We start from the raw sequence: 57,380 nt of genomic DNA on the forward strand, positions 1-57,380 counted from the left end.
TTGAGCAAGTCGATGGTTCTGTTGGGTATCCCTGTGGCGATGGCGTTGCTGGCGGGTGCCGTGTTGCCGTTTCAGGCAGCTGGCAACGCCGCTGTTGGCCGGGCGTTGGGCCACTGGTTATGGGGGGCGTTCACCTCGCTGACGGTCAGTTCAGTGGTGGTGATTGCGGCGCTGCTGATACTGCGGGTGCCAACGCCAGACCTGGGCAAGGCCCTCCAAGGGCCCTGGTGGCTGTGGATTGGCGGCGTGCTGGGCGCGCTCTACGTGGCCGGCGCGGCAGCACTGACGCCGAAACTGGGCGCCGCGGGCTTTCTGGTGCTGGTGGTGGCAGGGCAGATCTTGACGGCGGTCATCGCTGACCATTTCGGGGTAATGGGGCTGGGGGGCAAACCGGTCAACCTGGCTCGGGTGGCCGGCGTGGTACTGATCCTGTGTGGGGTGTTTCTGGTCCAGGGGAACTGGGGGAGCAGCGCTGCGGCTAAGCCGGTGGCGCTCGAGCAGTCACAGCGCTGATCAAGTGCCTGGCTGGCTGCAGGCCCACACCGCTTCGCGCAGCCAGCGATGCCCGGCGTCGCTGTCTTTGCGGCTGTGCCAGGCCTGCTGATAGGCAAATGAAGGGATGGCCAGTGGTGGCTCAAACGGGCGCAACGCCTGGTGCTGGCGCAATGAACCTACCGCGCGGCTGGCCACCGTGAGAATCAGGTCGGTGCCCGCAAGCACCTCGACCGCCGCACTCCAGTGCGGCAGTGCCAGGGCGATGTGCCGCTGCAGGCCGTGGGCGGCCAATGCGCGTTCTATTTCATCATGGGCATCTGGGTGCATGGCCATCAACACATGGGGGCGAGCCAGCCAGTCGGCCAACTCAAGGCCCCCACTGGCAGGCAGCACCTGGCGGTCGGCAACACTGATGAAGTGTTCCTCGAACAGGGGCTGGGCGGTGATGCTCTGCGGCAGTTCGGGAAATAGGCCCAAGGCGAGGTCGAGCTCCCCGTCGAGCAGCTGGGCCAGCATGGTTTCACGGCTGGCCTGGCTGATTGCCAGGTCCACACCGGGTGCTACCTGGCGCACGTGGCGGACCAGGGGCGGAAGGATGATGCGCGAAGCATAGTCGGACAACGACAAACGAAAACGGCGCTGCGCCTTGGCAGGGTCGAACAGTGGAGCCGCCAGCAGGGCGTTGAGGTTGCCCAAGGCATCTTGCAACGGCTTGGCCAGTGCCTGTGCCCGCGCAGTCAGGACCATGCGGCCATTCTGGCGTATCAGCAAGGGGTCGTCGAAGTGCCTGCGCAGTTGTGCCAGCGCGTGGCTCACCGCCGGCTGGCTGCGGTGTAGGCGCAGGGCGGCGCGGGTCACGTGCTTCTCTGTCAGCAGTGCATGCAAGGCCAGCAGCAGGTTGAGGTCGATCTTGCGCAGTTCATCCATGGGGCGAATAGTCGAGGCTGATTGGGCGGGCTTTGATGAGCCTAACAGATGTCCTGGTTTGGGTGCGCGTGGGTGCGAATGGCGGTCGGCTATTGCTGCACAGCTTGCAGAAATCATGTGCACTGTGCCGTATTGTTCAATTTTCCATGCCTAATTAGCCTGTATCGAAACCGTCATCCTCACAGGAATCGATCATGGTCAGCCGTATAACACTCAACGCCACCGGCACTGCCGATGTCATGCAGGTGCAGCAGGTCCAACCGCAAGTGCCAGGGCCCGGCGAGGTCTGGCTGGAGCAGACCGCCATGGGCGTCAACCCGCTGGACGTGCTGCAGCGCAAGGGCGGGGCGCCCCTGGCATTGCCGTCCGGCCTGGGGCTGGAGGGCGCCGGGCGGGTGAGCGCGGTGGGTGAAGGGGTGGGCAATGTGCGCGTGGGGGATCGGGTGGCGTATGCGATGGGCCCGGTAGGCGCTTATGCCAGCGAGCGGCTGTTCCCTGCCGAGCGCTTGGTCAAGCTGCCGGACTCACTGGACGAAGAAGCCGCCGCAGCCGTTTTGTTCAAGGGCATCACCGCGCAGTACTTGCTCAAGAGCACCTACGCCGTGGGGCCGGGTACCCAGGTGCTGCTGTATGGCGCGGGCGGGGCATTGGGGCAGCTCATGGCGTCTTGGGCCAGGCACTTGGGGGCGACCGTGATTGGTGTGGTGTCGCGCCCCCAGAGCGTCGAGCGGGCGCGGGCGGCGGGCTGCCATCATGTGCTGGTGTTCGAGGCGGCCACGTTGGCCAGGCAGGTGCGCGAGTTGACTCAGGGCGAGGGTGTAAACGTGGTGTATGACAGTGTCGGCAAGGTGTCGCTGGAGGCCTCGCTGGACAGCCTGCGCCCGCGTGGGTTGCTGGTGTCGTTTGGCGGAACCTCCGGCGCGCCGGCGGCCATTGAAGTGGCCACGCTCAATGCCATGGGTTCGCTGTACCTCACGCGCCCATCCCTGGCAGCCCATACGCGCACCGTCGAGGAGTACCAGCATCGCGCCGCCGATGTGCTGGCGGCGGTCGACGCAGGTATCATCCAGCCTCGGGTCTGGCGTCGCTACCCGCTGGCCGAAGCGGCCAGGGCCCACGCGGACCTGGAGCAAGGGCTGTCGGAAGGCGCGCTGATTCTCACTGCCTGACTTCCCTACCTTCTGCCGAGCCTTGCCATGGATGCTTTCGACAGCCGTCGCGCCGATGAACTCGCCACCTTGCTGGCCTTGCACGAGCAGGGGTCGTTCGCGGCTGCCGGACGGCAACTGGCGCGCCACCCCACGGTACTGTCCAAGCGCCTGAGCGCACTGGAAGCACGCCTTGGCATCCGCCTGGTTGAGCGCAGCACGCGGCAACTGCGCTTCACCGACGAAGGTGAGCGGTTGGTGGCGCGGGTGCGTGAGGCCAGCCGGCTGATCGCCGAAGCCGAACAGGACGCCACGCAAGGGGCGGTAACGGTGCGGGGGCGTTTGCGCCTCGCCTTGCCGGCGGCCATGGGGCGGCGCTGGTTGAGCGGGATGCTGGCGGATTTTGTGCTGGCCTATCCGCAGGTCACAGTGGAGGCCGAGTACGCCGATCGCTTCGTTGACCTGATCGGCGAGGGCTTTGACGCTGCCATCCGTATCGGCGAGTTGGCCGATAACCGCCTGGTGGCGCAAAAGCTGTGCGATCACCGCCGCATCCTCTGCGCCTCGCCGGGCTACTTGGCCAGTCATGGCACGCCGCAGCAGCCTGAGCAGCTAGCTGAGCATAACTGCCTCGGCTTCAGCGGCTTGCGTTCGTTTCCCGAATGGCGCCTCACCCGGCAAGCGCAGCAAGTCAGTGTCAAGGTCAGTGGTTCGCTGCGCAGTAATGACAATGAAGCCTTGCTCGAAGCTGCTCGGCGGGGTGTGGGCATATTGGCTGGCGGCGACTGGCTGATGGGCGAGGACTTGGCCAGTGGGCGCTTGGTGAGGGTGCTGCCGCACTGGCAGCTCGACGTGGCGGCAGGGATCTATCTGGTGCGGCCTACGGCACGCCTGAACACCGCTGCACTCGGGGTTTTCAAAACGTGGGTGACTGAGCAGTTTAGTGCGGGAGCGCCCTGGCGGCACCAGGGCGATCATCTATAGATATTGCCTTAATTTTATTGTCTAACTAATTGAAAAATAAACAATAAAGCTATTTGTTGGCTGTTTTGCCTGTTGTTAAGGATTTGCTGTAAATATTCAAGCTAAGCTACTGAGAAATAAGAATTTAACGTCTTGCGACGGCATGCTGCACGCATTGCTCGTAATAGGTCTGCTTGATCGCGGCAGGTTTCAATCGCGAACGGCTGTTGTAAGTCTGCTCGGTAATGCCGAACGCGGTCATGCGCATCCACGGCTTGGCGAACTTGCGCGCCTGTAACTTCTTGCGCGTGGCATACAGGGTTACCCCTGATAGCTTGGCCTGCTGGGCTTCTGCGGCGATCTGTGCGCCCCAGCCACAGGTCTGGCGATCGTTCTGGCTCAGCGTCCTGGCCTGCACGCCGAAGGCGGCCGTGGCCAGCAGGCAGCCGGCCATCGTTGCTAGAAGTACTCGCATGTTGCTGTCCTAAGCATCTGAAGGAGAAGGGAGTTTGCCTTCCCTTCAAACACCTGGGGGCCAGCAATTTGCCGTCAGGCAGTGGCCATTCGCAACCGCCCTGAGGCGGGGGCACGCAGGCTGGCCCAGGCAAGGCCTGCCACCCAGATGACCGATACGCCGTAGTTCAAGCGCTGGTACAAGCCGAACAGATGGCCACTTTCAACAGCCTGGCCCATCAGCGCGACGGTCACGATCGCCAGCACCACGGCCGCCAGGGAGAACAGGCTCAACGCTCGTGAGCCGGCCATCCGGTTGCCCAGCCAGGCCCACAGCGCACTGGCCAAGGTCAACGAAAGGAACATCAGTAAGCCCGAGAGGTTGTGCAACTGCTGCGACAGCGAAGGCTGTGCCGGTGCACACCCTTGGTCGCAGGGGAACCAGCCGGTGCCCAGGCTGCCCAGGCCATGCAGCAGCACCAGGGCCGCGCTGACCCGCGCCAGGGTCGATCCCTGCCAGCGACGGGCCAGGCCCCAGGCAAAGAGTGCGAACAACACGGCCAGTGGGAAGTTGTTGACCCGCGGTGACCAGTCCTGGGTAGCTGCACCCACGGCGCCGAGTTGGCTCATGGCCTGTTGTAGGTGGTCATAGCCGGGGTAGGCCTGGGCGGTCAGCCACACGCCGGCCAGCAGCCACAGGGGGATCAGCAGGCCAGTGGCGAGCAGAATGCGGTCGAGGAGTTTCATGCTGTCGTTTCCTTCCATGGATAAGTGAGCGCGAAGCCGCACGGTACAGACTTTCGCTGGCTTTGGGCCAGTGTGTGGCGCTGATTTTTCGCATCACGCGTGTCGCAGACGCAGTGTGAAATACCGCATTGGGTGTATGTGATCGTACAACTGCTTGCGCTATCATAGGCGCTGTCTTTCAAGGTGAAATACAGGGCATGACAGAGCAGCAGGTACAGGCAAGGACCCGGCGCAAGCCGCGCAGTCTGGCCCAGGAACTGGTCACGGTGCTGACCGAGCGAATTCGCAGCGGCCAGCTCAAGCGCGGCGACAAGCTGCCGACCGAATCGCAGATCATGGCGGAAGAGGGCGTTAGCCGCACGGTGGTGCGCGAGGCCATCTCGCGGCTGCAGGCCGCAGGCCAGGTCGAGACCCGCCATGGCATCGGCACTTTTGTGCTGGACGCGCCGGCCACGGGCGGTTTCCGCATCGACCCGGCAACCGTGGTGACCCTGCGCGAAGTGCTGGCGGTGCTGGAGTTGCGCATTGCCCTGGAGATCGAGTCGGCAGGGTTGGCGGCGCAGCGGCGCAGCGATGAACAGCTGGTTGGCATGCGCGCGGCGCTGGACGAGCTTAACGAAGGCGCGGCCCATGCGACCGATGCCGTGTCGGCGGACTTCCAGTTCCACTTGCGCATCGCCCAGGCCAGCGGCAACCACTACTTTGCCGACATCATCAACCACCTGGGTACCAGCATCATTCCACGTACCCGGCTCAATTCGGCACGCCTTGCCCATGATGACCAGGCGCACTACATGAGCCGGTTGATGCATGAGCACGAAGCGATCTACGAAGCGATTGCCCGGCAAGATAGCGAAGGGGCGAAGATGGCCATGCGCATGCACTTGAGTAACAGCCGCGAGCGGTTGCGTCACGCGCATGAAGAGGCGGAGGCTCAGGGGGTCTGAGCCCTCCTGTAGCCCAGGCCGGCCTCTTCGCGGGTAAACCCGCTCCCACAGGATCACTGCAGTACCTGAAATACGTGCCCCCCTGTAGGAGCCGGTTCACCCGCGAAGGGGCCGGTACAGTCAAAAGAAAAAGCCCCGACATGTGCGGGGCTTTTTTCATTCTAAAGACGATCAGATCGCCTCTTCACTCCACTGCCCATTCACCAAGCGACGCAGCCCCAGCGGGTTGCCATCGCGCAGCGCTTCAGGCAGCAGCGCCTGCGGGTAGTTCTGGTAGCACACCGGGCGCAGGAAACGGTCGATGGCCAAGGTGCCGACCGACGTGCCGCGTGCATCCGAGGTTGCCGGGTACGGCCCGCCATGCACCATGGCGTCGCACACTTCGACACCCGTCGGGTAGCCATTGACCAGGATCCGGCCGACCTTTTCTTCCAGCAGCGGCACCAGCCAGGCGAACGCTTCGAAATCCTCCGGCTCGCCGATCAGGGTCGCGGTCAGTTGGCCGCGCAGGCCGAGCAGTGCGGCGCGCAGTTGTTCGTTGTCCTGGGCTTCGACGGCCACAGTGGTCGGGCCAAACACTTCTTCTTGCAGCAACGGGTCGGCGTCGACCAGCAGGCGGGCGTCAGCCTTGAACAGCTGGGCGCGGGCCTGGTTGCCTTGCTGTGCCTGGCCGGCCAGGTGCTCGATGCCAGCGTGGGCGTGCAGGTGCTCCAGGCCGCCAACGTAGCTGCGCAGGCCGCCGGCGTTGAGCAGGGTCTGGCCAGCCTGTTGGTCGAGGTGCTGGCCCAAGTCGGCGAGCAACTGGCTGAATTGCGGCGATTGCAAGCCGATCACCAGGCCAGGGTTAGTGCAGAACTGGCCGGCACCCAGGCACACCGAGCCTGCCAGTTCGCGGGCGATGGCTTCGCCGCGTTTGGCCAGGGCACCGGGCAAGATGATCACCGGGTTGATGCTCGACATCTCGGCAAACACCGGGATCGGCTGTGGGCGTTCGGCGGCCATGCGGCACAGCGCATCGCCACCCTTGAGCGAGCCGGTAAAGCCGACGGCCTGGATCGCCGGGTGCTTGACCAGCCATTCGCCGACCCCGCCGCCGAAGACCATGTTGAACACGCCCTTGGGCATGCCGGTGCGCTCAGCGGCGCGCTGGATGGCACAACCGACCAGGTCGGCCGTGGCCATGTGGCCGCTGTGCGCCTTGAACACCACTGGGCAGCCCGCGGCGAGGGCGGCGGCGGTGTCGCCACCGGCAGTCGAGAAGGCCAGCGGGAAGTTGCTGGCACCGAACACGGCAACCGGGCCTACGCCAATGCGCATCTGGCGCAGGTCGACACGCGGCAGCGGTTGGCGCTCCGGCAGGGCCAGGTCGATGCGTGCCCCCAGGTAATCACCGCGGCGCAGGACTTGCGCGAACAGGCGCATCTGGCCACTGGTACGCCCGCGCTCGCCCTGGATACGCCCTGCAGGCAGGGCGGTTTCGCGGCAGACGATGGCGACGAAGGCATCGTCCAGCTCATCCAGTTCGGCGGCGATGGCATCGAGGAATTCGGCGCGGCGCGCCGGGGCCAGTTGGCGGAATTCGGCGAAGGCGGCAGCGGCGGCTTGGGCGGCTTGGTCCACTTCAGCCTCGGTGGCCTGGGCAAAGCTGTAGGGCAGGGCCTCGCCAGTGGTGGCGTCCAGGCTCTGCAGGCGTTGCGCGCCAGCGGCGCTGCGCTGGCCGGCGATGAAGTTGTGGCCGAGGATCTCAGGCATGGGGTGCTCCTTTGATGAAATAAAAAGCTGAAGGACGGCATGGCCCGCACACAGGGGCCATGCCAAACCGCTACATCAGGTAATCGGCGCCGGGTTGAACAGGGTGATGTCGTTGTGCAGCCGGTGTTGTTCGGCCCAGGTCTGCTTGCGGCCGCTGGCCACGTCCAGGTAGTAGTGGAACAGCTCCCAACCCAGTTCCTCGATGCTCGAGCGGCCTGTGGCGATGCGCCCGGCGTCGATGTCGATCAGGTCAGGCCAACGCTCGGCCAGCTCGGTGCGGGTACACACCTTGACCACGGGTGCCATGGCCAGGCCGTACGGCGTGCCGCGGCCGGTGGTGAAGACGTGCAGGTTCATGCCAGCTGCGAGCTGCAAGGTGCCGCAGACAAAGTCGCTGGCCGGGGTCGCGCAGAAGATCAGGCCTTTGCGGGCGACTCGCTCGCCAGGGCCGAGCACGCCCTGAATAGCGCCGCTGCCGGACTTCACGATCGAGCCCAAGGACTTTTCGACGATATTCGACAGGCCGCCTTTCTTGTTGCCCGGCGTGGTGTTGGCGCTGCGGTCGGCCGCACCTTGCTGCAGGTAGCGGTCGTACCAGTCCATCTCGCGCACCAGCGCCTCGGCCACGTCCTGGTTCTCGGCGCGGGAGGTCAGCATGTAGATGGCGTCACGCACTTCGGTCACTTCCGAGAACAGCACGGTCGCGCCGGCGCGTACCAGCAGGTCCGAGGCATAACCCAGCGCGGGGTTGGCAGTGATGCCGGAGAAGGCATCGCTGCCGCCGCACTGCATGCCCAGGATCAGCTCACTGGCGGGCACCGTTTCGCGACGGCGCTGGTCGAGCTTCTTCAGGCGGGTTTCAGCCAGCGCCATGATCTGTTCGATCATTTCGCCGAAGCCCAGGCTGGCGTCCTGCAGGCGATACAGCCACGGGTCGCTGAGGTCTACCGAGGGGTCGTTGTCGTGCATGACCTGGCCGGCCTGCAGCTTTTCACAGCCCAGGCTGATGACCAGCGCTTCGCCGCCAAGGTTAGGGTTGCGCGCCAGGTTGCGTACGGTGCGGATCGGGATGTAGGCATCGCGGGCGTTGATCGCCACGCCGCAGCCGTAGCTGTGGGTGATGGCGACCACGTCATCGACGTTGGGGTACAGCGGCAGCAACTCTTGGCGAATGCGCTTGACCGCATGCTCCAGCACACCGGTCACGCATTGCACGGTGGTGGTGATGCCGAGGATGTTGCGGGTGCCGACGGTGCCGTCGGCATTGCGGTAGCCCTCGAAAGTAAACCCCTCGAGTGGCGGCAAGGCGTCGGGGACGGCGTCGCAGCGCGGCAGGCTGTCCAGCGCTGGGGCTTCTGGCATGGCCAGCTGGCTTTCCTGCACCCAGCTGCCTTGGGGCAAGTCTTCAAGGGCGTAACCGATGATCTGCCCATAGCGGCGCACCGGCTCGCCTTTGGCGATCAGTACGGTGGCGACCTTGTGGCTCTGCGGCACGCCTTCGACCAGGGTCAGGCCGTCGGGAAAGCGGGCGCCTTCGCCCAGGCCGCCGTCGTTGACCACTACCACGACATTGTCGTCATCGTGCAGGCGGACGTAGCGGGGCGAGTCGGAATGTTCGATCAACTGCATGTTCGGGCCCTTCTTGTGATTGCTCAGGCTTTATACATCCGCCCGCGGCCGGCAGGTGCCGGGCGCGGGCGTGTTCACTCAGTGTCGGGCGCTTGCCAGGTCACCATTGGCGGTGACGTCGGCTTCAGCCTTTGGGGGTTCATGCAGCTCGATGCGCTTGATCGGGCCGACGATCACCAGGTAGCTGAACACCGCGACCAGGGCGTTGGCGCCTACATACACCAGGGCCCACTTGAACGAACCGGTGGCGCTGATGATGTAGCCGATGACGATGGGCGTGGTGATCGAGGCGATGTTGCCGAAGGTGTTGAACAGGCCGCCCGAAAGGCCGGCGATCTGCTTGGGCGAGGTGTCGGCGACCACAGCCCAGCCCAGTGCACCAATGCCTTTGCCGAAGAAGGCCAGGGTCATGAACCCGACCACCATCCATTCAGCGTCGACGTAGTTGCAGAAGACCATGGTGGTCGACAGCAACAGGCCGCAGACGATCGGCAGCTTGCGCGAGAAGGTCAGCGAATTGCCGCGGCGCAGCAGCCAGTCCGACAGCACCCCGCCCAGCACGCCACCGATGAAGCCGCAAATGGCCGGCAGCGAGGCAATGATGCCCGCCTTGAGGATGGTCATCCCACGCTCTTGCACCAGGTACACCGGGAACCACGTCAGGAAGAAGTAGGTGATGGCGTTGATGCAATACTGGCCCAGGTACACGCCCAGCAGCATGCGGCTGGTCAGCAACTGCTTGATGTAACCCCATTTTGGGCCGTCGTTGCCGCGTTTCTGGTCCATGTCCACCAGGCCGCCGTTCTGCTCGATGTGCTCGAGCTCGCTTTGGCTGATGCGCGGGTGTTGCTTGGGGTTGTAGATGGTCTTCATCCACACGAACGAGAACAGGATGCCAAGGCCGCCCATGACCACGAACACATGTTCCCAACCGAAGCTGAAGACAATCCAGCCCATGATCGGGGCAAACAGTGCGGTGGCGAAGTACTGGGCCGAGTTGAAGATGGCCGAGGCCGTGCCGCGTTCTGCGGTGGGGAACCAGGCCGCGACGATGCGGGCGTTGCCCGGGAACGACGGGGCTTCGGCAAAGCCAACCAGAAAACGCAGGGTGAACAGCGTCACGATTGCCCATGCCACCGGCAGGCCACCGACAAACCCTTGCAACAGGGTGAACAGCGACCAGGTGAAGATGCTGAAGGCGTAGACGTTCTTGGAGCCGAAACGGTCGAGCAGCCAGCCACCAGGGATCTGGCCGGCCACGTAAGCCCATCCAAAGGCAGAGAAGATATAACCGAGGGTGACGGCGTCAATGCCGAGGTCTTTCTGCAGGCTGGAGCCTGCGATTGCAATGGTAGCGCGGTCGGCATAGTTGATCGTGGTCACCAGAAACAGCATGAACAGGATCAGGTAGCGCACATGCGTCTTCTTAGTCGCTTGCATGCTGGTAATACTCCCACTAGTTATTTTTGTGCGGGCTCACGAGGTGTAACCGGAGTGGGGGCTTCCCACTCCGGGTGCGGCTGAGACAGGCCGCGGGGGTTCGCTTATTGCGGACCCATCTTGTCCATCAGGGCTGCGAGCATTTCGTATTCTTCAGCGGTCAGGTCGGTCAGCGGCGTGCGCACCGGGCCTGCGTCGTAACCGGCGATCTTGGCGCCCGCCTTGACGATGCTGACTGCGTAGCCGGCCTTGCGGTTACGGATGTCCAGGTACGGCAGGAAGAAGTCGTCGATCAGCTTGCCAACGGTGGCGTGGTCTTCGCGGGCAATGGCGTGGTAGAAGTCCATCGCGGTCTTTGGCACGAAGTTGAACACGGCCGACGAATAGACCGGTACACCCAAGGCCTTGTAGGCGGCAGCATACACCTCGGCGGTCGGCAGGCCACCCAGGTAGCTGAAACGATCGCCGAGGCGGCGGCGGATCGACACCATCAGCTCGATATCACCCAGGCCATCTTTGTAGCCGATCAGGTTCGGGCAACGCTCGGCGAGTTTTTCCAGCAGGTCGGCGTTCAAGCGGCAGACGTTACGGTTGTAGACCACTACACCGATCTTCACCGATTTGCACACGGCTTCGACGTGGGCGGCGACGCCGTCCTGGCTGGCTTCAGTCAGGTAGTGCGGCAGCAGCAGCAGGCCCTTGGCACCCAGGCGCTCGGCTTCTTGCGCGTATTCGATGGCCTGGCGGGTCGAGCCACCAACGCCGGCGAGGATCGGTACCGAAGTGGCGCAGGTGTCGACGGCAGTCTTGATCACCTGGCTGTATTCGCTAGCCGCCAGGGAGAAGAACTCACCGGTACCGCCGGCTGCGAACAGGGCGCTGGCGCCATAAGGGGCCAGCCATTCCAGGCGTTTGATGTAACCCGCCTGGTTGAAGTCGCCCTGGGCATTGAAGTCGGTGACCGGGAAAGACAGCAGGCCGTGGGAGAGGATGGATTTCAGTTCTTGTGGATTCATTGTTATAGGCATCCTGTGGCGCTTGGGTGAGGGTGTGTAGAAGCGATGGAGGTAAGTTATCGTACAACTTGTACGATGACTAGTCCCTCGATGCATTTTTTTTCCCTGGTGGGCTGAGGAAGGCGTGTTTCTGCAGGCGGCCCTTTCGCGAGTAAACCCGCTCCCACAGGGAAAGCGCAAACATTCAGCACCTAGAAAACCCCGTGGGAGCGGGCTTGCCCGCGAATGGGGCGTAGTAGGCGACAACCGCTCATGCATGAAGCCTGGCACGCAGGTTCATGGCAAACAGTCATCGTATCTCTTGAGGGGGAAGGAAAAAAAGATCGCGGAGACAGGCACAAGCCCGCCGCCCGCATCCACGGGAAGTGTTCTGGGACCAGCAGAGGGTGACCGGGGAAGCGGGGGCGGCCTTGCGCCGCCCCGCGATCAAAGCTAACGAAGCTTTGTGTCAGGCAGCCTGATGGTGCTTGACCTGGGACTTGCGAACCTGGGCGCGGCAAGCGTCGCCGAAGGCCTGGAAGATCTTGATCGAATCAGGGTTTTTCGCGGCTTGCCACTCGGGGTGCCACTGCACCGCGAACAGGAAGGGCGAAATGGTTGGGGCATGAATAGCCTCGACCAGGCCGTCTTCGGCGAGGGCAATCGGCTCGATGCCTTTACCCAAGTTGCGCAGGCCTTGGCCATGCAGCGAGTTCACGCGGATCTCGTCGCAGCCCAGGGTGTCACGCAGCCAGCTGCCTGGCTTGACCTTCACGGCATGCACTTGAGCGTACTGCACGTCGACCGGGTCTTCGGGGTTTTCGCGGTGGTCGTTGAAGCCTGGCTCGGCGTACACCTTCTGGTAGATGTCGCCACCCAGCGCCACGTTGATTTCCTGCATGCCACGGCAGATGCCGAAGATCGGCAGGCCACGCTTGAGGGCTGCCTTGACCAGCGGGATGTCGAACAGGTCGCGTGCCTTGTCCTGGCCCTTGCCGGGGGTTTCGTTTTCCTGGCCGTACAGGGCCGGGTCGATGTTGCTGCCAGCACCGGTCAGGTAGACGCCGTCGGCCATGTCCAGGTAGGTCTCGAGGTCTTCAGTGCCACAGCAGGTGGGCACCAGGACCGGGACGCAACCGGCGAAGTCGACCAGCGGAGTAATATATTTGTGGGTCATGACCTGATAGTCATGGCCTTTGCGCTCTTGGCTGCCCATGGTCATCAGGACGACGGGTTTGCGCAGGGAAGGTTGCTTGTTGCCAATGTTGCTGTTGGACATATGTCACCTTGGGACAGGTTCGACCTGTCGTTGTTGTGCAGGCGCACGGCCGGGCCTTGAGTGCGACCTGAAGCCCCGAGCACTGCCGGCTCGTCAGAGGCGACGATTCCGGTCGGGACTTGTTGCTAGCTTGCCAGAGCCGTTCGATATGTCAAACGACGGGTAGAGGCTTTAGAGGGGGGTATACGCCGATTTCAGGGGGGGTTAAACCGTTGCAGGCCTGTGGCGGCAAGGGTTTGGTAGGGGGTGAGGTCAATTATATTTAACGACGCAGTTGGTTCATTGCAGCGGTGCAATGAAGGCGGCGTATGCATTGGCACGCTGCCTGTAGGAGCAGCCTTGTGCTGCGAAGAGGCTAGTGGTAGCAGCGTAAATCTTCGTGTCTGCACTGGCCTCTTCGCAGCGCAAGGCTGCTCCTACACGGATTCAGTGCAGTATCTGCGCCAGGAACCCTTTGGCCCGCTCGGTTTTCGGCTGATTGAAGAATACCTGCGGCGGGCTGTCCTCGATGATCTGCCCACCTTCAAGGAACAGCACCCGCTCGGCCACCTGCCGGGCAAAGCCCATTTCATGGGTGACGCAGAGCATCGTCATGCCCGTGTCTGCCAATTTCACCAGCACATCCAGCACCTCGGCGACCATCTCTGGGTCCAGCGCCGAGGTCGGCTCGTCAAACAGCATGATGCGGGGTTTCATGCACAAGGCGCGGGCGATGGCCACGCGTTGCTGCTGGCCGCCGGACAGCTGGCTGGGGTATTTGTGCGCCTGGCTCTCGATGCCGACCTTGGCCAGGTACATGCGCGCGCGTTCCTCGGCGTCCTTGCGCGACAGCCCACGCACGCTGGTGGGGGCCAGCAGGCAGTTGTCGAGCACGCTCATGTGCGGGAACAGGTTGAAGTGCTGAAACACCATGCCGATCTCGCTGCGGATCTGCGCCGCCTGGCGCGTGGTGGCGGCCAGGTCGGTGCCATCCACCTGGACGCTGCCTTTTTCGGCCACTTCCAAGCGATTGATGCAGCGGATCAGCGTCGACTTGCCCGAACCGGACGGGCCGCACAGGACGATGCGTTCGCCTTCGCGGACCTGCAGGTCGATGTCGCGCAAGACATGAAACGCGCCATAGTGCTTGTTCAAACCCTCAATACGGATCAGTACCGGGCGCGGGTCGGGTTCTGGAGCAAGGCTGGCAAGGCTCAAAGGGGCGGTCATATTGTTGTTCTCCGCAGGGTTCAGTCGAAACGTGTCGCGCTGTAGGGCGCAGGGTCGGTGAATGGGCGCTCGCCGGTCAGCAGTTCTGCCAGCAGCCGGCCACTGACCGGGCCCAGGGTGAGGCCATGGTGTGCATGCCCGAAGTTGAACCACAGGCCTTTGTGCCGCGGCGCTGGGCCAATCACGGGGCGCATGTCTGGTAGGCACGGGCGCCGGCCCAGCCACGGCGCGTCATCAAGACGTTCGCCGAGTGCCGGGAATAACCGCCGGGCCAAGGCTTCACAGCGGCGCAGCTGGATTTCGTTGCCTGGTGCATCGCTGGCAGCAAACTCGATACCGGTGGTCAGGCGCACGCCCCGGGCCATGGGCGCCAACACATAGCCACCTTGGGTATCGCAGATCGAATGCTCGAGTTGCGCACCGTCACGGGTGGCGTAGTGCATGTGGTAGCCGCGCTTGATCGCCAGCGGAATCTGGTAGCCAAGGCCTTCATAGAGGTCTGCCGACTGTGGGCCGAGGCAGGCCACCACTTCGTCGGCGGTGACAGGGCCGCGACGGCTGTCGACCTGCCATTGCCCTTCGACCTGGCGCAGGCTGCGCGCATCGCCATGCAGGAACTGCCCGCCCCGTTGGACGAACAGTGCAGCATAGCCGCGGGTGAGGGCGCCGGGGTTGTTAACGGTCTTCGGGTCGAGCCAATGAATGCCACCCACGACAGTGCTGTCCAGCTGGTGTTCGCGTGCCTGCAGCTGCCCGCATTCGAGAATCTCGTACTGCAGGCCGTAACGGCTCAAGCCTTTGAGGTCCTCCTTGGCTTGCTTGAACAGGGCCGGGTCGCGGAACACCTCGATCCAGCCTTTGGCCTGTACCAGCCCTTCCAGGCCGGCGGCTTCGATCAGCGCGTCATGCTCTTCGACGCAGCGCTGCACCAGCGGCAGCATGTCGGCGGCGGCACCCGCCAGGCGCCCCGGCGCCGACTGGCGCCAGTAGCGCCACAGCCACGGTGCGGCTTTGGGCAAGTGCAGCAGGCTGTAGCGTACGTCGGGCTGGCGGTTCAGGCCGTAGCGCAGCAGCGCGCCCGCTTGCCGGGGGAAGGCATACGGAATCACGCTGGAGCGCTCGATCAGCCCGGCGTTGCCATGGCTGGTACCGCTGCCGGGTTCGTCGCGGTCGATCAGAATCACCTGGCGCCCGCGCGCCTGCAGGTGCAGTGCGGTGCTGACGCCGACAATGCCGGCGCCGAGGACGAGAGTCTGGCAATGCATGGAACGTATCCTTCGGTCAGTTCAGGTGGCGGCCCAGGCGGGCTTCCAGGTGTTTCAGGAGGCGCCGTACCAGCTCGACGATCACCAGGTAGAGCACGGCGGCCCACAGGTAGATCTGGAAGTCGAAACTGCGCGAGAACGCCAGTTTGGTCACGCCCATCAGGTCGTAGATGGTCACCAGCGAAGCAATCGCGCTGGCCTTGATCATCAGGATCAGTTCATTGCCCAGTGGGCCGATGGCCACCAGCAGCGACTGTGGCAGGATCACCTTGAAGAAGGTGGTCGAGCGGCTCAGGTTCAGTGCCCGCGCTGCCTCGTATTGCCCCGGCGCGACGGCCATCAGGCTGCCGCGGAAGATCTCGGCCTGGTAGGCGGCGGTGTTCAGGGTGAATGCCAGCAACGTGCAGAACCACGCTTCGCGGAAGAACCACCAGAGGCCGACGTCCTGCCAGAAACCTTTCAACGAGCCGAGGCCGTAGTAAAGGAGGAACAACTGCGCCAGCAGCGGCGAGCCGCGGAAGAAGTACACATAACCGGCCGACAGGCGCTGCAGCAACTGGCTGCGCGACAAGCGTGCCAGTGCCAGCAACAGGCCGAGCACGGCGCCCAGGGTGAATGAAATCGCCACCAGCTTGGCTGTCACCAGCAGCCCATCGACGAAGCGCGGGCCGTAGCGTTCCAGTAGGTCCGGGTCGAGGACGACTGCCAGCCATTGTTCGATATTCATGCCCGGGCTCCTTGCAGGTGACGGCTGCTGCGCCGTTCGATGAAGGCAAAGACCCGTCCCGAGACCGCCGAGAACAGCAGGTAACCCAGGCAGGCAACGCCATAGAAGAACATCGGCTCTTTGGTCACGCTGACGGCCAGGTTGGTCTGGCGCATCAGGTCGACCAGCGAGATGGTCGACACCAGCGAGGTGTCCTTGAGCAGCGACAACCAGTTGTTGGACAGGCCGGGCAGGGCGATGCGCGTCAGTTGTGGCAGCACCACCTTGAAGAAGCCTGTGCGCTTGCTCAGGCCCAGTGCCGAGCACGCTTCAAGTTGCCCTTTGGGCAGGGTCTTGAAGGCCGCCAGCCAGATTTCGCTGGAGAATGCGGCAAACACCAGGCTGAAGGCGATCATCGCGGCCAGGAAGGTGTTGATCAGGAATTCGCCTTGATAGCCCAGGGCGGCCAACACTTTTTGCGCGGCGATCTGGCAGCCGTAATAGATGATCAGCAAAGTCAGCAGTTCGGGCAGGCCGCGGAACACGGTAGAAAAGGTTGTGGCCCAGGCCCGTGGTAGGCGTTTGCGCGAGCGTGCGGCAAACGCTACGGCCAGGCCCAGCGGCAGGCCGATGGGCAGGCAGGCGAGGGCCAGCGAAACGGTGACCAGGGCGCCGGCCAGCAACGCCTGGCCCCAGCCTCCGCTGGCGAAGGACAGCAAGGACAATTGATCGAGCATGACAAACCCCTAAGGTGGGCAACGCGTTCTCTTGGTAGGAGCGGCCTTGTGTCGCGAAAGGGCTGCGGAGCAGCCCCAGGGTGTATGCCGCGGCACAGATTGCAGGGGCCGCTTTGCAGCCCTTTCGCAGCACAAGGCTGCTCCTACAGGATTGCGTCGTTTCCTGAAGATCAGTTGTAGATATCGAAGGCGAAATACTTGCTGGCGATCTTCTGGTAGGTACCGTTGGCAACGATCTGTTGCAGCGCGGTATTCAGGCGTTGGCGCAGCGCCTCGTCATCCTTGCGCACGGCAATGGCCGCGTCGGCCTTGGTGTCGGCCACGTCGCCGAGGATCTTGCAGCAGTCCTGGCCGTTCTTGGTCATCCACTCGTGCAGGGGGAACTTGTCGGCGATCACGCCATCCAGGCGGCCTGCGGCCAGGTCGGCGTTGGCTTCATCCATGGTCGGGTAGAGTTTCACGTCGGCACCGGCCTTGCCGTAGACGTCTTCGGCATAGATGGCTTGGGTCGACGAGGATTGGGCGCCCACGGTGTAGCCGACGAAGTTGTTCTGGGCGTCGGTGATCTTGCTGTCCTTGGCCACGGCCACGGTCAACGGGGTACGGTAGTAATGATCGGTGAAGGCGATTTTTTTGCGGCGCTCTTCGGTGTCGATCATCGACGCGACCACGGCGTCGTACTTGCGCGCCATCAGGGCCGGGATGATGCCTTCCCAGTCCTGGGCGACCAGGGTGCATTCGACTTTCATCTGTTCGCACAGGGCGTGGGTGATGTCGATGTCGAAGCCGTGCAGCTGGTTATCGGCGTCGACATAGTTGAAGGGCGGGTAGGCACCTTCGGTGGCGAAACGCAGGGTTTCAGCACTGGCGGCGCCCGCCAGCAGCAGGGCACACGCACCTACCATAGCCATGGTCTTGTTCATCTCGCACCTCTTGCACTCTTGCTATTGTTGTTTTCCCGCCGGCCACGAGGTGTAGCCGACGAATTCGTTATGTAGAGCGGCAGTCGCTTCCAAGCGTTTTTCAACATCCGGCCCGAGCTTCTTGCAGACCTCGTTGACCATCAGGTGCACCCACGACAGCATGGTCGCGGTGGATTCCCAGAACAGGTTGAACTCGGTGGGATGCGGAACACATCGTCAGCGTTGGCATCGGCCCAGTCACAGAAGGTATCGGTCACCAGGGTGACCGCAATGCCAGCCTCGCGCGCCTTCTGGCACAGCTGCAGGGCGTGGCGGGAATAACGACGCGCCTCGAACACCACCAGGGCGCTGTCTTCGGCGCGGCCCAGCAGCACCTCACCGAAGTGCCCGGCGCTGAGGTCGACCAGTTGCACGCCATCGCGCAGGTACTGCAGCAGGTGGCTCATGCACATGGCGACGCCGCGCTCGGTCTGAAAACCGGCGATGAACACCCGTGGTTTGCTTGCCAGGCGCTGCGCCACGCGGTGCCAGGGCTCGCTCTGGCGGTACTCGTGCACACGCACCAGGGCGGCGATTTCCAGCTCCAGGCTGCCGGCGTTGTCGCTGGCATCATGGTTCTGGCGGTAGTCTTGCAGGCGGTCACCGACCAGCCACGGGCCATCGCCCAGGTCATTCTGCAGGTCTTGCTTGAGCGCCTTGAGGTGGGCATAACCTAACGAGCGGCAGAAACGGCCGACACTGGATTCGCTGACACCCAGCTTGGCGGCGATGCTGGCCGAGGTCTGAAAGGGCAGTTCGTGCAGGTTGGCAAGCATGTAGCTGGCGATCGTGCGGCCTGAGGCAGCAGCCCCTTGCAGGCTGTTTTCCAGGCGTTGCTTGATCGGTTGGCTCATGCTGTTTCTCCGGGGGTGAGGCTTGCGATAGAAAATGAATGTTTTCTGTCATCAAGTCAATATTTGACAGATAGCTGTCACATGCAGGAAAGTTTTTGTCGTTGCAACGCTGTAGCCACTCTAATTCCAACAAAGGAGCTTCAGATGTCCGCACCTTCCACTGGCACTGCCGTGCGTGTGCCTTTTACCGAGCTGCAGAACCTGTTGCAGGCGATCCTCCAGCGTCATGGCTGCAGCGAAACCGTGGCCCAGGTGCTGGCCCACAACTGCGCCAGCGCCCAGCGCGATGGCGCTCACAGCCATGGCGTGTTCCGTATTCCGGGCTATGTCTCGACCTTGGCCAGTGGCTGGGTCGATGGCCAGGCCAGGCCGAAGGTCAGCGATGTGGCGGCTGGCTATGTGAGTGTCGATGCAGCGGGCGGATTTGCTCAGCCGGCGCTGGCGGCGGCCCGTGAGCTGTTGGTGGCCAAGGCACGCAACGCCGGCATCGCAGTGCTGGCGATCCACAACTCGCACCACTTCGCGGCGCTGTGGCCGGATGTAGAGCCGTTCGCCGAAGAGGGTCTGGTGGCCCTGAGTGTGGTCAACAGCATGACCTGCGTGGTGCCGCATGGCGCACGCAAACCGCTGTTTGGCACCAACCCCATCGCCTTTGCCGCGCCGTGTGCCGAACATGACCCGATCGTCTTCGACATGGCTACCAGCGCCATGGCCCATGGCGATGTGCAGATCGCTGCACGGGCCGGCCAGCAGTTGCCCGAGGGCATGGGCGTAGATGCCAACGGCCAGCCGACCACCGACCCCAAGGCCATTCTCGAAGGCGGCGCCTTGCTGCCGTTTGGCGGGCACAAGGGGTCGGCGTTGTCGATGATGGTCGAGCTGCTGGCGGCGGCGCTGACGGGCGGCCATTTCTCCTGGGAGTTCGACTGGTCCTCGCACCCTGGAGCCAAGACGCCCTGGACCGGGCAGTTGATTATCGTCATCGACCCGAGCAAGGCCGAAGGCGAGCGGTTTGCCCAGCGCAGCCGCGAGATGGTGGAGCAGATGCAGGCCGTGGGCCTGACGCGGATGCCCGGGGAGCGGCGTTACCGCGAGCGCGAGGTGGCCGAGGAAGAGGGCGTGGCATTGACCGAGCAGGAACTGCAGGGCCTCAAGGCATTAGTTGCCTGAACCGGCCTCTTCGCGGGTAAACCCGCTCCCCCAGGTTTTGCGCAGTATTCGAGACCTGCGGTGCACCTGTGGGAGCGGGTTTACCCGCGAAAGGGCCGTTACAGGCAGCACGAATCTAGGGCTGTGCAATCTTGCATAGACAACCTGCACAATCGGTGATGTTCCTGCACCGCGACTCCGGGTATCCTCAGGGCAGCCATTCCGAACTGTCCTGATCCAAGGAGCTGCACGCTGTGTTCAAACATGTCGATGCCTATGCCGGCGACCCGATCCTCTCGCTGATGGAAACCTTCAAGGCCGATCCCCGCGCCGACAAGGTCAACCTGAGTATCGGCCTGTACTACGATGAAGCCGGCGTGGTGCCACAACTGGCGGCGGTGGATGCCGTCGAAAAACGCATCGCAGGCGTTGCTCACGAAGCGTCGCTGTACCTGCCGATGGAAGGCCTGGCCAGCTACCGCCAAGCCATCCAGGCACTGCTGTTCGGTGCCGATCACCCGGCCGTGACCGGCGGCCGCGTGGCCACCGTGCAGACGGTGGGCGGTTCTGGCGCACTGAAAGTGGGTGCCGACTTCCTCAAGCGCTACTTCCCGCAGTCCGAAGTCTGGGTCAGCAACCCGACCTGGGACAACCACCGCGCCATCTTCGAAGGTGCCGGGTTCAAGGTGAATACCTACCCGTACTTCGACCAGGTCAGCCGTGGCGTCGACTTCGACGGCATGTTGGCAACCCTGCAGACCCTACCGGCCAACAGCGTCGTGCTACTGCACCCGTGCTGCCACAACCCGACCGGCGCCGACCTGGACCAGAACCAGTGGCAGCAGGTGGTGGAAGTGGTCAAGGCGCGTCAGCTGATCCCGTTCCTCGACATCGCCTACCAAGGCTTTGGTGAAGGCCTGGTGGAAGACGCCTACGCCATCCGTGAAATGGCCCGTGCCGGCGTGCCGTGCCTGGTCAGCAACTCGTTCTCGAAAATCTTCTCGCTGTACGGCGAGCGGGTAGGGGGCCTGTCGGTGGTCTGTGACGATGACGCCACCGCGCAGAGCGTGCTTGGCCAGCTCAAGGCTACCGTGCGCCGCAACTACTCCAGCCCACCCAACTTTGGTGCCCAGCTGGTCGCTGGCGTGTTGGGCGATACCGCGCTCAATGCCCAATGGGCGGCTGAAGTCGAAGTGATGCGTAAACGCATCCTGGACATGCGTCAGGCGTTGGTCGATGCGCTGGCCACGCTGCTGCCGGGCCAGGACTTCCAGTTCTTCCTGCGTCAGCGCGGCATGTTCAGCTACACCGGTTTCAGCGTCGAGCAGGTGCGTCGCCTGCGTGACGAGTTCGGCGTTTACCTGATCGACAGCGGCCGGGTGTGCATGTCCGGCCTGCGTCCGGCCAACCTGCAACGGGTTGCCGAGGCGTTCGCCGCCGTTCAGAAGTGATGTGATAGGGGCCGCTTCGCGCAACAGCTGTAGAAGCGGCCTTGCGCCGCTAATGGGGCGCGAAGCGGCCCCCCGGTTTCACCCAGTTGTCATGACAAGTGCAACCGTCCCTCGGACGGGGCTTCGCAACCGCCCACTTTCAGTGCACAATCGCGCCCCTCTTTTTTGGTTGGGGAGCGCGAAGCGTCTGGTTCGCCATTCCCAGCCCTGTTGCAGTCTTGCGAGTGGAGCTACACCCGGAATGAATGAGCAGGCCCCAAGCGTCGAACGGCGCTATGAAGAATCGACCCCGGCAGCCTTGGGCAGCTGGGCACGTCAAGACACCACCTGGATGCTGGGCCTGTTCGGCACCGCCATCGGCGCAGGGACTTTATTCCTGCCCATCAATGCTGGCCTCGGTGGCTTCTGGCCGCTAATCATCTTGGCCGTGCTGGCCTTCCCGATGACTTACTTCGCCCACCGTGGCCTGACCCGTTTCGTCCTCTCCGGGCGCAAGGGCGGGGACATCACCGAAGTGGTCGAAGAGCATTTCGGCATTACCGCCGGTGCATTGATCACCGTGCTGTACTTCTTCGCCATCTTCCCGATCCTGCTTATCTATAGCGTAGCGTTGACCAACACTGTCACCAGCTTCATGGAGCACCAGCTGCACATGACGCCGCCGCCGCGGGCGATCCTGTCGTTCGTGCTGATCCTGGGCCTGCTGGCCATTGTGCGCTGCGGTGAGCAGGCCACGGTCAAGGTCATGAGCCTGCTGGTCTACCCGTTCATCGTGGCCCTGGCGCTGCTGGGCCTGTACCTGGTACCGCACTGGACCGGTGGTATTCTGGACAGCGCCACCCAGCTGCCGTCGGGCTCGGCCTTCCTGCACACCGTGTGGCTGGCGATTCCGGTGATGGTGTTCTCGTTCAACCATTCGCCGATCATCTCGGCGTTCGCGGTCGACCAGAAGCGCCGTTACGGCGAGCATGCCGATGAGCGCAGCGGCCAGATCCTCGCCCGCGCCCACCTGCTGATGGTGGCCATGGTGCTGTTCTTCGTCTTCAGCTGCGTGCTAACCCTCAGCAGCGCCCAGTTGGCTGAAGCCAAGGCGCAGAACCTGTCGATCCTGTCGTACCTTGCTAACCACTTCAGCAACCCGACCATCGAGTTTGCCGCACCGCTGATTGCCTTCATTGCTATCGCCAAGTCGTTCCTGGGCCACTACATCGGTGCCAGTGAAGGCCTGAAAGGCATCATTGCCAAGACCGGCGCGCGCCCGGGCGCCAAAGCCCTGGACCGCGTGGTCGCTGCGCTGATGCTGGTGGTGTGCTGGATCGTCGCCACGCTCAACCCGAGCATTCTGGGCATGATCGAATCGCTGGGCGGCCCGATCATCGCGGTGCTGCTGTTCCTGATGCCGATGTACGCCATTCGCCGCGTGCCTTCGATGCGCAAGTACAGTGGGGCGATGTCCAACGTGTTCGTGGTCGCGGTTGGCGTGGTTGCGCTGACGTCGGTGGTTTACGGCTTGCTGAGCTGATCCACCGCCCGTGACAAGCAATGCCCAGGTCGCCTGTTGCGACCTGGGCATTTTTTTGTCCACAAGAATTGTCTGGCAATAAAACAATTTTTGCTTCACCCATAGGCACCCGGCCGCCTTCATGCTTAACTCGGTGTCCTTTTCAAACCCCGCATAAGGATTTCGTCCATGGCTCAAGTGACTCTCAAAGGCAACCCGGTTCAGGTCAAGGGCAACCTGCCGCAAGCCGGTGCTCAGGCGCCAGCCTTCTCGCTGGTGGGTGAAGGCCTGGCCGACAAGTCGCTGCAGGACTACGCCGGCAAGCGCAAGGTGCTGAACATCTTCCCGAGCGTCGACACCCCAACCTGTGCCACTTCGGTGCGCAAGTTCAATGCCCAGGCCAACGATGTAGCCAACACCGTGGTGCTGTGCATCTCCGCCGACCTGCCGTTCGCCCAGGCGCGCTTCTGCGGTGCCGAAGGCCTGGAGAACGTGAAGAACCTGTCGACCCTGCGTGGCGCCGAGTTCCTCGAGAACTACGGTGTGGCCATCGCCGACGGCCCGCTGGCTGGCCTGGCTGCACGTGCAGTGGTCGTGCTGGACGAAAACGACAACGTGCTGCACAGCGAGCTGGTCGGTGAAATCGCTGACGAGCCGAACTACGAGGCTGCGCTGGCTGTTTTGAAGTAAGGGAACTCCAGCCCCGCCCACCGCTCCAAGCAACACCCTGTAACGGCCCGGAACGATTTCCGGGCCGTTTTCGTTTAAAGTTCAGTGTTTTGGCAACGTCAGGCAAAGGTAAACCTCTGGTAAAGGGCCTTTGCTAAAACGATGCCAGTGCTTATCGTTCAACCCTCCCAAGTCGTCACTCCGAACAAGGTTCGTTCAACCCATGCAAGCGTCTAATTCCCGTTCCCCCCGTCGCTGGCTCGTCGGCCTGCTGATCCTGCTGCTGGTGGCCTTGCTGGCCTGGTGGCTGTGGCCCGCGTCGCCGGCACATAAAGAAGCCAGCAGCGGGCGCATGGGCAAAGGCGGACGCCCAGGTTTCGGGGCTTCCAGCGACCCGGTGCCGGTGCGTGTCGAGCCGGTTCGGGTGGGCGATTTCCCGCTGTACTACAAGGCGCTGGGTACGGTCACTGCGACCAACACCGTCAATGTGCGCAGCCGCGTGGCCGGTGAACTGGTCAAGATCCACTTCAAGGAGGGCCAGCAGGTCAAGGCTGGCGAACTGCTGGCCGAGATCGACCCACGCAGCTACCGCATCGCCTTGCAGCAAGCCGAAGGCACCCTGGCGCAGAACCAGGCACAGCTGAAAAACGCCCAGGTCGACCTGGCGCGCTATAAAGGCCTGTATGCCGAGGACAGCATCGCCAAGCAGACCCTCGACACCGCAGAAGCCCAGGTCGCGCAATTCCAGGGCCTGGTCAAGACCAACCAGGCACAGGTCAGCGATGCGCGCCTGAACCTCGATTTCACCCAGATCCGCTCGCCGATCAATGGCCGGGTAGGCCTGCGCCAGCTTGACCTGGGCAACCTGGTGGCTGCCAACGACGCTACCGCGCTGGTGGTCATCACCCAGACCGAGCCGATCAACGTCGCGTTCACCCTGCCAGAAACCGAACTGAGCACCGTGCTGGAGCGCTACCGCAGCGGCGCCAGCCTGCCGGTCGAGGCCTGGGACCGCAGTGACAGCAAGCTGCAGTCCACCGGGGTACTGGGCAGTATCGACAACCAGATCGACACCACCACCGGCACCCTCAAGTTCAAGGGCCGCTTCGAGAACAAGGACCTGGCGCTGTTCCCCAACCAGTTCGTCAATGTGCGCCTGTTGGCCGACACCCTCAAACAGGTGGTGCTGGCCCCAGCGGCGGCTATCCAGTTTGGCAACGATGGCACCTTTGCCTATGTGGTCAACGCGCAGAACACCGTCAATATCCGCAAGCTCAAGGTCGGCGCCAGCGATGGCGAGAACAGCGTGATTGTCGAAGGTCTGGCTGCCGGCGATCGCCTGGTGCTGGAAGGCACCGACCGCCTGCGTGAAGGCACCAAGGTAGAGGTGGTCGAAGACAGCTCGCAGGTGCCAACCACCCCGGGCCAGCACCTGCAGGGCCAGGACGCCAAGGGCTCGGCCCAAGCCGGTGAAGCAGGCAAGGCGGGCGCATGAACCTCTCGCGCCTGTTCATCCTGCGCCCGGTCGCCACCACGCTGAGCATGCTGGCCATCGTCCTGGCCGGCCTGATTGCCTACAAGCTGCTGCCGGTCTCGGCGCTGCCGCAGGTCGACTACCCGACCATCCGGGTCATGACCCTGTACCCAGGGGCCAGCCCGCAAGTCATGACCAGTGCGGTCACCGCGCCGCTGGAGCGCCAGTTCGGGCAGATGCCGGGGCTGACCCAGATGGCCTCGACAAGCTCCGGCGGGGCGTCGGTGCTGACGTTGCGTTTCAGCCTCGACATGAACATGGACGTTGCCGAGCAACAAGTGCAGGCCGCGATCAACGCTGCCAGCAACCTGTTGCCCAGCGACTTGCCCGCGCCACCGGTCTATAACAAGGTCAACCCGGCCGACACGCCGGTGCTAACCTTGGCCATCTCCTCCAAGACCATGCCGCTGCCCAAGCTCAACGACCTGGTCGACACCCGCGTGGCCCAGAAGCTTGCGCAGATCAGTGGCGTGGGCATGGTCAGCATCGCTGGCGGCCAGCGCCAGGCGGTACGTATCAAGGTCAACGTCGATGCGTTGGCCGCCAACGGCCTCAACCTCGAGGACGTGCGGACGCTGATCGGGGCGTCTAACGTCAACCAGCCCAAGGGCAACTTCGATGGCCCGACCCGGGTGTCGATGCTCGATGCCAACGATCAACTGCGCTCCCCTGCGGAATACGCCAACCTGATCCTGTCCTATAACAACGGCGCGCCGCTGCGCCTGAAGGACGTCGCCGAGATCGTCGATGGTGCGGAAAACGAGCGCCTCGCGGCCTGGGCCAACGAAAACCAGGCGGTGTTGCTGAATATCCAGCGCCAGCCGGGCGCCAACGTCATCGAGGTGGTCGACCGGATCAAGGAACTGCTTCCCTCGATCACCGACAACCTGCCTGCCGGCCTGGACGTGTCGGTACTGACCGATCGCACCCAGACCATCCGCGCCGCGGTCAAGGACGTGCAGCACGAGCTGCTGATCGCCATCGTCCTGGTGGTCATGGTCACCTTTGTGTTCCTGCGCCGTTTCAGCGCCACCATCATCCCTTCGATCGCCGTACCGCTGTCGTTGATCGGCACCTTTGGCGTGATGTACCTGGCCGGGTTCTCGGTCAATAACCTGACCCTGATGGCCCTGACCATCGCCACCGGTTTTGTGGTGGATGACGCCATCGTCATGCTGGAGAACATCTCCCGCCACATCGAAGAGGGCGAAACGCCGATGCAGGCCGCGCTCAAGGGCGCCCGGCAGATTGGCTTCACCCTCATATCGCTGACCTTCTCGCTGATCGCGGTCCTGATTCCGCTGCTGTTCATGGCCGACGTGGTCGGCCGCCTGTTCCGCGAGTTCGCCATCACCCTGGCGGTGGCGATTCTGATTTCCCTGGTCGTGTCGTTGACCCTCACGCCCATGATGTGTGCGCGGCTGCTCAAGCGTGAGCCCAAGGAAGAAGAGCAGGGCCGTTTCTACCGCGCCAGCGGCGCCTGGATCGACTGGCTCATCGAACACTACGGCCGTGGCCTGCAGTGGGTGCTCAAACACCAGCCGCTGACCCTGCTGGTGGCCGTGGCCAGCCTTGGGCTGACCGTGGTCCTGTACATCGCTGTGCCCAAGGGCTTCTTCCCGGTGCAGGACACCGGCGTCATCCAGGGTATTTCCGAGGCGCCACAGTCGACTTCGTTCGCCGCCATGAGCGAACGCCAGCAGTCGCTGAGCAAGGTGATCCTGCAGGACCCCGCGGTGCAGAGCCTGTCGTCCTACATCGGCGTGGATGGCGACAACGCCACGCTCAACAGCGGGCGCCTGCTGATCAACCTCAAGCCGCACGGCGAGCGGGATGTGACCGCTGGCGAGGTCATCAGCCGCCTCCAGCCGCAGCTCGACAAGCTGGTGGGTATCCGCCTGTTCATGCAACCGGTGCAGGACTTGAGTATCGAGGACCGGGTCAGCCGCACCCAGTACCAGTTCAGCCTGTCGTCACCTGACGCCGACCTGCTGGCGCAGTGGAGCGGCAAGCTGGTGCAGGCGCTGCAACAGCGCCCTGAGCTTGCCGATGTGGCCAGCGACCTGCAGGACAAGGGCCTGCAGGTGTACCTGGTGATCGACCGCGACATGGCCAGCCGCCTGGGCATCTCGGTTTCGCAGATCACCAACGCCTTGTACGACGCCTTTGGCCAGCGGCAGATCTCGACCATCTACACCCAGGCCAGCCAGTACCGCGTGGTGCTGCAGTCGCAAGCCGCCGCCAGCATCGGCCCGCAGGCCTTGGAGTCGATCCACGTCAAGGCCACCGATGGCGGCCAGGTGCGGCTGTCGGCGTTGGCCCGTATCGAGCAGCGCCAGGCGCAGTTGGCGATCTCGCACATCGGCCAGTTCCCGGCGGTGATGATGTCGTTCAACCTGGCCCATGGCGCGTCGCTGGGCGAGGCGGTCAAGGTGATCGAGCAGGTGCAGCAGGACATCGGCATGCCGATCGGCGTGCAGACCCGCTTCCAGGGCGCTGCAGAAGCCTTCCAGGCCTCGTTGTCGAGCACCTTGCTGCTGATTCTCGCCGCCGTGGTGACCATGTACATCGTGCTGGGTGTGCTCTACGAGAGCTACATCCACCCGGTGACCATTCTCTCGACCTTGCCCTCGGCGGCGGTGGGTGCCTTGCTGGCGCTGCTCATCAGTGGCAACGACCTGGGGATGATTGCCATCATCGGTATCATCCTGCTGATCGGCATCGTCAAGAAAAACGCGATCATGATGATCGACTTTGCCCTGGAAGCCGAGCGTAACCAGGGCATGAGCCCGCAGGACGCCATCTACCAGGCGGCATTGCTGCGTTTCCGGCCGATTCTGATGACGACGTTGGCCGCGCTGTTCGGCGCCGTGCCGCTGATGCTGGCGACCGGGTCCGGCGCCGAGCTGCGCCAGCCGCTGGGCCTGGTGATGGTGGGCGGGCTGCTGGTCAGCCAGGTGCTGACACTGTTCACCACGCCGGTCATCTACCTGTACTTCGACCGCCTGGCCCGCCGCTGGCGCCCGGCCACTGATGCCAAGCAGGCTGAGGCATGAACCTGTCCGGACCGTTTATTCGTCGCCCGGTGGCGACGATGCTGCTGAGCCTGGCGATCATGCTGCTGGGCGGCGTCAGCTTCGGCCTGTTGCCGGTTGCGCCGCTGCCGCAGATGGACTTCCCGGTGATCGTGGTGCAGGCCAACTTGTCCGGCGCCAGCCCGGAGGTGATGGCCGCCACGGTGGCCACGCCTTTGGAACGCAAGCTGGGCAGTATCGCCGGCGTCACCACGCTGACCAGTAGCTCTAACCAGGGCTCGACGCGGGTGGTCATCGGCTTCGAAATGGGCCGTGACATCGACGGTGCGGCGCGTGAGGTGCAGGCGGCGATCAACGCCACCCGCAACCTGCTGCCCAGTGGCATGCGCAGCATGCCGACGTACAAGAAGATCAACCCTTCGCAGGCACCGATCATGGTGCTGTCGTTGACCTCTGACGTGCTGAAGAAAGGCCAGTTGTACGATTTGGCTGACACCATCCTGTCCCAGAGCCTGGCCCAGGTATCGGGGGTAGGGGAGGTGCAGATCGGCGGCAGTTCGCTGCCCGCCGTGCGCATCTCGGTGGAGCCGCAGTTGCTCAACCAGTACGGCTTGTCGCTGGACGAGGTGCGTACCGCCGTGTCCAACGCCAACCAACGGCGTCCCATGGGCTTCGTCGAGGATGCCGAACGCAGCTGGGAGGTGCGGGCGAATGACCAGTTGGAAACGGCGAAGGACTATGAGCCGGTAGTGATACGCCAGCAGAACGGCACCATCCTGCGCCTGTCCGACGTAGCCAACGTCACAGACAGCGTTGAAAACCGCTACAACAGCGGCTTCTTCAACGACCAGAGCGCGGTGTTGCTGGTGGTCAACCGCCAGACAGGCGCCAACATCATCGAGACGGTCGACCAGATCAAGTCGCAGTTGCCGGCGTTGCAGTCGTTGTTGCCAGCCAGCGTGCAGCTAAACGTGGCCATGGACCGCTCGCTGGTAATCAAGGCCACCCTCAAGGAGGCCGAGCACACGCTGCTGATCGCGGTGGGGCTGGTGATTCTGGTGGTCTACCTGTTCCTCGGCAGCCTGCGTGCCTCGTTGATCCCGAGCCTGGCAGTGCCGGTGTCGCTGGTGGGCACGTTCGCAGTCATGTATTTGTGCGGTTTCTCCCTCAACAACCTGTCGCTGATGGCGCTGATCCTGGCCACGGGACTGGTGGTGGACGACGCCATTGTGGTGCTGGAGAACATCTCCCGGCACATCGAAGACGGTCAGCCGCCGATGCGTGCGGCGTTCCTCGGTGCCAAAGAAGTGGGCTTCACGCTGCTGTCGATGAACGTTTCGTTGGTGGCGGTGTTCGTCTCCATTCTGTTCATGGGGGGCATCGTACGTAGCCTGTTCCAAGAGTTTTCCATCACCCTGGCGGCGGCAATCATCGTCTCCCTGGTGGTCTCGCTGACCCTCACGCCGATGCTCTGCGCCCGTTGGCTGAAACCGCATCAGGCCGAACAGAGCCGCCTGCAGCGCTGGAGCGACAAGGTTCATCAGCGCATGGTCAACGGCTATGACCGCAGCCTTGGCTGGGTGCTACGGCACAAGCGCCTGACCTTGCTGAGCCTGCTGGCCACCATTGGTATCAACATCGCGTTGTATGTGGTGGTGCCCAAGACGCTGATGCCTCAGCAGGACACCGGCCAATTGATAGGCTTTATCCGTGGCGACGATGGCCTGTCGTTCAGCGTGATGCAGCCGAAGATGGAAACCTACCGCCGCGCCTTGCTGGCCGACCCGGCGGTACAGAGCGTTGCTGGTTTCATCGGCGGCAACAGCGGCACCAACAATGCGATGGTGATTGTGCGCCTGAAACCGATCAGCGAGCGCAAGATGGATGCCCAGAAGGTGATCGAGCGCCTGCGCAAAGAGATGCCTAAGGTGCCCGGCGGGCGGCTGTTCCTGATGGCCGACCAGGACCTGCAGTTGGGTGGCGGTGGGCGTGACCAGACGTCGTCGCAGTACCTCTACACGTTGCAGAGTGGCGACTTGGCGGCCCTGCGCGAGTGGTTCCCGAAAGTGGTCGCGGCGGTGCGCGCATTGCCCGAACTGACCGCCATCGACGCCCGTGATGGCGCGGGTACCCCGCAGGTTACCCTGGTGGTCGACCGTGATCAGGCCAAGCGCCTGGGCATCGACATGGACATGGTGACCACGGTGCTCAACAACGCCTACAGCCAGCGGCAGATCTCGACCATCTACGACAGCCTCAACCAGTACCAAGTGGTGCTGGAGATCAACCCGAAATATGCCTGGGACCCGAGTACGCTGGAACAGGTACAGGTGATCACCAGCGACGGTGCCCGCGTGCCGTTGTCGACCATCGCCCACTACGAAAACAGCTTGGCCAATGACCGGGTCAGCCACGAAGGGCAGTTCGCTTCCGAAGACATCGCCTTCGACGTCGCCGAAGGCTACAGCCCCGACCAGGCCATGGCTGCAGTGGAGCGGGCGGTGGCCAAGCTTGGCCTGCCCGAGGAAGTCATCGCCAAACTCGGCGGCACCGCCGACGCCTTTGCCAAGACCCAAGAAGGCCAGCCCTTGATGATTCTTGGTGCGTTGGTGCTGGTGTACCTGGTGCTGGGCATTCTGTATGAAAGCTACATTCACCCGCTGACCATTCTGTCGACCCTGCCCTCGGCCGGCGTCGGTGCCTTGCTGGCGCTCTACGTCACCGGAGGCGAGTTCAGCCTGATCTCGCTGCTGGGCCTGTTCTTGCTGATCGGCGTGGTGAAAAAGAATGCGATCCTGATGATCGACCTGGCCCTGCAGCTGGAGCGCCAACAAGGCCTGTCGCCGGAGGAATCGATCCGTCGCGCCTGCCTGCTGCGCCTGCGGCCGATCCTGATGACCACCCTGGCGGCCATCCTCGGCGCCTTGCCGTTGCTGGTGAGCCGTGCCGAGGGGGCGGAAATGCGCCAGCCTTTAGGCTTGACCATCATCGGCGGCCTGGTCTTCAGCCAGATCCTCACCCTTTATACGACGCCGGTGGTCTACCTGTACCTCGACCGCCTGCGTCACCGTTTCAACCATTGGCGCGGCGTGCGCACCGACGCCGCTCTGGAAACCCCGCTATGAATTTTGCCCAGACACCGCTTCACCGTGCCCTGCAGTCATTGACCCTGGGGCGTGGCTCGCGTCTGCTCGGCGCCAGTCTGTGCGTGGCGCTGCTCAGTGCCTGTACCCTGAGCCCGGACTACCACCGCCCCGAGCTGAGCACCCCGGCGCAGTACAAGCAGGCCGAGGGCTGGACCCAGGCCAAGCCCTCGGACGCGATCGCCCGTGGCGCCTGGTGGGAAGTCTACGGCGATGCCGGGCTCAATGCGCTGGTCGAAGAGCTCAACCGCAGCAACCAGACGGTTGCGCAGTCGGAGGCCCAGTACCGTCAGGCCCAGGCCCTGGTGCGCAGCAGCCGCGCCGCGCTGTTCCCCAGCCTGGACCTGAGCGCCAGCAAGAACCGTTCTGCCCAGGGTACTGGCAGCTCGAGTTCCAGCCTGTCGAACAACAGCAGCGGCATCCGTAACACCTACAACACCCAGCTCGGTGTGAGCTGGGAAGTCGACCTGTGGGGCAAGCTGCGTGAGACGTTGAACGCTAACGAAGCCAGTGCCGAAGCCAGCTTCGCCGACCTTGCCTCGATCCGCCTGAGCCAGCAGTCGGAGTTGGTGCAGAACTACCTGCAGTTGCGTGTGATCGACGAGCAGAAGCGCCTGTTGGAAGCGACCGTGGCCACCTACGAACGCTCGCTGCGCATGACTGAAAACCAATACCGTGCCGGTGTGTCTGGCCCCGATGCAGTGGCGCAGGCGCGCACGCAGCTGAAGAGCACCCAGGCGGACCTGATCGACCTGATCTGGCAGCGTGCGCAGTTCGAAAATGCCATTGCCGTGTTGCTGGGCAAGGCCCCGGCGAATTTTGCCCTGGCAGACAGCAAGACCATCCCGGCGCTGCCGCAAATTCCAGTGACGTTGCCCTCGCAGTTGCTCGAACGTCGCCCGGACATTGCCTCGGCCGAGCGCAATGTGATGGCAGCCAATGCCAATATCGGCGTATCGCGGGCTGCTTACTTCCCCGACCTGAGCCTGAGCATGAGTGGTGGGTATTCCAGCAGCAGCTTCAGCAACTGGATCGAACTGCCGAACCGTTACTGGTCGGTGGGGCCTTCGCTGGCCATGACCTTGTTCGATGCGGGCAAGCGCAGCGCCGAGGTGGACCGCACCGTGGCGGTGTACGACCAGACCGTGGCGCAGTACCGCCAGACCGTGCTGGATGGCTTCAAGGAGGTGGAGAACTTCCTGGTGCAGTTGAAGGTGTATGGCGATGAAGCGGTGGTGCGCCAAGAGGCACTGGACGCGGCGCGTGAGTCGCTGCGCCTGACTGAAAACCAGTACCGTGCAGGGCTGATCGGCTACCTGGATGTGGTGAACGTGCAGACCACTGCGCTGAGCAACGAGCGCAGTGTGCTGAACCTGCTGCAGGGGCGGTTGGTGGCCAGCGTGCAACTGATTGCCGCGCTGGGCGGCGGCTGGGATGCCGAGGAGGCGTTTGCCGAACAGGAGTGATGGCCGACCATTCATGCTGGGCTATCAGCGCCACTTCGTGGACTCATGCCTCGATCACTGTAGGAGCAGCCTTGTGCTGCGAAGAGGCCCTTACGGCTAATACATCTTTACCAGGCATGCGGGCCTCTTCGCAGCACAAGGCTGCTCCTACAAAGACGTGCGCATGACTGGGCTTTGGTAGCCGCTGAGTCTTACGTGCGGGCCTTGAGGATCACGAACTTCGCATTGAACATAGGGGTTTAGCCCTTCCTTGTAGGAGCAGCCTTGTGCTGCGAAGAGGCCCTTACGGCTAATGCATCGCTACCAGGCATACGGGCCTCTTCGCAGCGCAAGGCTGCTCCTACAGGTACGTATGCCGCGACGTGGTATCCCGGCACTTGGATCCATTCCCATTCGCAAAAACCCCGTGCGTTTCGCCAAAGCTTGAGTACAATCGTCAGCTTTTTCCGGGCCCCCTGGCCCGTCGCTGGAACTCCCAATGCTGACCGGTAGCTACTCCTCTTCGCTGGTGTTGATTTCGCTGTGCGTGGCGATCCTGGCGTCCTACACCGCCCTTGACCTGACCGGCCGTATCGCGACGGCCAAGGGCAGGGCTGTGCACCTGTGGATGGGGGGCGGGGCGTTGGCCATGGGGGTCGGCGTGTGGTCGATGCACTTTATCGGCATGCTCGCGTTCAGCCTGCCTATTGACCTAGGCTACGACCTTGGCCTGACTGCGTTTTCGCTGTTGATTGCGGTGCTGTCTTCGGGGTTTGCCTTGTGGCTGGTGAGCCAGCCGAGCCTGCCCTGGCTGCAACTGGGCCTTGGCGCGTTGATCATGGGCGCGGGCATCAGTTGCATGCACTACACCGGCATGGCCGCGCTGCGCATGCTGCCGGGCATCGACTATGACCCTACGCTGTTCGGCGCCTCGCTGATGATCGCCGTGGGCGCCTCGGCAGCGGCGTTGTGGATAGCGTTCCGCTTGCGCAAGCACACCCCTTACGTCCGGCAGATTCGTGGCCTGGCAGCAGTGATCATGGGGATGGCCATCGTCGGCATGCACTACACCGGCATGGCAGCGGCCAATTTCCCCGAGGGTAGTTTCTGTGGTGCGCTGGCCGGTGGGCTGCAAGGCGACGGGCTGGTCTACCTGGTGTTGATCACCACCCTGGCAGTGCTGGCGGTAGCCTTGTTGACCTCGGTACTGGACGCACGCCTGGAAGCGCGCACGGCGGAACTGGCCCGCTCGCTGACCCTGGCCAACCAGGAACTGACCCAACTGGCCCTGCACGACACGCTCACCGACCTGCCCAACCGCACCTTGTTGGCCGACCGCATCGAGCAAGCCATCGCCAAGGTGGCGGAGCAGGGCGGTTGTTTTGCGCTGATGTTCATCGACCTGGATGGCTTCAAACCGGTCAACGATGCCTTTGGTCACCACGTCGGCGACTTGCTGCTCAAGGCCGTCGCGGCGCGCCTGCGCGGCCATTTGCACAGCCAGGACACGCTGGCGCGCATTGGGGGCGACGAGTTCGTGCTGCTGGTGGAGCTGCAGGAGCCTAACGATGCCATGGACGTGGCGGTCAAGCAGGTCAACCTGGTGTCGCGGCCGTTTCGCGTCGCCGAGCATGATTTGCAGCTCACCGCCAGCCTGGGTATCGTCCTGTACCCCGGCAATGGTCAGGATCAGCACGAGTTGCTGCGCAATGCCGATGCCGCGATGTACCACGCCAAAAGCGCCGGTAAAAACGGCTACAGCTTCTTCGACGCGTCGATGAACAGCAACGCCCGGCAGCAATTGCAGTTATTGCAGGACCTGCGCCAGGCCCTGGAGCAGCGCCAGTTCCGCCTGCACTACCAGCCCAAGTTCGATGCCCAGGCCTGCCAGCCGATCGGTGCCGAAGCGCTGCTGCGCTGGGAGCACCCACAGCAGGGCCTGCTGCTGCCTGACCGGTTCATCGGCCTGGCGGAAAAAACCGGCCTGATCATCCCGATTGGCGAGTGGGTGCTCGACGAAGCCTGCCGGCAGATGCGCCAGTGGCTGGACCAGGGCCACCAGGGGTGGCGTATGGCAGTCAACCTGTCGGCTATCCAGTTTTGCCATGCGGGGCTGGTCGAAAGCGTGGCCCGGGCCCTGCGCGAAAACGGCCTGCCGGCCAACTGCCTGACCCTGGAGATCACCGAGACCACCGCCATGCATGATGCCGATGCCAGCCTGACGGTGCTGCAGCGCCTGTCCGACATGGGCGTGGACCTGTCCATCGATGACTTCGGCACTGGCTATTCCAGCCTCATGTACCTGAAGCGACTGCCCGCCAACGAGCTGAAGATCGACCGGGGTTTTGTGCGTGACCTGGAGCAGGACAGCGATGACGCCGCGATCGTCTCGGCGATCGTCGCACTGGGCCAGGCGCTGGGGTTGCGCATCGTTGCCGAAGGGGTAGAGACGGACAAGCAGCAAGACTTCCTCACCCGCCTGGGGTGCGATTCGCTGCAGGGTTATCTGTTGGGGCAACCGGTGCCAGCCGAGCAATTCATGGGCAAATTGCAGCCATTGCGGGAGACACCTGAGGTGGCGGTCTAGCCTGCGTCGCGCAGGGCGAAGACGGGCACGAAGGCGTCCATCTCGGCCTCGACCGCTTCAATGATGCGCTCGACATCTGCAGCGGCCATGATCGCAGCGCAGGGGATGCCGGCAATAGCCAGCAAGGTTTCTCCGGTGGCGCGGTCGAACAGGCGCGCGATCATGCTGCGCGGTGCATCCATGCTGGCTTCGAAGCCGAGCGGGTGGAAATGCCAGCGCATCACCTGGCAGGCGTTCGGGAACGTCATTTTGTTCATGCCAGCCTCCTTGTCCCTACCTGGACGCGGTGAGCGGGAAGCCGCATGCACGGCCGCCGGGAATGTAACCATAGCACCTGCCACGCCGTTGCCCAGGGTCGGAATACGCCAGAACCGTGGAGGCTTGACCCAGGTCACATTGTTGTTATGGCCGCTATCCAGCGGCAGCTCGCCTGGCAAACGTTTTCCTTGCGGGGTGCCGCAGGTAACGGCCGCATTTACAGCACAGGGTTTTCGGACGAGCGGTGCGTGCTACCCCAGCAGGCCGGCCGCAATGTTGATGGTGAACCCCAGAATGGCCGTGTTGAACACGAAGCCTACCACTGAATGTGCCAGCACCACCCGGCGCAACCCCCTGCCAGCGACGCCGACATCGGACGTTTGCACCGCCACACTGATAGTGAACGAGAAGTAGTGAAAGTCCCAGTAATCCGGGTTGCGCTCGCCATCGGCAAAGCGCAGCGGGGGCTCATGGTTCTGGCCGGTATAGAACAGCCGGGCGTAGTGCAGGCTGAAGATGCAGCCGATCAACAGCCAGGAGCCGGCCACAGTCAACCCGGTGTACAGGTAGTGCAGGGCCAGGGCGCTGCCTTGCAGGCCGCGGCTGGAGACCAGTTGCAAGGTGATCGCGGCCAGGCTGGCGATGGCAGCGATGCAGACGGTGAGCAGGACCAGGCCGGCGTTCTCATCCTCGACCTGGGCTACCTTGCGGACCTTTTCCGGGTTGGCGCTCCAGGTAAGCCACAGGACCAGCAGCAGGTAGAGCCAGACGCCGAGGTTCCAGCCGACCAGAATGTGCTGGACCGTGTCACCGGCAGGGATCAGCCAGGCGCCGATAATGCCGACCAGGGTGGCGAACGTGAGGCGAGGGTGGGTACGTGTCAGGCGGTGAAAAGCCATGGGGCCTCGTTGCCGGGGAGTGGTGGCTAATACTCTAGACCATTGCCCGCTGCTGGCGGCTTTCATCGCGCCGCCCGTCGCGCGGCGTTGCAACTCTCAGTACACTGCACGTTCCAACACCAACATCCGTTGAACTCGAGGTTTCTGCATGACGCTCAGTCCTTTGGCAGGCAAGCCGGCTCCGGCCAGCGTGCTGGTCGATATCCCCCGACTGCTCACCGCTTACTACACCGGCCGACCCGATGCTGGCGTGGTGGCCCAACGGGTGGCCTTCGGCACCTCGGGGCACCGAGGCACCTCGCTTGAGCTGAGTTTCAACGAGTACCACGTACTGGCCATTACCCAGGCCATCTGCCTGTACCGCCAGGAAAAGGGCATCGATGGCCCGCTGTTCATTGGCGCCGACACCCATGCGCTGTCGGCACCGGCCACGGCCAGCGCCCTGGAAGTGCTGGCGGCCAATGGCGTGCAGGTGATGCTGTCCAAAGACGACGAGTACACGCCGACCCCAGCGGTTTCCCACGCCATCCTGTGCTACAACCGTGGCCGCGCGCAGGGCCTGGCCGATGGCATCGTCATCACGCCGTCGCACAACCCGCCGCAAAGCGGTGGCTTCAAGTACAACCCGCCCAATGGCGGCCCGGCCGACAGCGACGTGACCAAGTGGGTCGAGGCCAAGGCCAACGAGCTGCTGGCTGCGAACCTGGCGGGTGTCAAACGCATGGACCATGCCCAGGCACTGCAGGCGGCCACCACCCACCGCCACGACTACCTGAGCCACTACGTGGCAGACCTGGGTAATGTCATCGACTTCGACGTGATCCGCAGCGCCAATCTGCGCCTGGGCGTCGACCCGCTGGGCGGCGCCGGGGTTAACTACTGGTCGGCGATTGCAGAGCATTACAAGCTCAACCTGGAAGTGGTCAACAGCGAGGTCGACCCGACCTTCCGCTTCATGACCGTCGACTGGGACGGCCAGATCCGCATGGACCCATCCTCGCCCTATGCCATGCAGGGCCTCATCGGCCTGCGTGAGCGCTTTGACGTGGCCTTTGCCTGCGACCCCGACCACGACCGCCACGGCATCGTCACCCCGGATGGCCTGCTGCAGCCGAACAACTACCTGGCCGTGGCCATCGACTACCTGTTCCGCCACCGCCCGCAGTGGCGCAGCGACGCAGCCGTGGGCAAGACCGTGGTGTCCAGCGGCCTGATCGACCGCGTTACCGAGCGCCTGGACCGTAAATTGTTCGAAGTGCCGGTGGGCTTCAAGTTCTTCGCCCAGGGCCTGTTTGACGGGTCGTTGGGCTTTGGTGGCGAGGAGAGCGCGGGGGCTTCGTTCCTGCGTCGCGATGGGTCGGTCTGGGCCACTGACAAGGACGGTTTGATCCCGGCCTTGCTGGCCGCCGAGATGACCGCACGCACCGGTCGCAACCCGAGCCAGGCTTATGCCGACCTGACCGCAGCACTGGGCAAGCCGTTCGCCACCCGCGTCGAGGCCAAGGCGGATGCCCGGCAGAAGGCGTTGTTGAGCAAGCTGGCACCTGAGCAGGTCAAATCGACTGAGCTTGCCGGTGAGCCGATCGTGCAGATCCTCAGCCATGCACCGGGTAACGGCCAGGCGATTGGCGGGTTGAAAGTGATGACCGCCAACGGCTGGTTTGCCGCACGGCCGTCGGGCACCGAGGACATCTACAAGATCTACGCCGAAAGCTTCATCGACGAAGCGCACCTGCAGCGCCTGGTGCAGGAAGCGCAGGTGTTGGTGGACGCGGCGATCGCCTGATTGTACTCAAGGGGCTGCCTTGCAGCCCATCGCCGGCAAGCCGGCTCCCACAGGGTCTTCGCAAGGTCTGAAGCTGTGCAGTTACCTGTGGGAGCCGGCTTGCCGGCGATGGGCCGCCGGGCGGCCCCGGTTCATCGAGGGGTTGGCAACGCGAACCCCTCGATCCCCCGCCCCAGCTTCAGTGCCTGCGCATGCAGCACCTGCATCAGGTGCAGCGCCGAGTGCGAAGGTGGCTCGAAGCGTGAATAGACGAAACTGATATCGAAGTGGATTTCGTCGGCCAGGGGTACCACCGTCAAGCCGCTGTCCTGCGCCACGAACTCGTCGATCAAGCTAATGCCCATGCCTTGCTTGACCAAGGCCACGGCTTCGTTGGCGTTGGTGAACGACAACAGCGACTCCAACTGCAGCCCGCGCCGGTGGATGTGTTCGGCCAGCAATTTGCCGAACGGCATGTCGGGCCTGAACAGCAGCAGGGCATGGCCTTGCAGTTGCTCCAGCGCCAGTGACGGTTGCCGCGCCAAGGCATGCTCCGGTGGCATCACCACCACCATGCGCCCGCGCATGAAGGCGCGTGAATGCAGGTGATCGTGGATCACCGGCAAGGCGGCAATCGACAGGTCGACCTTCTTCGACAGGATCTGATTCGGCATTTCACCCATCAACGAGGTCTGCCACTCGATGTTCAGCGAGGGTGACTCACGCTTGAGTTGGGCCAGCGCAATCGGGATGACCACGGTCGACAGCGAGGCGCTGCACGAGATGCGCAGGTTACGGTGGCCGCCACTGCCCAGTGACAACGCACATTCATTGACCTCCAGCGCCGCCTGGTACACCCGCTCGACTTCGCGGTACAGAATCTGCGCTTCGTGGGTCGGCACTAGGCGGTTGTTGATGCGCTCGAACAAGCGGTACGCCAGCCGCCCCTCGATGTACTGGATCAATTTGCTCACGGCCGGCTGCGACACGTAGAGCATCTTCGCCGCCGCGCTGATCGAGCCCGTCAACATCACCGCACGAAACACTTCCATGTGCCGCAGTTTGAACACCAGGTTGCGGGCTTCCGGGCCGTCATGGTCGAGGGGCATAAGCATTACCTTTGGTTATGGTCTTCGCCATCTGGGTATGAGCGCAGACGCCGGGCACGCAGTATCTTGAAGCCTGCCGAGTCGCCTTCGCGGCGCACAATAACAAGATCTGCAGGCAAGCGCAGCGGCGCTTGACGGGAGTGTTGCGTGAACATCTTCGATGAACCCAAGATCGATTGCCATAACCATTTGTTTGACCCCGCCCGCTTTCCCTATCACCCGGACGCGCCTTACGCCCCTTCAGGGCAGGAGGTCGCCACCCTTGAGCAATTCAACCGGGTGATGGACGCCTATGGCGTGCAGCATGCCTTGCTGGTGGGGCCGAACAGTGGCTACCACACCGACAATAGCTGCCTGCTGAACGCGCTCGCCACTGGGCACGGGCGTTTCAAGGGGGTGGCGGTGGTCAGCCCTGACATCACCCTGGATGCGCTGGCTACGTTGCAGGCGCAAGGGGTGGTCGGGGTGGCCTTCAACCCGGCGTTGTACGGTGTGGCGAGCCTGGATGCAGCCGACGGGTTGTTCGGCAAGCTCGCCGAGCTCGACCTGTTTGCGCAGATTCAGGTGTGCGAAGACCAGTTGCTGGCGCTGCGCGGGCTGCTTGAGCGCACGTCGGCGCGCGTGTTGATCGACCATTGCGGCCGCCCGGAGGTGAGCGCCGGTATTCACCAACCGGGTTTCCAGGCCTTGCTGCGGTTGGCCGCGAGCGGCCGCGCCTGCGTCAAGCTGTCCGGCATGCAGAAGTTCGCCTCGGCCGATGCGCTGCAGGCGCAGAGCAGTGCCTACGTTCATGCCCTGCTCGAAGCGTTTGGCCCACAGGCCTGCGTGTGGGGCTCCGATTGGCCGTTCATTCGCCAGCGCTCGCGGGTGGACTACGGGCCGCTGCTGAAACTGGCCGAGCAACTGATGCCGGATGCGCAACTGCGTCGCACCGTCATGTGGGACACGCCGCGACGTCTGTTCGGGTTTGCCTAGCGCACCGCCCTTTGCCATTCCAATAACAAGAGAGCAACCGTCATGAACACTGAACAGAACCTCGGCGTGGGGGCGTTCGACACGCCTGCACGCCTGCAACAACGCACCCGCACCCGTTTCATGATCCTGGCGCTGATCTCCGGCGGCACGATGATCAACTACCTCGACCGCAGCGTGATGGGCATTGCGGCGCCTAGCATCAGTGCCGACCTGGGCCTTAACGCTGCGATGATGGGGGTGATCTTCTCGGCGTTTTCCTGGACCTACGCGGCGGCCCAGATCCCCGGCGGAATCCTCATCGACCGGCTGGGCACCAAGTTCACGTACTGGCTGGCCTTGACGCTGTGGTCGCTGTTCACCGGCCTGCAGGGGTTGGCCCAGGGCTTTCTGTCGCTGTTGGGCATGCGTTTTCTGGTGGGGGTGACCGAAGCGCCGTGCTTCCCCACCAACAGCCGCGTGGTGGCGACCTGGTTCCCACAGAGTGAGCGGGCCAGGGCGACTGGCATCTACACCTTTGCCGAATACACAGGGCTGGCGTTTCTTACGCCGCTGCTGTTCTGGGTGCTGCACGCCTATGGCTGGCGTTTTCTGCTGATGGCGGTCGGGCTGATGGGCATCCTTTATGGCCTGGTCTGGTGGCGCAAGTACCATGAACCGCACCAGTCCACCACGGCGAACCAGGCCGAACTCGACTACATCGCAGCTGGCGGTGGCGTGGTCGACGGTGGCCAGAAAGCCACGGTATTCCGCTGGTCGCAGATCCCGGCTCTGCTCAAGCACCGCAACATGCTGGGCATCTGCCTGGGGCAGTTTGCCTGCAATTCGACCAATGTGTTCTTCCTGACCTGGTTCCCGACCTACCTGGTCACCGAGCGGCACATGCCGTGGCTGAAGGTTGGCTGGGTCGCGGTGCTGCCGTTCATCGCCGCCTCGCTGGGCACCCTGGTCGGTGGCTGGTTGTCCGATGCCTTGCTGCGCCGCGGCTACTCCCTGAACGTGGCGCGCAAGCTGCCAGTGATTGCCGGCCTGCTCACCGCGTCGGTGATCGTGCTGGCCAACTATGTCGAGTCCGACGCGCTGGTAATCGCCATTCTCTGCATCGCCTACTTCGCCCAAGGCATGTCGGCGCTGGCCTGGATGATCGTTTCCGACATCGCGCCAAAGGGCCTGCTGGGCTTGAGCGGTGGCCTGTTCAACCTGTTCGCCAACGCGGCGGGCATCGTCACCCCGTTGACCATCGGCATCATCGTTTCGATGACCGGTTCGTTTGTTTGGGCCTTGGCCTTCGTGTCGTCGATCACCGTCCTCGGTGCCCTGTGTTACCTGTTCATGGTGAGCGACCTGCGTCGTCTGCCAGACATCCCTAACCTCGAAAATGGAGCAAAGCAATGAGCCAATACCTGCAAGGGCAGACTGCAATCGTCACCGGCGGCATGCGTGGCATCGGCCTGGGGATTGCACAGCGGCTGCACGCCGCAGGTGCCCACGTGGTGATCTGGGACCTGGCGGTCGATGGCTGGAACACCGCCGAAAACGGCTTCGAGCCGGTGCTGCGCCAGTCTGTCGATGTTTCATCGCTGGCGTCGGTGGAAGCGGCATTTGCCGACGTGCTTGCACACGTCGGGCAGGTCGAGATCCTGGTCAACAATGCCGGTATCAATGGCCCGGTGGTACCCGCCTGGGAATACCCACCTGCGGCCTGGGACAAGGTCATCGCCATTGACCTGAACGGGGTGTTCTATTGCTGCCGCACCGCCATCCCGCACATGCGCGAACGCGGCTACGGACGCATCGTCAACGTCGCCTCGATGGCGGGCAAGGATGGCGTGCAGTACATCTCGGCGTACTCGGCGGCCAAAGCAGGCGTGATCGCTTTCACCAAGGCCGCAGCCAAGGAGCTGGCGCAGGATGGCGTGCTGCTCAACTGCGTGGCGCCGGCGATGGTCGAAACGCCGCTGATGGCCGAAATGATCCCGGAGCACATCGCAGCGAGCAAGGCCAAGATCCCCATGGGGCGCTTCTTGAAGGTCGAAGAAATCGCCAACATGGTGAGTTGGATCGCCGGGCCAGAGTGCAGTTTCACCACCGGCTTCGTGTTCGACCTCAGTGGCGGGAGGGCGACCTATTGAGGGGCTTGGGCGTCGCTCACTTGACGGCACTGGACCTGGCGCCTGCCGTGCTGGTGCGCGAGGCGAGCCGTGCCGGCTTCAGCGCGGTGGGGCTGCGCCTGCATCCGGTGATGCCGGTTGCGCTGGCCTACCCGGTAACGGCGGGCAGCCTGGCGCTGCGCGAGCTCAAGGCGGTGATGGCGGGTGAGGGCGTACGGGTCGCTGATATCGAGTTCGTGTCATTGACGCCCGAGGTGGTGGTCGCCGATTACGAGCCTTTGCTGGCGGCAGGTGCGGAGCTGGGGGCGGTAAGCCTGACGGTGTCGGGGGATGATGCCGATGTCGCGCGGCTGACCGGGCATTTCGCGGCCTTGTGCGAGCTGGCAGGGGGTTATGGCCTGCGCGTGGACCTTGAATTCATGCGCTGGCGGCCGGTGGCGAATGTGCACCAGGCCTATACCGTGGTGGCAGGGGCGGGGCAGGACAACAGCAGCGTGCTGGTCGATGCCCTGCACCTGTTTCGCGCTGGCGCAGCCGTAGCGGACCTTGCCGGAATCGACCCGCGTTACTTGCGCGCCGTGCAGTTGTGCGATGCCCCACTGCAGGCCCCACCCGACAGCGGCATCATCCAGGAGGCGCGCGAGGGCAGGCAGTTGCCTGGCCACGGGCAACTGCCGTTGGCGCAGTTGCTCGCAGCCTTGCCCCGCGACGTCAGCCTCAGCGTCGAGGTGCCGTCTGCCCATTTGCACGGGGCAGAGCGGCTAAGGGCAGCTGCGCGAGTCACGCAGGCCTGGCTGAGCGGGGTGCCGGCAGGTCAGGCCTGATCCGGCACCACGGCGATTACATCGATTTCCATCAACCACTCGGCCTGGGCCAGGCCCGCCACCACCAGCCCGGTGGAGATCGGGAACACGCCTTTGAGCCACTTGCCGACTTCCTTGTACACCGGCTCGCGGAAGCGCGGGTCGGTGATGTAAGTGGTGGTCTTGACGATGTGCGACAGGTCCGAGCCGGCCTCTTCAAGCAGTTGCTTGACGTTTTTCATCGCCTGTTCGGCTTGTGCCCGAGGGTCGCCCAGGCCTACCAGGCGCCCTTCGAAGTCAGTACCCACCTGGCCGCGTACGTAGATGGTGTTGCCGGCGCGCACCGCCTGGCACAGGTCGTTGTCCAGGGTCTGATTAGGGTAAGTGACCTTGGTGTTGAACATGCGGATACGGGTATGGGTTGGCATCAGTGGGCTCCGAGGGTGCTGACGTTGCTGATCGTGGGTTGTTGCTGCTCATCCGCGGCGCGTTGTTCGCTGTCGCGGTAGGCCAGGTAGGTCCGTTGCGTGGCGATGTGCCCGGCGACGTGCTTGGCGTCGTGCCACACGCCCCAGATGAACGACGAGCCGCGGCGTGACAGCCAGGGCAGGCCGAGGAAGTACACACCGGGTTCGCGGGCAACACCGCGCTGGTGTTGTGGCTTGCCGTTGGCGTCGAAGGTGTCGACCTGCAACCAGCTGAAGTCCACGCCGTAGCCGGTGGCCCAGATGATGGTGCTGACGCCGGCCTGGGCCAGGTCGAGTGTGTGCAGCGGGTTGCTCAGGCACTCAGGGTCGGGCAGTTGCTTGCGCGCCTCCGGCTCTTCAGGCAGGTCCAGGCCGTTGCGTTCGATGTAGGCATCGGCGGCATCGAGCAGGGCCAGGTAGTTTTCGTCGCCACGGCGGATGTTGTCTGCCAGGTTGTCCTGGAAGGTGGCAATGCCATCGGCGAACGATTGGGTCAGGCCGACCAGGGTCATGCCTTGGTGGGCGAGGGCGCGGAAGTCCACGGTGTGGCCGCCGCGTGCGCCGCTGACAGCAATGGTCACGTGCTCGCGGCCAGGCTTGGCGATTTCTGCGTCCCACTCGCCCAGCACACCCAGCCACCAGCAGAAGTCGCGGTTGCGGTAGGCACGCGGCGGCCGGTCATGGGCGCCGACCGACAGGTATACCTGGCGCCCGGCGCGCATCAGTTCTTCGGCAATCTGCACACCCGAGGAGCCGGCACCCACCACCAGCACGGCGCCGGCGGGCAGCTGCTCGGGGTTGTAGTAGGCGGCGGAGTGGATCTGGTGCAGGCGCTCGTCCTTTGGCGCGATGGCCGGGATCACCGGGCGCTGGAACGGGCCAGTGGCAGCAACCACGCGGTTGGCGCGGATCACGCCCTCGTTGGTTTCGATGGTGAAGCCTGGGCGATCGCTGTTGCGCACCACCTTCTTCACTTCGATGCCCGTGCGCACCGGCAGGTTGTACTTGCGCACGTACTGTTCGAAGTAGTCGGCAACCTGGTCCTTGCCGGCGAAGGCATCGGCGTCGAGGTTGAATGCCAGGCCAGGGAAGCGGTCGTGCCAGACCGGGCCGTTGGCGACCAGCGAGTCCCAGCGGCCCGTACGCCAGGCTTCGGCGATACGCTTGCGCTCCAGCACCAGGTGCGGTACGCCGAGCTTGTTCAGGTGTTCGCTCATGGCCACGCCAGCTTGGCCGGCGCCGACGACGAGGGTGTCGATTTCGAGGTTGTTCAAAGTCATGTCCGAGCCCTTTATAAGGCGGTTTTTGTCAGGTCGGTTTGGAGGACCGCCGTTGCCTGGGGCCAGACTAGGGACGCTGCGCAAATGGCGAAAATAGTATTTAGCTAGTGCTTGCCCATAAAACGGCGAAGGCCTTGATTCATAAGGCTTGCAGCGGTGCTTGACGGGGATTTTTCATGCCGTTCGAGGGGCAGCGGGCAGCCTTAGTTTTTTCCTCTTCAAGCCCTCGGAAAAAGGTGGTTTCGCGCGCTGGAGGGTTCCACCCAGAATGCCCTGCATCGGACAGAACAACAGGAACCATCACATGACTTTCTCCATCATCGGTCGTTGCCAGGAAACCGGCCAAGTCGGTATCGCCATCAGCTCGTCGAGCATCGCGGTAGGGGCGCGTTGCCCGTGGGTGCGCGCAGGTGTGGGGGCGGTCGCAACGCAGAACATCACCTTGCCGGCATTGGGGCCGCAGTTGCTCGATGTGCTGGAGCAGGGCCAGTTGCCGCCGGCAGCTGCACTAGACAGGGTGCTCAACGCCAATGGCTGGAGCGAATACCGCCAGGTCATCGTGATCGACAGCCAGGGCCAGGTCGCGTTGTTCACCGGCAAGCAGGCGCTTGGGGTGCACAATGCCGTGGCCGGCGAGCAGTGCGCTGCTGCGGGTAACTTGCTGGCGTCCAAGCAGGTGATTGAGGCCATGGTGCACACTTTTGAACAGGCCGGCGGGCACTTGGCGGATCGCCTGTTGGCGGCCATGCAGGCGGCGATGGCGGCCGGGGGCGAGGCAGGACCGGTGCATTCAGCAGCGCTGAAGATCGCCGGCGAGCTGACCTGGCCGCTGGTGGACCTGCGCGTCGACTGGGCCGATGAAGACCCGATCGGCCAACTCGATGGCCTGTGGCAAGCCTATCGCCCTCAGATGCAGGACTACGTGACCCGCGCCCTCGACCCGACTGCGGCGCCAAGCTATGGAGTGCCGGGCAATGAGTGAACGCACCAGCCGCGCGCTGCTCGCCCGGCTGATCGGTTTTGCCACGGTCAGCCGCGACTCGAACTTGGCGCTGATTGGTTTCATCCGTGACTACCTGGCCGATCTTGGTGTGGAATGCGAGTTGTTCCACAACGCCGAGGGCACCAAGGCCAACCTGTTTGCCACCCTCGGCCCGCAGGACCTTGGCGGCGTGGTGCTTTCAGGGCACACCGATGTGGTGCCGGTTGACGGCCAGGCCTGGACGGTCGAGCCCTTTGCCTTGAGCGAGCGCGAGGGGCGTCTGTATGGGCGGGGTACTGCGGACATGAAGGGCTTCATCGCCTCTGTCTTGGCAGCGGTCCCGGCGTTTCTCGCGCAGCCTTTGCGTATTCCGGTGCACCTCGCGTTCTCCTATGACGAAGAAGTGGGTTGCCTGGGGGTACGCTCGATGCTTGCGGCGCTTGCGCAGCGCCCACACAAGCCGCGGTTGTGCCTGATCGGCGAGCCGACCGAGCTCAAGCCAGTGCTGGGGCACAAGGGTAAGTTGGCAATGCGTTGCCAGGTGCACGGTGCCGCCTGTCACTCGGCTTATGCGCCTTATGGGGTGAACGCCATCGAGTACGCCGCGCGATTGATCGGCAAGCTAGGTGAGATCGGTAATGGTTTGGCACAGCCTGAGCACCATGACACGCGTTTCGATCCGCCGTTTTCCACGGTACAGACCGGCGTGATCAAAGGTGGCAGGGCGTTGAACATCGTGCCCGAGGAATGCGAATTCGACTTCGAGGTGCGCGCATTGCCAGGGTTCGATGCTCAGGGGGTAGCTGACCAGTTGCAGGGCTACGCCGAGGCTGAGTTGCTGCCGCGCATGCGCGCCGTCAACCAGGGCGCCGATATTCGCCTTGAGGCGCTGAGTGCTTACCCGGGGCTGGCCACGCCGGCTGACAGCGAAGCGGCACGTTTGGTCGCCTTGCTCAGTGGTTCAGCGGCGTTCGGCACGGTCGCGTTTGGTACTGAAGGCGGCTTGTTCGACCAGGCCGGAATCCCGACGGTGGTCTGCGGGCCGGGGAGCATGGAGCAGGGGCACAAACCGGACGAGTTTGTCAGTGTCGAGCAGTTGCAGGGGTGCGATGAGATGCTGCTGCGGCTGGTGGATTACCTGCGCGAAGGTTGAGTCATTTTTGCCGGTTAGGCATTCCTGGTAGGAGCAGCCTTGTGCTGCGAAGAGGCCCGTGACAACAGAGAAAATTCACTGTGCTGTCACGGGCCTCTTCGCAGCACAAGGCTGCTCCTACAGGATGCGGGCAATGCCGTAATGAATCAGAACGTCGCCTTGACCTGTAGGCCCACTACCAGTGCATTGTCGATATCCTTGCCCGAGAACGCACCCGGCTCGATGATGTACTGCACATCCGGGCGCAGGTTCAGCCATGGCGTGGCCTGGTAGCCGTAGCTCAGTTCAATCAACTGCTCGGCGCTGTCGATGTTCGGGAACTGCTGCCCTGCGTTGAACGCAGCGTCTTCCAGCACATCGCGGCTGCGTGGGTTTGGCACGGCACGGCCATAGCCCAGCGACAGGGTATCGCGCGGGCGGCCTTCGAACGGCTTGTACAGCACAACGCCGGTGCCATACCACTTGGTGAACGGCGAGGCGGCCTCGCTGGATGCCGAGTATTGGCCAAAGGCGTGCAGGCTGCGGCCTGGCGAGCTTGGATCACTCCACACGGCCTGGTCGATCAGCAGGTAATGGCCGCCGCGGCCGGACACTTCCTTGTCGCTGCCGATGCGTTTCACATCGGAGCTGTCGTAGTAGTAGCCCAGCTTGTACTCACCTGGCAGTTCGCCTTGCAGTTTGTACACCAGTTCAACCGGTACCACGGTACCTGTGGCGTGCTTGGGCCCCAGGTGCCAGGCACGGCTGGAATTGCCGTTGCTCTCGGGGTCGACGTTGAAGGCCGCGACACGCAGCTGCCAGGACGGCGACAGGTCGTATTTCACCCGCACGCCCAGGTGAGCGTTGGGGTAGTTGGTCCAGCCGCTGCCGCCCGACATGTTCAGCGGGTGGCCGCAGAAGCCGGCGTTCATGAAGTTGCACAGGATGCCGCTGTCCAAGCCGCCGAGGTCGTTGCCCATGGCCATGTAGCCGAGCTTGACGTTCAAGGCAGGGGTGAACAGGGTCCGCTCGTAGCTCAGTTCAGTCAGGCGGGTGTACAGGCCACCGTAGTTTTCCTGGATCGGCAAGCGGTTGCCCACCAGGTCTTCCGAGGCGCTGTTGCCGCGACGGTCGTTGATGGTCAACTGCACCTTGCCGCCGTTTTCCAGGCCGTACAGTTTCGACAGGTCGAACTGCACGCCCAGCTTGAGGTTCTGCGAGTAGCGGGCCGAACGGTGCAGGCCACCGTGAGCGTTGTAGGCGGTTTCACCGCTGTAGTCGCCGGTGAACTTGACGCCGTCTTCTTCCAGCTGATGGCGCAGGCCGCCCCAGTCCCCGGTCAGGGTGTTGCGGGTCATCAGGTCGCCGTCGGCGAGGGCGGTGGTGCTGGCCAGGGCGAGCAGGAGGGGAGAAGTGATGCGAATCGCGGATGGCATTGCGGGGTCTCGGGTAGTGTTCTAGGGCCTCTTCGCGGGTGAACCCGCTCCTACAGGGCCTGCACCCTTTGCAAGTGCAGTGATCATCCTGTGGGAGCGGGTTCACCCGCGAAGCAGGCGACGCAGTCTTACGGCAGGGCGTAAGAAATCACATAGTCGCCACGGTCAGTCGACTGACGCGCGCCACCGGCGGTGATAACCACATACTGCTTGCCGGTTTTCGGCGAAACGTAGGTCATCGGGCCGCCCTGGCTGCCAACCGGCAGGCGGGCCTTCCAGATTTCATTACCGTTGCTGCTGTCGTAGGCGCGCAGGTAGAAGTCCTGGGTGCCGGCGATGAACACCAGGCCGCCTTGGGTGGACAGTGTGCCGCCCAGGGTTGGCAGGCCAATCTTGATCGGCAGGTGCATGCGGATACCCAGCGGGCCGGTGTCCTCGACGGTGCCGACCGGGACCTGCCAGGCGATTTGGCGAGTCTTCATGTCAACCGCGGTCAGGGTGCCGAACGGCGGAGCCTGGCAAGGGATACCGGCGACCGACAGGAAGCGGTTCTTGTTCACCGCATACGGCGTGCCTTTGAGCGGTACGGCGCCCATGCCAGTGTTCAACGCTTCGCCACCGGAGGCCGCGTTGCCTTTGTTCTGCGAAGGGATCATCTGGATCCACAGGCCCAGACGCATGTCGTTGACGAAGATGAAACCATGCACCGGATCGGTGGAAATACTGCCCCAGTTCATGCCGCCCAGCGAGCCAGGGAAGCTCAGCGAAAGGTCGGTGCCCGGCGCGGTGTACAGGCCGTCGTAGCGCATTTTCTTGAAGTCGATGCGGCACAGCAGCTGGTCATACGGGGTGGCGCCCCACATGTCCGACTCGGTCAGGGTTTGCGCGCCGATCTGCGGCATACCCACCGATTTTGGTTGGGTCGGGGAGTACGGCTCGTTCGGGATATTGCTCGGTTTGACCGGAACTTCGTCGACCTGGGTCAGCGGTTTGCCGGTTGCACGGTCAAGCACGTAAATCTGCCCGGCCTTGGTGCCGATCACCACCGCAGGCACGGTCTTGCCGTCATCCTTGGTGAAGTCGATCAGGCTTGGCTGCATTGGCAGGTCGAAGTCCCAGAGGTCGTTGTGAACGGTCTGGTACACCCACTTCTGGTTGCCGGTGGTAGCGTCCAGCGCCAGGACCGAAGCACCGTAGGTGTGGTCCAGCTTGTTGCGCTCTACGCCATAGATGTCGGTGGACGACGAACCCATCGGCAAGAACACGGTGTTCATTGCCGGGTCGTAGGACATCGGGGCCCAGCTGTTCGGGGTGCTGCGTACGTAGGTGCTGCCGTCGGCCGGGGCGTTGCGGTCTTCCGGGTTGCCTGGGTCGAAGGCCCAGCGCATGGCCCCGGTGATGACGTCGAAGCCACGGATGACGCCGCCTGGCATGTCGGTCTGAACGTTATCGGCAACGCGACCGCCAACCACCACGGTGGTACCGGCCATCAGTGGTGCGGACGACAGTTGGTAGAAGGAATCCGGCACATCGCCCAGGCCAGCCATGAGGTTGACCTGGCCGTTGTTGCCGAAGCCTTGGCAGAACTCACCAGTGTCGGCGTCGACGGCGATCAGGCGGCCGTCGATGGTGTTGGTCAGCAGGCGGCGCTGGCAGTTGGCACCGGCCGGGACAGTGGCCATGGCGATGGGCGAGCTGTTCGGCTGGGTTGGCTGGGCCAACGGCGCGGTGGCGTCGAAGTAGGCCATGCCGCGGCAACGCTGCCAGACCTTGGACTGGGCGTTGATCTCGTTTTTCCACAGCTCTTTGCCGGTGTCGGCATCGAGGGCGATCAGGTTGTTGTGCGGGGTGCAGATGAACACCTTGTTGCCAACCTGCAGTGGGGTGAGTTGGTCCTCGGCACCGTTGCCGTCGCTGATGGCGACGTCACCGGTGTGGTAAGTCCAGGCCACCTTGAGCTTGTTGACGTTGTCGCGGTTGATCTGGTCCAGCGCGGCGAAGCGGCTGCCGCCTTCGGTGTTGCCGTAGTGGGCCCAGTCTTTCTGCTCTTTGCCGGCTTCGACCGGGGTCATGCCAGGGCCTTTGCCGGTCGGGACGACGCTTGGGTGAGCAACGAACATGTTGCCTGCGGCAATGACCAGTGCCACCGCCATCACACCTGCGATGCCGTACGCGCCACGGCCGGCGGTGCCGCCGTTGGCACGTACCAGCAGGGGGTAGACCAGCGCCACGACCATGCCGATTGCGCCGAACATGAACACGCGCGAGAACAGCGGCCAGAACACCAGGCCGGTGTCGATCACGGCCCAGATTGCGGTACCGATCAGGAACAGGGCATACAGCCAGGCGCCGGCGACCTTGCGGCGGGCGATGAGGATACCGGCGATGGCCATGGCCAGGCCGCCGATCAGGAAGTACCAGGAGCCGCCGAGGCCGGCCAGCTTGATACCGCCGGCGGCCAGGAGCAGGCCGAGCAGGGCGACGATAACGCCCAGGCCGACCAGAATGAGGGTTGTGGCGCCAGAGGCGCGCGGTGTTTCTTTCATGCCAGGGATCTCAGCAGGTGGAATGGGCGCAGTTTAAGCCCTTAGCAAGCTAATTAACAAGTTAGTACAAAGTTTTGTGAGGCTGATTGTCGCAGGGTTGAACTTGCCAAGGTGTGGCCAAAAGTCTAGATCAGGCAGCGAAAAATGCAGTAAACAAAGCGTTCATGGCAGATATGAAATCAGTACTCATACTTTGGTCGAGTCTTCGAAAAGCAACGTCTATAGGGGCCACGCTGCGCCAGCAGGCCCCGATAGGACCGTTTAACACCTATTCCGGCCACGGGCTGGCGCTGCTGTAGAACACGGCCAGCCATACTGTCGCGATGCCCGGCGCGGTCCATTCCACGCGGTGGCGATAATGCGCCGGTATATCGAGGCAGTCGCCGGGCTGCAGCAGCCGGGTATGGTTTTCATGCTCGAAGCGTAGGCCCGCGGCACCGCTCAGCAGCACGATCCACTCACCTTCGGCCTGGTCGTACCAGTACCCTGGCGGGCTGGATTGGCCGCTGGAAACAATGCGCTCGATGCGCACACCGGGGCGGCTGAGCAGTTCGTCGACGCGCTCGGCAGCGGTCGGGTCGCAGGGAGGCAAGGTGTTCAGCATGTTGAAGGGAGCCATCTGAAATCTCGTTCAAAGGGAGGTACTTCCACTATGGACGTGATTGCGGGGTCGCGCGCTTCTTGACCATCCCAGCGGTTTGTAGGACTGTTCCGAGCTTTAAAAGACGGAAGACACATGGACAAGCTGCTGGCCATGAAGATGTTCGCGGCGACGGTCGATGCCCAGGGGTTTTCCGCGGCTGCGCGCAAGCTTGGCGTGGCGACCTCGTCGGTGACCCGCCTGGTCGATGCACTGGAGGCCGAGTTGGGGGCCACCTTGTTGAACCGCTCGACGCGCCAGGTCAGCCTGACCGAGGCAGGCGCCCGTTACTACGCGCGGGCCCGGGGCATTTTCGAAGCGTTGGATGAAGCCGATGCCAGTGTCGCTGACCGGGGCGAGGAACCGGTCGGCGTACTGCGGCTGTGCCTGCCGGTGGAGTTTGGCCGGCGGGTGATTGCGCCGCACTTGGGGCCCTTTCTGGCCAAGCACCCGGCGCTTGAGCTGGACATCGACCTGAGCGACCGCCTGGACGACTTGCTCGATGGCCGTTACGACCTGTCGATCCGGCTGGGCGACCCTGCGCCCAATGACGAACTGGTGTGCCGCCCACTGGGCCGGTTCGAGCGTTGGCTGGTGGCCAGCCCGGGCTACCTGGCCGGGCGCGCAGCACTGGAGCACCCGCAGCAATTGCTGGAGCACGCCTGCCTACGTTTTCGCTATGGGCAGAAGGCGCGCCCCTGGTGCATGACGCGGGGCCAGGAGGTGCTGGAGCTGGACGTGAGCGGGCCGTTGCGCAGCGCCAATGCCGACCTGTTGCGCGAAACCGCGTTGGCCGGCAGCGGCATTGCCCTGCTGGCCGACTGGCTGGTGCGCGCGGACGTGGCCGATGGCACGCTGCAGCGCGTGTTCGGCGACTGGCAGGTGAGCCCCGGTACTGCCAATGACAGGATCAACGCGCTGTACTTGCCCAACCATCGCGGGTCGCGCCGCGTGAACGCCTTCATCACTTTTTGCGAAGGCCTGTTGATGCACTGACCCGTCAGCGTTGCGCAGGGTGCAAAGCCCTGTTGCGCGCTGGCCGGATTCTCGCCTGCGGCACGTCTGGGTAAGGTGTGTGGCATATTCCGTCCCTTCTCGAGGAACATCGCATGAACCCCTCCCTAGCCGCAGAGCAGCCGTCGGCCACTGGCCTGAGCCGGGCCTTGGTGACCCTGCTGGCGTTCTGCTGCGGCGCCATCGTTGCCAATATCTACTATGCCCAGCCCATCGTTGGGCTGATCGCCCCCGACCTGGGCCTGTCCACTGAACGGGCCAGCCTGATCGTTTCCCTGACCCAGCTGGGCTATGCCCTGGGCCTGCTGTTACTGGTACCGCTGGCCGACCTGCTGGAAAACCGCCGCCTGATGATCGCTACCGCGGTGCTGGCCTGCATCAGCCTGCTGTTGGCTGGCACCAGCAGCGGCGGCCAAGGGCAGCTGTTTCTGGGCTATGCGCTGTTGATCGGCTTCAGTTCGGTCGCGGTGCAGATGCTGATTCCCCTGGCAGCGCACCTGGCCCCTGAGCAACAGCGTGGCCGGGTGGTCGGCAACATCATGGGGGGGCTGCTGTTGGGCATTCTGCTGGCGCGGCCGGTGTCGAGCCTGGTGGCCGATCACTTCGGCTGGCGCAGCGTGTTCATCGGCGCGGCGGGTGTGATGCTGGCGATTATCCTGTTGTTGGCGCTGACCCTGCCACGCCGGGTGCCGGAGCACAAAGCCAGCTATGCCGGGCTGATGCTGTCGCTGGTCGCGTTGCTGCGCCGTTATCCAGTGCTGCGTCAACGGTCGCTGTACCAGGCGTTGATGTTCGCTGCGTTCAGCTTGTACTGGACGGCTGTACCCCTCGCGTTGGCGGGGGCGCATGGCCTGTCGCAGAGCCAGATCGCGCTGTTCGCCTTGGTAGGGGCGGTAGGGGCCGTGGCCGCGCCCATCGCGGGGCGCCTGGCCGATGCCGGGCATGCCCGGGCAGGCTCCCTGATGGCTTTGGTACTGGCGCCTGTGGCGCTACTGGTCGGGCTGACGGCACCGGGCTTCAGTGTGATCGGCCTTGGGCTGACCGGTGTGCTGCTGGACTTCGCGGTGCAGATGAACATGGTGATTGGCCAGCGCGAAGTCTATGCGCTGGACCCGGCAAGCCGAGGGCGTCTGAACGCGGTGTACATGACCAGTATCTTCCTGGGCGGGGCGCTGGGTTCGTCGGTGGCCAGTGCCGTGTTTGCCCAGTATGGGTGGCAGGGGGTTGCGTTGGTGGGTGCCGGGCTGCCAGGTTTGGCGCTGTTGGTGTTCCTCCTGCAAGGGCGCCGCGGCTGAGCTGAATCAGCGCCCCAGTGGCAACGCCACGCCGATCACTGCGAACAAGCTGCCACAGCAGCGGTTGAACCCTTTGCCACCCTTGGCCAGCCAGGGTCGAATGCGAAACGCCAAGCGCGCGAGCCAGTATTCGACCAGGAATTCCACGCTGGCAAAGGTCGCCGCCATCACCACGAACTGCATCAACAGCCCCCGCTGTGGATCGAGGAACTGCGGCAGGAACGCACCATAAAACAGCAACACCTTGGGGTTGGCCATGGCCGACAACAGGCCCTGACGAAACAGGCCCGCATTGCCCAGGCTGCGGGCCCGCTGCGTCACTTCAAGGTGCAGCGCCGGGCTGCGCCACAGCTGGATACCCAGCCAGACCAGGTAAGCGCCGCCCACCCATTTGAGTATGCCAAGCACCGCTGCAGAGGTTTGCAGCAAGGCACTGAGGCCGAACATCGCCAGGGCGATCAAGGCACTGAAGCCAACTACCCCGCCAACGATGGTGAACAGCGTACGGCGTGCGCCATATAGCGCGCCGTGGGTCAACGCGAGCAAGCTGTTGGGGCCTGGAGTCAGCGACAGGCCGATGCTGGCCAGCAGGTAGATAAGCCAGGTGTCGAGTGCCATGGGGGAGTGCCTGATAGGGTTGGAGAACGCCAGTCTAGGGCACAACGCGTTTTTTCGAAGGTATGATCTAGACATTCGATGGTCTGATCTGGACGCGCTCCTATGCCCCCTGATATCCGCCTGCTGATCCTGCCACTGCCGGCGTTTGCCCTGCTGCCGTTTGGTGCATTTCTCGACAAGCTGCGTTTCAGCGCCGATGACGAAGACTACAGCCAGCAGCGCTATTGCAGCTGGACCCTGGCAGGCTTGACCCTCGACCCGGTGCCCGCGAGCAGTGGCGCGGTGGTGCAGGTGGAAGCCATTGCCGAACAGCTCGACATGGCCCAGTACGACTACCTGGTGCTGTTCGGCGGCCGCAACGCCATGGCCACCGCTGAACTGGCACCGCGCTACAAGGCGTTGCTGAAGCGGGCTGCCAAGGCGGGTGTGAAGCTGGTGGCCGTCGACAACGCCGCCTTCCTCTTGGCCGCTTGCGGCCTGTTGGACGGGTATGACGCAGTGGTCCATTGGCGGCATGAAGCCGAGTTTAGAGCGACCTTCCCTCATCTGAAGGTGCTGCGCGACCAGCTCTATCACATTCAGGGTGGGCGCATTACCTGCGCGGGAGGGACGGCGGCCATCGACCTGGCGGTGGAACTGCTGGCGCGCGCCTGTGGCCGGGCTCGGGCGCTGAAGGGCTTGGCCGACATGTTGGTGGACGAGACGCGCGACAGCCGCCATGCCTTGCGCTCGTTGGAGCCAGGGGGAGGGCACGGGCGAGCGGTGCAGCGTGCCCTGGCGTTGATGCGGCATCACCTGGGTTCACTGTTGTCGATCGAGCAGCTGGCGGCAGAGCTGTGCATCAGCCGGCGTCAGCTTGATCGTCAATTCCAGGCCAGCCACGGGATGAGCGCCAAAGCCTGGTGGTTGGAGATGCGCTTGCAGCAAGCGCGCTGGCGGTTGCTCAACTCCAGCCACGGCCTGGCGCAGATTGCCGATGAAGTGGGGTTGGGGGATGCCAGCCACCTGGGTAAATGCGTGCGGCGGCGCTTTGGCTGTACGGCATTGCAACTGCGCGAAGGTGCCGCTGTTGCCTGAGCGGCCGCATCGCCCGCCCGGGCTGTTCTGGCTTTTACTGCGGTGTGCCAAACATCCCCGTCCAGTAGATCCCTGCATCACTCTTCGGGTCGACGGCATAGGCCGCTCCTAGCTCGCGATACTCCGGGTTCATCAGCGTCGCGCAATGCCCAGGGCTGGCCAGCCAGGCATCGACCACCTTATGCGCAGTGTCGCGGCCTGCAGCGATGTTTTCGCCGATCTGCTGATACAAGTAACCCGCCAGCTCGGCCCGATCGCCAGGGGTGCGGCCGTCGCGGTCGATATGGTCGAAAAAGTTCTGGTTGGCCATGGCCCGCGTATGGGTGGCGGCAACGCCGGCCAATACGGTGCTCCAGCTCAGCGCGGGCGCGGCGGCAAACGGCTGGCCGCCGCATTGGCGTGGCACCTTGCGCGCCGCGTTGATTTCTTGCAGCACCTTTTGCCCTTCAGCCTGCCAATCCCCCAGGCGGCTGCTGAGCAGCGGTCGGGCAAGGACGATGCGCCAATCGCGGCCTTCCTGGCTGACACCGATGTCGACGAACTGCGGGTCGAGCACCACCTGGCAGAAGCTCTCCTCGATGGCGTGCATGGCCGCGCGCGCATCGCGCGGGCCCGAGAGGCTGATGGCCTGCACGTTGACCATCGGGTAGGCCGCGCGGGACATGGCCTGTTGCAAGTCGCGGGTGCCCTCGGGCGACAGCGCCAGGCGGGTGTCGCTGTTGAGTGGCGGCAGCTCCAACGACGCCTCGCCACCACAGGGCTGGGCCTTGCTGCGGTAGACGTTGATCGATTCGATCAGTTGCGCCTCCTCGCCGGTGACGGCCAAGGCCCCGGTCGAGACGACCAGGCCCAGCGACAAGGCGGCAACAGATGACAGGACGCGCATGTGAATCTCCCTATGACTGGCAGCGTCGGGGTAAGCGCTGCTCATCCTACACAAGCACAGGGTTTTTGGCCCAGTCCCGTGCAAAGCAATACAAACGACGGCAATCGTTGCAGGCGGCATAAGAGGAAGTAGACCACTGGACGCGCAAAAAGTGCGATCACATGGTAAATATTCGTAACTTCAGCTGGAAACAATTCGCAATCGCGATTAATTTATGCCCTCCACCCCACGTTGCCAGGAAGGCGTCCATCCGATACCCAGGAGCCTTTCATGGCACGACCCCGTCATTATCAATCGACCTTTCTCGCTGTCTGCTGTTCCGTTGCGGTTACTGCACAGGCGGCTGATGGCGTGATCCAGCTGGATGCTACTGCTATCGACGCCGAGTCTGCCAAGGTGAAGGGCGAACTCCCGCAAGCCTTTGCCGGTGGGCAGGTCGCGCGGGGCGGGCAGATGGGCGTGCTGGGCAATCAGGACATGATGGACGTGCCGTTCACCATGACCAGTTACACCGCGCAATTGATCGAGGACCAGCAGGCCGAGGACATCGGCGATGTGCTGCTCAACGACCCGTCCGTGCGCCAGTCGTTTGGCTTCGGCAACCAGTCGCAGGTGTTCGTCATCCGCGGGTTGCCGCTCAGCGGTGATGATGTGGCGTTCAATGGCCTGTACGGCGTGTTGCCCAGGCAGATGATCTCAACCGATGCGGTAGAGCGGGTCGAGGTGTTCAAGGGGCCCAACGCCTTCCTTAACGGCGCCAGCCCGACCGGAACCGGCCTGGGTGGCAACGTCAACTTGCAGCCCAAGCGTGCCGGCGATGTGCCGACCCGTCGCTACACCCAAGACATCAGCAGCGACGGCCGCGTTGGCGAACACCTGGACATCGGCCAGCGTTTCGGTGAGGACAACCGCTTTGGCGTACGCCTGAACCTGTCGCAACGTGAAGGCGAAACCGCAGTCGACGACCAGGATCAACGCAGCAAGCTGTTCATTGCCGGCCTTGACTACCGCGGCGACAACTTCCGCCTGTCTACCGACTTCGGCTACCAGAAGCAGCGCGTCAACCAC

At 63.6% G+C, this 57,380-nt stretch carries 46 protein-coding genes and 2 pseudogenes (2 of these 48 cut by a window edge); 24 read left to right on the forward strand and 24 right to left on the reverse strand.

Annotated features, from left to right (window positions below; all coding sequences use genetic code 11):
- Positions 1-513, forward strand: the 3' portion of a protein-coding gene (locus LOY53_RS10990) for a DMT family transporter (protein WP_258704002.1). Its footprint begins 3 nt before the window's first position; 513 of the gene's 516 nt are visible here — the last part of the coding sequence; its start codon lies off the left edge, out of view; it ends in the stop codon at positions 511-513.
- Here the strand turns inward: LOY53_RS10990 and LOY53_RS10995 are convergent, their stop codons facing one another.
- Positions 514-1,422 carry a LysR family transcriptional regulator gene (locus LOY53_RS10995; RefSeq protein WP_258704003.1) on the reverse strand — a complete coding sequence of 303 codons (909 nt, stop codon included), beginning with the start codon at positions 1,420-1,422 and terminating at the stop codon, positions 514-516. It abuts the gene before it with no gap.
- Between the two features lie 194 nt (positions 1,423-1,616).
- On the opposite strand from LOY53_RS10995, the gene LOY53_RS11000 reads away from it, so the two are divergent.
- Both LOY53_RS11000 and LOY53_RS11005 read left to right on the forward strand, forming a co-directional pair.
- A complete protein-coding gene (locus tag LOY53_RS11000; protein ID WP_252823747.1) occupies positions 1,617-2,591 on the forward strand; it encodes a quinone oxidoreductase in 975 nt (324 codons plus the stop codon).
- Between the two features lie 27 nt (positions 2,592-2,618).
- Positions 2,619-3,554 carry a LysR family transcriptional regulator gene (locus LOY53_RS11005; RefSeq protein WP_258704004.1) on the forward strand — a complete coding sequence of 312 codons (936 nt, stop codon included), beginning with the start codon at positions 2,619-2,621 and terminating at the stop codon, positions 3,552-3,554.
- 124 nt (positions 3,555-3,678) lie between these two features.
- Here LOY53_RS11005 and LOY53_RS11010 read toward each other — a convergent pair whose 3' ends face one another.
- Together LOY53_RS11010 and LOY53_RS11015 are read right to left on the reverse strand one after the other, a co-directional pair.
- Positions 3,679-4,008, reverse strand: coding sequence for a hypothetical protein (locus LOY53_RS11010; RefSeq protein WP_085274370.1), 330 nt, complete (start codon positions 4,006-4,008; stop codon positions 3,679-3,681).
- A 74-nt stretch (positions 4,009-4,082) separates the two neighbouring features.
- Positions 4,083-4,733 (reverse strand): DUF998 domain-containing protein, encoded by a 651-nt coding sequence (locus LOY53_RS11015; protein WP_252823751.1) that lies wholly within the window; start codon positions 4,731-4,733, stop codon positions 4,083-4,085.
- A 197-nt stretch (positions 4,734-4,930) separates the two neighbouring features.
- Here LOY53_RS11015 and LOY53_RS11020 point away from each other — a divergent pair, with 197 nt between their 5' ends.
- On the forward strand, positions 4,931-5,680 hold the full coding sequence (locus LOY53_RS11020; RefSeq protein ID WP_252823752.1) for a FadR/GntR family transcriptional regulator: 750 nt from the start codon (positions 4,931-4,933) through the stop codon (positions 5,678-5,680).
- Between the two features lie 171 nt (positions 5,681-5,851).
- On the opposite strand, the gene LOY53_RS11025 is transcribed toward LOY53_RS11020, so the two are convergent.
- The 11 genes and pseudogenes from LOY53_RS11025 to LOY53_RS11075 form a co-directional block, all read right to left on the reverse strand.
- Positions 5,852-7,432 (reverse strand): aldehyde dehydrogenase (NADP(+)), encoded by a 1,581-nt coding sequence (locus tag LOY53_RS11025; RefSeq protein WP_258704005.1) that lies wholly within the window; start codon positions 7,430-7,432, stop codon positions 5,852-5,854.
- Between the two features lie 75 nt (positions 7,433-7,507).
- On the reverse strand, positions 7,508-9,061 hold the full coding sequence (gene garD, locus LOY53_RS11030; protein ID WP_186680280.1) for a galactarate dehydratase: 1,554 nt from the start codon (positions 9,059-9,061) through the stop codon (positions 7,508-7,510).
- Between the two features lie 78 nt (positions 9,062-9,139).
- On the reverse strand, positions 9,140-10,501 hold the full coding sequence (locus LOY53_RS11035; RefSeq protein WP_027593607.1) for an MFS transporter: 1,362 nt from the start codon (positions 10,499-10,501) through the stop codon (positions 9,140-9,142).
- Positions 10,502-10,605: 104 nt separating this feature from the next.
- Positions 10,606-11,517 (reverse strand): 5-dehydro-4-deoxyglucarate dehydratase, encoded by a 912-nt coding sequence (kdgD, locus tag LOY53_RS11040; protein ID WP_027593606.1) that lies wholly within the window; start codon positions 11,515-11,517, stop codon positions 10,606-10,608.
- 448 nt (positions 11,518-11,965) lie between these two features.
- On the reverse strand, positions 11,966-12,775 hold the full coding sequence (locus tag LOY53_RS11045) for a gamma-glutamyl-gamma-aminobutyrate hydrolase family protein (protein ID WP_252823756.1): 810 nt from the start codon (positions 12,773-12,775) through the stop codon (positions 11,966-11,968).
- A gap of 426 nt (positions 12,776-13,201) precedes the next feature.
- A complete protein-coding gene (locus tag LOY53_RS11050) occupies positions 13,202-13,984 on the reverse strand; it encodes an amino acid ABC transporter ATP-binding protein (protein ID WP_276534034.1) in 783 nt (260 codons plus the stop codon).
- Between the two features lie 20 nt (positions 13,985-14,004).
- A complete protein-coding gene (locus LOY53_RS11055) occupies positions 14,005-15,249 on the reverse strand; it encodes an FAD-binding oxidoreductase (protein ID WP_258704006.1) in 1,245 nt (414 codons plus the stop codon).
- A 16-nt stretch (positions 15,250-15,265) separates the two neighbouring features.
- Entirely contained in the window at positions 15,266-15,976 is a 711-nt protein-coding gene (locus LOY53_RS11060; RefSeq protein WP_258704007.1) for an ABC transporter permease, read from the reverse strand.
- Positions 15,973-16,692, reverse strand: coding sequence for an ABC transporter permease (locus tag LOY53_RS11065; RefSeq protein WP_027593601.1), 720 nt, complete (start codon positions 16,690-16,692; stop codon positions 15,973-15,975). The genes LOY53_RS11060 and LOY53_RS11065 overlap by 4 nt, the downstream gene beginning before the upstream one ends.
- Before the next feature lie 170 nt (positions 16,693-16,862).
- Complete coding sequence (locus LOY53_RS11070; protein ID WP_099429094.1) at positions 16,863-17,615, reverse strand: transporter substrate-binding domain-containing protein; 753 nt, start codon at positions 17,613-17,615, stop codon at positions 16,863-16,865.
- Between the two features lie 21 nt (positions 17,616-17,636).
- Positions 17,637-18,508 (reverse strand): annotated as a pseudogene (locus LOY53_RS11075) (MurR/RpiR family transcriptional regulator).
- A gap of 144 nt (positions 18,509-18,652) precedes the next feature.
- On the opposite strand from LOY53_RS11075, the gene LOY53_RS11080 reads away from it, so the two are divergent.
- The 9 genes from LOY53_RS11080 to LOY53_RS11120 all read left to right on the forward strand — a co-directional run bounded on the left by LOY53_RS11080 (position 18,653) and on the right by LOY53_RS11120 (position 35,022).
- On the forward strand, positions 18,653-19,678 hold the full coding sequence (locus tag LOY53_RS11080; protein ID WP_258704008.1) for an Ldh family oxidoreductase: 1,026 nt from the start codon (positions 18,653-18,655) through the stop codon (positions 19,676-19,678).
- Between the two features lie 233 nt (positions 19,679-19,911).
- Positions 19,912-21,108 (forward strand): amino acid aminotransferase, encoded by a 1,197-nt coding sequence (locus tag LOY53_RS11085; protein ID WP_099454418.1) that lies wholly within the window; start codon positions 19,912-19,914, stop codon positions 21,106-21,108.
- Between the two features lie 241 nt (positions 21,109-21,349).
- Positions 21,350-22,630, forward strand: a complete 1,281-nt coding sequence (locus LOY53_RS11090) for a serine/threonine transporter (protein ID WP_027593596.1) — start codon at positions 21,350-21,352, stop codon at positions 22,628-22,630.
- Positions 22,631-22,798: 168 nt separating this feature from the next.
- Positions 22,799-23,299 (forward strand): thiol peroxidase, encoded by a 501-nt coding sequence (tpx, locus tag LOY53_RS11095; protein WP_252823768.1) that lies wholly within the window; start codon positions 22,799-22,801, stop codon positions 23,297-23,299.
- 202 nt (positions 23,300-23,501) lie between these two features.
- Complete coding sequence (locus LOY53_RS11100) at positions 23,502-24,773, forward strand: MdtA/MuxA family multidrug efflux RND transporter periplasmic adaptor subunit (RefSeq protein ID WP_027593594.1); 1,272 nt, start codon at positions 23,502-23,504, stop codon at positions 24,771-24,773.
- Entirely contained in the window at positions 24,770-27,868 is a 3,099-nt protein-coding gene (locus tag LOY53_RS11105; protein ID WP_027593593.1) for an MdtB/MuxB family multidrug efflux RND transporter permease subunit, read from the forward strand. The genes LOY53_RS11100 and LOY53_RS11105 overlap by 4 nt, the downstream gene beginning before the upstream one ends.
- Positions 27,865-30,972 carry an efflux RND transporter permease subunit gene (locus LOY53_RS11110; protein WP_258704009.1) on the forward strand — a complete coding sequence of 1,036 codons (3,108 nt, stop codon included), beginning with the start codon at positions 27,865-27,867 and terminating at the stop codon, positions 30,970-30,972. Before LOY53_RS11105 ends, LOY53_RS11110 begins: the two co-directional genes overlap by 4 nt.
- Positions 30,969-32,456, forward strand: a complete 1,488-nt coding sequence (locus LOY53_RS11115; RefSeq protein ID WP_258704010.1) for an efflux transporter outer membrane subunit — start codon at positions 30,969-30,971, stop codon at positions 32,454-32,456. Before LOY53_RS11110 ends, LOY53_RS11115 begins: the two co-directional genes overlap by 4 nt.
- Before the next feature lie 478 nt (positions 32,457-32,934).
- Positions 32,935-35,022, forward strand: a complete 2,088-nt coding sequence (locus LOY53_RS11120) for a bifunctional diguanylate cyclase/phosphodiesterase (protein WP_252823773.1) — start codon at positions 32,935-32,937, stop codon at positions 35,020-35,022.
- Here LOY53_RS11120 and LOY53_RS11125 read toward each other — a convergent pair.
- Together LOY53_RS11125 and LOY53_RS11130 are read right to left on the reverse strand one after the other, a co-directional pair.
- Positions 35,019-35,279: a DUF1652 domain-containing protein gene (locus LOY53_RS11125; RefSeq protein ID WP_027593589.1), complete on the reverse strand. Its 261-nt coding sequence runs from the start codon at positions 35,277-35,279 to the stop codon at positions 35,019-35,021. The genes LOY53_RS11120 and LOY53_RS11125 overlap by 4 nt on opposite strands.
- Positions 35,280-35,531: 252 nt before the next feature.
- On the reverse strand, positions 35,532-36,179 hold the full coding sequence (locus tag LOY53_RS11130; protein ID WP_252823774.1) for a DUF1345 domain-containing protein: 648 nt from the start codon (positions 36,177-36,179) through the stop codon (positions 35,532-35,534).
- A gap of 148 nt (positions 36,180-36,327) precedes the next feature.
- On the opposite strand from LOY53_RS11130, the gene pgm reads away from it, so the two are divergent.
- Positions 36,328-37,965 carry a phosphoglucomutase (alpha-D-glucose-1,6-bisphosphate-dependent) gene (gene pgm / locus LOY53_RS11135; RefSeq protein ID WP_258704011.1) on the forward strand — a complete coding sequence of 546 codons (1,638 nt, stop codon included), beginning with the start codon at positions 36,328-36,330 and terminating at the stop codon, positions 37,963-37,965.
- A 131-nt stretch (positions 37,966-38,096) separates the two neighbouring features.
- Here pgm and LOY53_RS11140 read toward each other — a convergent pair whose 3' ends face one another.
- Complete coding sequence (locus tag LOY53_RS11140) at positions 38,097-39,053, reverse strand: LysR family transcriptional regulator (RefSeq protein WP_252823776.1); 957 nt, start codon at positions 39,051-39,053, stop codon at positions 38,097-38,099.
- Positions 39,054-39,200: 147 nt separating this feature from the next.
- On the opposite strand from LOY53_RS11140, the gene LOY53_RS11145 reads away from it, so the two are divergent.
- From LOY53_RS11145 to LOY53_RS11160, 4 genes are read left to right on the forward strand one after another with little or no spacing between them, the layout of a single operon-like run.
- A complete protein-coding gene (locus LOY53_RS11145; protein ID WP_099454407.1) occupies positions 39,201-40,028 on the forward strand; it encodes an amidohydrolase in 828 nt (275 codons plus the stop codon).
- A 42-nt stretch (positions 40,029-40,070) separates the two neighbouring features.
- Positions 40,071-41,420 (forward strand): MFS transporter, encoded by a 1,350-nt coding sequence (locus LOY53_RS11150; RefSeq protein WP_252823777.1) that lies wholly within the window; start codon positions 40,071-40,073, stop codon positions 41,418-41,420.
- The gene (locus LOY53_RS11155) at positions 41,417-42,157 is read left to right on the forward strand and encodes an SDR family NAD(P)-dependent oxidoreductase (protein ID WP_258704012.1); all 741 of its coding nucleotides are present in this window, start codon (positions 41,417-41,419) and stop codon (positions 42,155-42,157) included. Before LOY53_RS11150 ends, LOY53_RS11155 begins: the two co-directional genes overlap by 4 nt.
- The gene (locus LOY53_RS11160) at positions 42,154-42,960 is read left to right on the forward strand and encodes a sugar phosphate isomerase/epimerase (protein ID WP_258704013.1); all 807 of its coding nucleotides are present in this window, start codon (positions 42,154-42,156) and stop codon (positions 42,958-42,960) included. Before LOY53_RS11155 ends, LOY53_RS11160 begins: the two co-directional genes overlap by 4 nt.
- On the opposite strand, the gene LOY53_RS11165 is transcribed toward LOY53_RS11160, so the two are convergent.
- Positions 42,951-43,367 carry a RidA family protein gene (locus LOY53_RS11165; protein ID WP_027593581.1) on the reverse strand — a complete coding sequence of 139 codons (417 nt, stop codon included), beginning with the start codon at positions 43,365-43,367 and terminating at the stop codon, positions 42,951-42,953. The two genes, LOY53_RS11160 and LOY53_RS11165, sit on opposite strands and share 10 nt — an antisense overlap.
- Positions 43,367-44,772 (reverse strand): annotated as a pseudogene (locus LOY53_RS11170) (flavin-containing monooxygenase). The gene LOY53_RS11165 and the pseudogene LOY53_RS11170 overlap by 1 nt, the downstream one beginning before the upstream one ends.
- A 218-nt stretch (positions 44,773-44,990) precedes the next feature.
- Between LOY53_RS11170 and LOY53_RS11175 the strand changes: the two are divergent.
- On the forward strand, positions 44,991-45,668 hold the full coding sequence (locus LOY53_RS11175; protein ID WP_258704014.1) for a DUF1028 domain-containing protein: 678 nt from the start codon (positions 44,991-44,993) through the stop codon (positions 45,666-45,668).
- Positions 45,661-46,821, forward strand: a complete 1,161-nt coding sequence (gene argE / locus LOY53_RS11180) for an acetylornithine deacetylase (RefSeq protein WP_258704015.1) — start codon at positions 45,661-45,663, stop codon at positions 46,819-46,821. The genes LOY53_RS11175 and argE overlap by 8 nt, the downstream gene beginning before the upstream one ends.
- A gap of 146 nt (positions 46,822-46,967) precedes the next feature.
- Here argE and LOY53_RS11185 read toward each other — a convergent pair whose 3' ends face one another.
- The 3 genes from LOY53_RS11185 to LOY53_RS11195 all read right to left on the reverse strand — a co-directional run bounded on the left by LOY53_RS11185 (position 46,968) and on the right by LOY53_RS11195 (position 51,401).
- On the reverse strand, positions 46,968-48,236 hold the full coding sequence (locus tag LOY53_RS11185) for a carbohydrate porin (protein WP_258704016.1): 1,269 nt from the start codon (positions 48,234-48,236) through the stop codon (positions 46,968-46,970).
- Between the two features lie 128 nt (positions 48,237-48,364).
- Complete coding sequence (locus tag LOY53_RS11190; RefSeq protein WP_252823784.1) at positions 48,365-50,782, reverse strand: glucose/quinate/shikimate family membrane-bound PQQ-dependent dehydrogenase; 2,418 nt, start codon at positions 50,780-50,782, stop codon at positions 48,365-48,367.
- Between the two features lie 268 nt (positions 50,783-51,050).
- The gene (locus LOY53_RS11195; RefSeq protein ID WP_099429107.1) at positions 51,051-51,401 is read right to left on the reverse strand and encodes a cupin domain-containing protein; all 351 of its coding nucleotides are present in this window, start codon (positions 51,399-51,401) and stop codon (positions 51,051-51,053) included.
- A 117-nt stretch (positions 51,402-51,518) separates the two neighbouring features.
- On the opposite strand from LOY53_RS11195, the gene LOY53_RS11200 reads away from it, so the two are divergent.
- Positions 51,519-52,418, forward strand: coding sequence for a LysR family transcriptional regulator (locus LOY53_RS11200; RefSeq protein ID WP_252823785.1), 900 nt, complete (start codon positions 51,519-51,521; stop codon positions 52,416-52,418).
- A 113-nt stretch (positions 52,419-52,531) separates the two neighbouring features.
- A complete protein-coding gene (locus LOY53_RS11205) occupies positions 52,532-53,731 on the forward strand; it encodes an MFS transporter (protein ID WP_258704017.1) in 1,200 nt (399 codons plus the stop codon).
- Positions 53,732-53,737: 6 nt separating this feature from the next.
- On the opposite strand, the gene LOY53_RS11210 is transcribed toward LOY53_RS11205, so the two are convergent.
- Positions 53,738-54,349, reverse strand: a complete 612-nt coding sequence (locus LOY53_RS11210) for a LysE family translocator (RefSeq protein WP_085274275.1) — start codon at positions 54,347-54,349, stop codon at positions 53,738-53,740.
- Positions 54,350-54,451: 102 nt separating this feature from the next.
- On the opposite strand from LOY53_RS11210, the gene LOY53_RS11215 reads away from it, so the two are divergent.
- Positions 54,452-55,426: a GlxA family transcriptional regulator gene (locus tag LOY53_RS11215; protein ID WP_258704018.1), complete on the forward strand. Its 975-nt coding sequence runs from the start codon at positions 54,452-54,454 to the stop codon at positions 55,424-55,426.
- A 34-nt stretch (positions 55,427-55,460) separates the two neighbouring features.
- Here LOY53_RS11215 and LOY53_RS11220 read toward each other — a convergent pair whose 3' ends face one another.
- Positions 55,461-56,312 carry a CAP domain-containing protein gene (locus LOY53_RS11220; protein WP_099429112.1) on the reverse strand — a complete coding sequence of 284 codons (852 nt, stop codon included), beginning with the start codon at positions 56,310-56,312 and terminating at the stop codon, positions 55,461-55,463.
- A gap of 270 nt (positions 56,313-56,582) precedes the next feature.
- Here LOY53_RS11220 and LOY53_RS11225 point away from each other — a divergent pair, with 270 nt between their 5' ends.
- Positions 56,583-57,380, forward strand: partial view of a TonB-dependent siderophore receptor gene (locus LOY53_RS11225; RefSeq protein WP_258704019.1) — the beginning only. 1,368 nt of this gene lie beyond the right edge of the window; 798 of the gene's 2,166 nt are visible here — the first part of the coding sequence; the start codon lies at positions 56,583-56,585; the stop codon falls past the right edge of the window.

The sequence above is a fragment of the Pseudomonas sp. B21-031 genome (assembly GCF_024748985.1).
Classification (GTDB): domain Bacteria; phylum Pseudomonadota; class Gammaproteobacteria; order Pseudomonadales; family Pseudomonadaceae; genus Aquipseudomonas; species Aquipseudomonas kermanshahensis.

Excerpts from the sequence above, each read along its gene's own strand:
- LOY53_RS11140 (WP_252823776.1), bottom strand. The coding sequence starts at position 39,053 with ATGCCCCTCGACCATGACGGCCCGGAAGCCCGCAACCTGGTGTTCAAA.
- LOY53_RS11130 (WP_252823774.1), bottom strand. The coding sequence starts at position 36,179 with ATGGCTTTTCACCGCCTGACACGTACCCACCCTCGCCTCACGTTCGCC.
- LOY53_RS11100 (WP_027593594.1), top strand. The coding sequence starts at position 23,502 with ATGCAAGCGTCTAATTCCCGTTCCCCCCGTCGCTGGCTCGTCGGCCTG.
- tpx (WP_252823768.1), top strand. The coding sequence starts at position 22,799 with ATGGCTCAAGTGACTCTCAAAGGCAACCCGGTTCAGGTCAAGGGCAAC.
- LOY53_RS11220 (WP_099429112.1), bottom strand. The coding sequence starts at position 56,312 with ATGCGCGTCCTGTCATCTGTTGCCGCCTTGTCGCTGGGCCTGGTCGTC.
- LOY53_RS11050 (WP_276534034.1), bottom strand. The coding sequence starts at position 13,984 with ATGACCGCCCCTTTGAGCCTTGCCAGCCTTGCTCCAGAACCCGACCCG.
- LOY53_RS10995 (WP_258704003.1), bottom strand. The coding sequence starts at position 1,422 with ATGGATGAACTGCGCAAGATCGACCTCAACCTGCTGCTGGCCTTGCAT.
- kdgD (WP_027593606.1), bottom strand. The coding sequence starts at position 11,517 with ATGAATCCACAAGAACTGAAATCCATCCTCTCCCACGGCCTGCTGTCT.
- LOY53_RS11010 (WP_085274370.1), bottom strand. The coding sequence starts at position 4,008 with ATGCGAGTACTTCTAGCAACGATGGCCGGCTGCCTGCTGGCCACGGCC.
- garD (WP_186680280.1), bottom strand. The coding sequence starts at position 9,061 with ATGCAGTTGATCGAACATTCCGACTCGCCCCGCTACGTCCGCCTGCAC.
- LOY53_RS11205 (WP_258704017.1), top strand. The coding sequence starts at position 52,532 with ATGAACCCCTCCCTAGCCGCAGAGCAGCCGTCGGCCACTGGCCTGAGC.
- LOY53_RS11005 (WP_258704004.1), top strand. The coding sequence starts at position 2,619 with ATGGATGCTTTCGACAGCCGTCGCGCCGATGAACTCGCCACCTTGCTG.
- LOY53_RS11060 (WP_258704007.1), bottom strand. The coding sequence starts at position 15,976 with ATGAATATCGAACAATGGCTGGCAGTCGTCCTCGACCCGGACCTACTG.
- LOY53_RS11195 (WP_099429107.1), bottom strand. The coding sequence starts at position 51,401 with ATGGCTCCCTTCAACATGCTGAACACCTTGCCTCCCTGCGACCCGACC.
- LOY53_RS11080 (WP_258704008.1), top strand. The coding sequence starts at position 18,653 with ATGTCCGCACCTTCCACTGGCACTGCCGTGCGTGTGCCTTTTACCGAG.
- LOY53_RS11025 (WP_258704005.1), bottom strand. The coding sequence starts at position 7,432 with ATGCCTGAGATCCTCGGCCACAACTTCATCGCCGGCCAGCGCAGCGCC.
- argE (WP_258704015.1), top strand. The coding sequence starts at position 45,661 with ATGAGTGAACGCACCAGCCGCGCGCTGCTCGCCCGGCTGATCGGTTTT.
- LOY53_RS11035 (WP_027593607.1), bottom strand. The coding sequence starts at position 10,501 with ATGCAAGCGACTAAGAAGACGCATGTGCGCTACCTGATCCTGTTCATG.
- LOY53_RS11110 (WP_258704009.1), top strand. The coding sequence starts at position 27,865 with ATGAACCTGTCCGGACCGTTTATTCGTCGCCCGGTGGCGACGATGCTG.
- LOY53_RS11150 (WP_252823777.1), top strand. The coding sequence starts at position 40,071 with ATGAACACTGAACAGAACCTCGGCGTGGGGGCGTTCGACACGCCTGCA.
- LOY53_RS11120 (WP_252823773.1), top strand. The coding sequence starts at position 32,935 with ATGCTGACCGGTAGCTACTCCTCTTCGCTGGTGTTGATTTCGCTGTGC.
- LOY53_RS11165 (WP_027593581.1), bottom strand. The coding sequence starts at position 43,367 with ATGCCAACCCATACCCGTATCCGCATGTTCAACACCAAGGTCACTTAC.
- LOY53_RS11105 (WP_027593593.1), top strand. The coding sequence starts at position 24,770 with ATGAACCTCTCGCGCCTGTTCATCCTGCGCCCGGTCGCCACCACGCTG.
- pgm (WP_258704011.1), top strand. The coding sequence starts at position 36,328 with ATGACGCTCAGTCCTTTGGCAGGCAAGCCGGCTCCGGCCAGCGTGCTG.
- LOY53_RS11155 (WP_258704012.1), top strand. The coding sequence starts at position 41,417 with ATGAGCCAATACCTGCAAGGGCAGACTGCAATCGTCACCGGCGGCATG.
- LOY53_RS11015 (WP_252823751.1), bottom strand. The coding sequence starts at position 4,733 with ATGAAACTCCTCGACCGCATTCTGCTCGCCACTGGCCTGCTGATCCCC.
- LOY53_RS11070 (WP_099429094.1), bottom strand. The coding sequence starts at position 17,615 with ATGAACAAGACCATGGCTATGGTAGGTGCGTGTGCCCTGCTGCTGGCG.
- LOY53_RS11215 (WP_258704018.1), top strand. The coding sequence starts at position 54,452 with ATGCCCCCTGATATCCGCCTGCTGATCCTGCCACTGCCGGCGTTTGCC.
- LOY53_RS11020 (WP_252823752.1), top strand. The coding sequence starts at position 4,931 with ATGACAGAGCAGCAGGTACAGGCAAGGACCCGGCGCAAGCCGCGCAGT.
- LOY53_RS11125 (WP_027593589.1), bottom strand. The coding sequence starts at position 35,279 with ATGAACAAAATGACGTTCCCGAACGCCTGCCAGGTGATGCGCTGGCAT.
- LOY53_RS11190 (WP_252823784.1), bottom strand. The coding sequence starts at position 50,782 with ATGAAAGAAACACCGCGCGCCTCTGGCGCCACAACCCTCATTCTGGTC.
- LOY53_RS11210 (WP_085274275.1), bottom strand. The coding sequence starts at position 54,349 with ATGGCACTCGACACCTGGCTTATCTACCTGCTGGCCAGCATCGGCCTG.
- LOY53_RS11045 (WP_252823756.1), bottom strand. The coding sequence starts at position 12,775 with ATGTCCAACAGCAACATTGGCAACAAGCAACCTTCCCTGCGCAAACCC.
- LOY53_RS11090 (WP_027593596.1), top strand. The coding sequence starts at position 21,350 with ATGAATGAGCAGGCCCCAAGCGTCGAACGGCGCTATGAAGAATCGACC.
- LOY53_RS11200 (WP_252823785.1), top strand. The coding sequence starts at position 51,519 with ATGGACAAGCTGCTGGCCATGAAGATGTTCGCGGCGACGGTCGATGCC.
- LOY53_RS11000 (WP_252823747.1), top strand. The coding sequence starts at position 1,617 with ATGGTCAGCCGTATAACACTCAACGCCACCGGCACTGCCGATGTCATG.
- LOY53_RS11065 (WP_027593601.1), bottom strand. The coding sequence starts at position 16,692 with ATGCTCGATCAATTGTCCTTGCTGTCCTTCGCCAGCGGAGGCTGGGGC.
- LOY53_RS11175 (WP_258704014.1), top strand. The coding sequence starts at position 44,991 with ATGACTTTCTCCATCATCGGTCGTTGCCAGGAAACCGGCCAAGTCGGT.
- LOY53_RS11115 (WP_258704010.1), top strand. The coding sequence starts at position 30,969 with ATGAATTTTGCCCAGACACCGCTTCACCGTGCCCTGCAGTCATTGACC.
- LOY53_RS11055 (WP_258704006.1), bottom strand. The coding sequence starts at position 15,249 with ATGCATTGCCAGACTCTCGTCCTCGGCGCCGGCATTGTCGGCGTCAGC.
- LOY53_RS11185 (WP_258704016.1), bottom strand. The coding sequence starts at position 48,236 with ATGCCATCCGCGATTCGCATCACTTCTCCCCTCCTGCTCGCCCTGGCC.